52 protein-coding genes (1 of these 52 running past the window's edge) are annotated in these 57,671 nt (G+C 34.0%); 45 read left to right on the top strand and 7 right to left on the bottom strand.

What is annotated here, in order from left to right; all coding sequences use genetic code 11:
• Positions 1-667: the start of a helix-turn-helix domain-containing protein gene (locus PBV87_RS17055; protein WP_271013075.1), read on the bottom strand. The gene continues 1,517 nt to the left of window position 1, outside the view; only the first 667 of its 2,184 coding nucleotides appear in the window; its start codon is at positions 665-667; its stop codon lies beyond the left edge, outside the window.
• Positions 668-863: 196 nt separating this feature from the next.
• Between PBV87_RS17055 and PBV87_RS17050 the strand changes: the two genes are divergently transcribed.
• The 4 genes from PBV87_RS17050 to PBV87_RS17035 are packed head-to-tail and all read left to right on the top strand — an operon-like array spanning position 864 to position 5,784.
• Positions 864-1,787, top strand: a complete 924-nt coding sequence (locus PBV87_RS17050; RefSeq protein ID WP_271013074.1) for an ABC transporter permease — start codon at positions 864-866, stop codon at positions 1,785-1,787.
• 12 nt (positions 1,788-1,799) lie between these two features.
• Positions 1,800-2,717, top strand: a complete 918-nt coding sequence (locus PBV87_RS17045; protein ID WP_271013073.1) for a carbohydrate ABC transporter permease — start codon at positions 1,800-1,802, stop codon at positions 2,715-2,717.
• A 39-nt stretch (positions 2,718-2,756) separates the two neighbouring features.
• Positions 2,757-4,421 carry an extracellular solute-binding protein gene (locus tag PBV87_RS17040; RefSeq protein ID WP_271013072.1) on the top strand — a complete coding sequence of 555 codons (1,665 nt, stop codon included), beginning with the start codon at positions 2,757-2,759 and terminating at the stop codon, positions 4,419-4,421.
• 10 nt (positions 4,422-4,431) lie between these two features.
• The gene (locus tag PBV87_RS17035) at positions 4,432-5,784 is read left to right on the top strand and encodes a sulfatase family protein (protein ID WP_271013071.1); all 1,353 of its coding nucleotides are present in this window, start codon (positions 4,432-4,434) and stop codon (positions 5,782-5,784) included.
• A gap of 47 nt (positions 5,785-5,831) precedes the next feature.
• On the opposite strand, the gene PBV87_RS17030 is transcribed toward PBV87_RS17035, so the two are convergent.
• A complete protein-coding gene (locus PBV87_RS17030; RefSeq protein ID WP_271013070.1) occupies positions 5,832-6,563 on the bottom strand; it encodes a peptidoglycan recognition protein family protein in 732 nt (243 codons plus the stop codon).
• Positions 6,564-6,773: 210 nt separating this feature from the next.
• On the opposite strand from PBV87_RS17030, the gene PBV87_RS17025 reads away from it, so the two are divergent.
• A complete protein-coding gene (locus PBV87_RS17025; RefSeq protein ID WP_271013069.1) occupies positions 6,774-7,010 on the top strand; it encodes a hypothetical protein in 237 nt (78 codons plus the stop codon).
• A gap of 238 nt (positions 7,011-7,248) precedes the next feature.
• On the opposite strand, the gene PBV87_RS17020 is transcribed toward PBV87_RS17025, so the two are convergent.
• On the bottom strand, positions 7,249-8,145 hold the full coding sequence (locus tag PBV87_RS17020) for a chalcone isomerase family protein (RefSeq protein WP_271013068.1): 897 nt from the start codon (positions 8,143-8,145) through the stop codon (positions 7,249-7,251).
• Between the two features lie 263 nt (positions 8,146-8,408).
• Between PBV87_RS17020 and PBV87_RS17015 the strand changes: the two genes are divergently transcribed.
• The 19 genes from PBV87_RS17015 (at position 8,409) to PBV87_RS16925 (ending at position 28,885) form a co-directional block, all read left to right on the top strand.
• Positions 8,409-8,963, top strand: coding sequence for a sigma factor (locus tag PBV87_RS17015; protein WP_271013067.1), 555 nt, complete (start codon positions 8,409-8,411; stop codon positions 8,961-8,963).
• A gap of 66 nt (positions 8,964-9,029) precedes the next feature.
• The gene (locus PBV87_RS17010) at positions 9,030-9,227 is read left to right on the top strand and encodes a DUF1659 domain-containing protein (RefSeq protein ID WP_271013066.1); all 198 of its coding nucleotides are present in this window, start codon (positions 9,030-9,032) and stop codon (positions 9,225-9,227) included.
• Positions 9,228-9,325: 98 nt separating this feature from the next.
• On the top strand, positions 9,326-9,556 hold the full coding sequence (locus PBV87_RS17005) for a DUF2922 domain-containing protein (RefSeq protein ID WP_053983009.1): 231 nt from the start codon (positions 9,326-9,328) through the stop codon (positions 9,554-9,556).
• Positions 9,557-9,559: 3 nt separating this feature from the next.
• Positions 9,560-9,709, top strand: a complete 150-nt coding sequence (locus tag PBV87_RS17000; RefSeq protein WP_271013065.1) for a YvrJ family protein — start codon at positions 9,560-9,562, stop codon at positions 9,707-9,709.
• Between the two features lie 600 nt (positions 9,710-10,309).
• Complete coding sequence (locus PBV87_RS16995) at positions 10,310-11,422, top strand: DegT/DnrJ/EryC1/StrS family aminotransferase (RefSeq protein ID WP_271013064.1); 1,113 nt, start codon at positions 10,310-10,312, stop codon at positions 11,420-11,422.
• 1 nt (position 11,423) lies between these two features.
• Positions 11,424-12,029: a sugar transferase gene (locus PBV87_RS16990; protein WP_271013063.1), complete on the top strand. Its 606-nt coding sequence runs from the start codon at positions 11,424-11,426 to the stop codon at positions 12,027-12,029.
• Positions 12,030-12,033: 4 nt separating this feature from the next.
• Positions 12,034-12,657: an acetyltransferase gene (locus PBV87_RS16985; protein ID WP_271013062.1), complete on the top strand. Its 624-nt coding sequence runs from the start codon at positions 12,034-12,036 to the stop codon at positions 12,655-12,657.
• Between the two features lie 20 nt (positions 12,658-12,677).
• Positions 12,678-13,781 (top strand): glycosyltransferase family 4 protein, encoded by a 1,104-nt coding sequence (locus tag PBV87_RS16980; RefSeq protein WP_271013061.1) that lies wholly within the window; start codon positions 12,678-12,680, stop codon positions 13,779-13,781.
• 86 nt (positions 13,782-13,867) lie between these two features.
• Positions 13,868-14,935: a glycosyltransferase family 2 protein gene (locus PBV87_RS16975; protein ID WP_271013060.1), complete on the top strand. Its 1,068-nt coding sequence runs from the start codon at positions 13,868-13,870 to the stop codon at positions 14,933-14,935.
• Complete coding sequence (locus tag PBV87_RS16970; protein ID WP_271013059.1) at positions 14,925-15,905, top strand: DUF6625 family protein; 981 nt, start codon at positions 14,925-14,927, stop codon at positions 15,903-15,905. The genes PBV87_RS16975 and PBV87_RS16970 overlap by 11 nt, the downstream gene beginning before the upstream one ends.
• 68 nt (positions 15,906-15,973) lie before the next feature.
• Positions 15,974-17,002 (top strand): EpsG family protein, encoded by a 1,029-nt coding sequence (locus tag PBV87_RS16965; RefSeq protein WP_271013058.1) that lies wholly within the window; start codon positions 15,974-15,976, stop codon positions 17,000-17,002.
• A gap of 54 nt (positions 17,003-17,056) precedes the next feature.
• Positions 17,057-18,052 (top strand): glycosyltransferase family 2 protein, encoded by a 996-nt coding sequence (locus tag PBV87_RS16960; RefSeq protein ID WP_271013057.1) that lies wholly within the window; start codon positions 17,057-17,059, stop codon positions 18,050-18,052.
• Positions 18,053-18,083: 31 nt separating this feature from the next.
• On the top strand, positions 18,084-19,232 hold the full coding sequence (locus PBV87_RS16955; protein WP_271013056.1) for a polysaccharide pyruvyl transferase family protein: 1,149 nt from the start codon (positions 18,084-18,086) through the stop codon (positions 19,230-19,232).
• 232 nt (positions 19,233-19,464) lie between these two features.
• On the top strand, positions 19,465-21,003 hold the full coding sequence (locus tag PBV87_RS22945; RefSeq protein ID WP_271013055.1) for a lipopolysaccharide biosynthesis protein: 1,539 nt from the start codon (positions 19,465-19,467) through the stop codon (positions 21,001-21,003).
• Between the two features lie 27 nt (positions 21,004-21,030).
• Positions 21,031-22,260, top strand: a complete 1,230-nt coding sequence (locus PBV87_RS16945; protein WP_271013054.1) for a hypothetical protein — start codon at positions 21,031-21,033, stop codon at positions 22,258-22,260.
• A gap of 26 nt (positions 22,261-22,286) precedes the next feature.
• Positions 22,287-23,456: a Coenzyme F420 hydrogenase/dehydrogenase, beta subunit C-terminal domain gene (locus tag PBV87_RS16940; RefSeq protein ID WP_271013053.1), complete on the top strand. Its 1,170-nt coding sequence runs from the start codon at positions 22,287-22,289 to the stop codon at positions 23,454-23,456.
• Positions 23,457-23,474: 18 nt separating this feature from the next.
• Positions 23,475-24,386 (top strand): nucleotidyltransferase family protein, encoded by a 912-nt coding sequence (locus PBV87_RS16935; protein WP_271013052.1) that lies wholly within the window; start codon positions 23,475-23,477, stop codon positions 24,384-24,386.
• A 226-nt stretch (positions 24,387-24,612) separates the two neighbouring features.
• Positions 24,613-26,775 carry a sensor domain-containing diguanylate cyclase gene (locus PBV87_RS16930; protein WP_271013051.1) on the top strand — a complete coding sequence of 721 codons (2,163 nt, stop codon included), beginning with the start codon at positions 24,613-24,615 and terminating at the stop codon, positions 26,773-26,775.
• Positions 26,738-28,885: an EAL domain-containing protein gene (locus tag PBV87_RS16925; protein ID WP_271013050.1), complete on the top strand. Its 2,148-nt coding sequence runs from the start codon at positions 26,738-26,740 to the stop codon at positions 28,883-28,885. The genes PBV87_RS16930 and PBV87_RS16925 overlap by 38 nt, the downstream gene beginning before the upstream one ends.
• 50 nt (positions 28,886-28,935) lie before the next feature.
• Here the strand turns inward: PBV87_RS16925 and PBV87_RS16920 are convergent, their stop codons facing one another.
• Complete coding sequence (locus tag PBV87_RS16920) at positions 28,936-31,185, bottom strand: hypothetical protein (RefSeq protein ID WP_271013049.1); 2,250 nt, start codon at positions 31,183-31,185, stop codon at positions 28,936-28,938.
• A 199-nt stretch (positions 31,186-31,384) separates the two neighbouring features.
• On the opposite strand from PBV87_RS16920, the gene PBV87_RS16915 reads away from it, so the two are divergent.
• The 5 genes from PBV87_RS16915 (at position 31,385) to PBV87_RS16895 (ending at position 38,887) form a co-directional block, all read left to right on the top strand.
• Positions 31,385-32,680: a PHP domain-containing protein gene (locus PBV87_RS16915; protein WP_271013048.1), complete on the top strand. Its 1,296-nt coding sequence runs from the start codon at positions 31,385-31,387 to the stop codon at positions 32,678-32,680.
• A 599-nt stretch (positions 32,681-33,279) separates the two neighbouring features.
• Positions 33,280-35,487 (top strand): S-layer homology domain-containing protein, encoded by a 2,208-nt coding sequence (locus tag PBV87_RS16910; protein ID WP_271013047.1) that lies wholly within the window; start codon positions 33,280-33,282, stop codon positions 35,485-35,487.
• Positions 35,488-35,556: 69 nt separating this feature from the next.
• Positions 35,557-37,023, top strand: a complete 1,467-nt coding sequence (locus PBV87_RS16905; protein WP_271013046.1) for an S-layer homology domain-containing protein — start codon at positions 35,557-35,559, stop codon at positions 37,021-37,023.
• Between the two features lie 582 nt (positions 37,024-37,605).
• Positions 37,606-37,803 carry a cold shock domain-containing protein gene (locus PBV87_RS16900; RefSeq protein WP_053983033.1) on the top strand — a complete coding sequence of 66 codons (198 nt, stop codon included), beginning with the start codon at positions 37,606-37,608 and terminating at the stop codon, positions 37,801-37,803.
• A 310-nt stretch (positions 37,804-38,113) separates the two neighbouring features.
• Positions 38,114-38,887, top strand: a complete 774-nt coding sequence (locus PBV87_RS16895; protein ID WP_271013045.1) for a hypothetical protein — start codon at positions 38,114-38,116, stop codon at positions 38,885-38,887.
• Positions 38,888-39,008: 121 nt separating this feature from the next.
• Here the strand turns inward: PBV87_RS16895 and PBV87_RS16890 are convergent, their stop codons facing one another.
• Complete coding sequence (locus tag PBV87_RS16890; protein WP_271013044.1) at positions 39,009-39,935, bottom strand: helix-turn-helix domain-containing protein; 927 nt, start codon at positions 39,933-39,935, stop codon at positions 39,009-39,011.
• A 99-nt stretch (positions 39,936-40,034) separates the two neighbouring features.
• Here PBV87_RS16890 and PBV87_RS16885 point away from each other — a divergent pair, with 99 nt between their 5' ends.
• The 10 genes from PBV87_RS16885 to PBV87_RS16840 all read left to right on the top strand — a co-directional run bounded on the left by PBV87_RS16885 (position 40,035) and on the right by PBV87_RS16840 (position 50,069).
• Positions 40,035-40,307 carry a hypothetical protein gene (locus PBV87_RS16885; RefSeq protein ID WP_271013043.1) on the top strand — a complete coding sequence of 91 codons (273 nt, stop codon included), beginning with the start codon at positions 40,035-40,037 and terminating at the stop codon, positions 40,305-40,307.
• A gap of 264 nt (positions 40,308-40,571) precedes the next feature.
• Complete coding sequence (locus PBV87_RS16880) at positions 40,572-42,173, top strand: sensor histidine kinase (protein ID WP_271013042.1); 1,602 nt, start codon at positions 40,572-40,574, stop codon at positions 42,171-42,173.
• A 14-nt stretch (positions 42,174-42,187) separates the two neighbouring features.
• A complete protein-coding gene (locus tag PBV87_RS16875; protein ID WP_271013041.1) occupies positions 42,188-42,814 on the top strand; it encodes a response regulator in 627 nt (208 codons plus the stop codon).
• Positions 42,804-44,006, top strand: a complete 1,203-nt coding sequence (locus PBV87_RS16870) for a signal peptidase I (RefSeq protein ID WP_271013040.1) — start codon at positions 42,804-42,806, stop codon at positions 44,004-44,006. The genes PBV87_RS16875 and PBV87_RS16870 overlap by 11 nt, the downstream gene beginning before the upstream one ends.
• 17 nt (positions 44,007-44,023) lie before the next feature.
• Complete coding sequence (locus PBV87_RS16865; protein ID WP_271013039.1) at positions 44,024-45,190, top strand: DUF5305 family protein; 1,167 nt, start codon at positions 44,024-44,026, stop codon at positions 45,188-45,190.
• A 130-nt stretch (positions 45,191-45,320) separates the two neighbouring features.
• A complete protein-coding gene (locus tag PBV87_RS16860) occupies positions 45,321-46,463 on the top strand; it encodes a hypothetical protein (RefSeq protein WP_271013038.1) in 1,143 nt (380 codons plus the stop codon).
• Entirely contained in the window at positions 46,453-47,376 is a 924-nt protein-coding gene (locus PBV87_RS16855; protein WP_271013037.1) for an LPXTG cell wall anchor domain-containing protein, read from the top strand. The genes PBV87_RS16860 and PBV87_RS16855 overlap by 11 nt, the downstream gene beginning before the upstream one ends.
• A 255-nt stretch (positions 47,377-47,631) precedes the next feature.
• Positions 47,632-48,312, top strand: coding sequence for a hypothetical protein (locus tag PBV87_RS16850; RefSeq protein WP_271013036.1), 681 nt, complete (start codon positions 47,632-47,634; stop codon positions 48,310-48,312).
• 91 nt (positions 48,313-48,403) lie between these two features.
• A complete protein-coding gene (locus PBV87_RS16845) occupies positions 48,404-49,060 on the top strand; it encodes a class D sortase (RefSeq protein WP_271013035.1) in 657 nt (218 codons plus the stop codon).
• 94 nt (positions 49,061-49,154) lie between these two features.
• Positions 49,155-50,069: a nucleotidyltransferase family protein gene (locus PBV87_RS16840; RefSeq protein ID WP_271013034.1), complete on the top strand. Its 915-nt coding sequence runs from the start codon at positions 49,155-49,157 to the stop codon at positions 50,067-50,069.
• Between the two features lie 37 nt (positions 50,070-50,106).
• On the opposite strand, the gene PBV87_RS16835 is transcribed toward PBV87_RS16840, so the two are convergent.
• Together PBV87_RS16835 and PBV87_RS16830 are read right to left on the bottom strand one after the other, a co-directional pair.
• On the bottom strand, positions 50,107-50,577 hold the full coding sequence (locus tag PBV87_RS16835; protein WP_271013033.1) for a VanZ family protein: 471 nt from the start codon (positions 50,575-50,577) through the stop codon (positions 50,107-50,109).
• A 131-nt stretch (positions 50,578-50,708) separates the two neighbouring features.
• On the bottom strand, positions 50,709-50,861 hold the full coding sequence (locus PBV87_RS16830) for a hypothetical protein (RefSeq protein WP_271013032.1): 153 nt from the start codon (positions 50,859-50,861) through the stop codon (positions 50,709-50,711).
• 240 nt (positions 50,862-51,101) lie between these two features.
• On the opposite strand from PBV87_RS16830, the gene PBV87_RS16825 reads away from it, so the two are divergent.
• From PBV87_RS16825 to PBV87_RS22935, 6 genes are all read left to right on the top strand, one after another.
• Positions 51,102-52,892: a sensor histidine kinase gene (locus PBV87_RS16825; RefSeq protein ID WP_271013031.1), complete on the top strand. Its 1,791-nt coding sequence runs from the start codon at positions 51,102-51,104 to the stop codon at positions 52,890-52,892.
• 20 nt (positions 52,893-52,912) lie between these two features.
• Positions 52,913-53,638 (top strand): LytR/AlgR family response regulator transcription factor, encoded by a 726-nt coding sequence (locus PBV87_RS16820; RefSeq protein WP_271013030.1) that lies wholly within the window; start codon positions 52,913-52,915, stop codon positions 53,636-53,638.
• A 263-nt stretch (positions 53,639-53,901) separates the two neighbouring features.
• A complete protein-coding gene (locus PBV87_RS16815; protein ID WP_271013029.1) occupies positions 53,902-54,426 on the top strand; it encodes a hypothetical protein in 525 nt (174 codons plus the stop codon).
• A gap of 408 nt (positions 54,427-54,834) precedes the next feature.
• Positions 54,835-56,862, top strand: coding sequence for an S-layer homology domain-containing protein (locus PBV87_RS16810; RefSeq protein ID WP_271013028.1), 2,028 nt, complete (start codon positions 54,835-54,837; stop codon positions 56,860-56,862).
• A gap of 143 nt (positions 56,863-57,005) precedes the next feature.
• Positions 57,006-57,317, top strand: coding sequence for a PD-(D/E)XK nuclease family transposase (locus PBV87_RS22940; RefSeq protein WP_330680471.1), 312 nt, complete (start codon positions 57,006-57,008; stop codon positions 57,315-57,317).
• 1 nt (position 57,318) lies between these two features.
• Positions 57,319-57,648 carry a hypothetical protein gene (locus tag PBV87_RS22935; RefSeq protein WP_330680470.1) on the top strand — a complete coding sequence of 110 codons (330 nt, stop codon included), beginning with the start codon at positions 57,319-57,321 and terminating at the stop codon, positions 57,646-57,648.
• Positions 57,649-57,671 lie beyond the last annotated feature (23 nt).

The raw sequence follows: 57,671 nt of genomic DNA, 5'->3' as shown, positions 1-57,671 counted from the left end.
TATAGAGTTCATAAGTGTCAGAGAGTATGTAAGTATAAGATGCATTTTCAGTATCATAAATATTGTGAAGTGCATCTGAGAAAAATGAAAGATTGATTCTAAAGACAAAAAATGCAGATTGATTATGTACAGGTAAAATGTATTCGATACAAGGTGTAAGGGATGCAAGAATATTATCATCTGGTGCTTGGAATATAGGTTTAGAGATGCTATTTATCTTGTTTTCAAAGTTTGCATATCCATTCAAAAAATTAGGATTGATTTGAGTATAGGTATTAATATTGTAAGTACCATTACAAGAGTAGAGTGTATTGGGGACATTTTTATTGTAGTAATAAATATCTACAAATGTAGGGTCAAGGGCTTTGATGGCATTAAGTTCTGCAAGAATATCATAAAAAGAGCTGATGTTATGTCTAATATAAGCGTCAGAAAAGTAAGGCGTACGTGTCAAATTACTTGTGACCTTATGAATGAGGTCAATTTTATGATCAAAATAAACTTGGAACTTATTAAGGTTATTATTGTTTTGTTGAATGACTTCAGTTTTATAGGTATCTAAAAAATAGTTCTGATAGCAGATATTTAAAGCCATAATAGGGATAAAAATAATGAAAAAGTAGGAGCAGAGGTGCTTATTAAATTCTTTAAATAGATTAGTATTCAAAAATAGACAACTCCTTTGGTAAATAGAATATAAGGCATTTATAACATATATATACCTAAAATTCAAGTTTTGATAAAATTATTTTTGTGTAAAATGTTTAAATTCAAAAAAAGTTTATACTAAAAATATTGAATATTTACCAATAAACGAATGTGTGATTAGATGAAAATATGAAAACGAAAGGGGAAGAGATCATATGATAAGCAAAGCTCAGCGTAAGCAAACTTGGTTATTGATGAAAAGAAATTATATTTTATATCTTTTCTTGTTACCAGCTTTACTCTACATCATCATTTTTAATTATTGGCCCATGTATGGAATACAAATTGCTTTTAAAGATTATTTGCCCTATGAAGGGATAGCAGGTAGTCCATGGGTAGGCTTGAAGCATTTCACCAAATTTTTTGATTCCATTATGTTCTGGGATCTATTAAAGAATACACTTTCAATTAGTATTTATTCTTTAGTTGCATCATTCCCAATCCCTATCCTTTTAGCTTTTATGATTAATTACACCAAGAATGAAAAGCTAAAAAAGCTAACACAAACCATTACCTACGCACCACATTTTATTTCAACAGTTGTATTGGTAGGGATGCTCTCGATCTTCCTCTCTCCAAGGACTGGATTTATTAATACAATCTTGGAAGCACTAGGCGGAGAGCGTATATTCTTCTTAGGACAAAAAGAATGGTTTAGACATGTCTATGTATGGTCCGGCATATGGCAAGGTACAGGTTGGGCTTCTATTATTTATATTGCAGCGCTATCAGGCGTTAGCCCAGAGCTTCATGAAGCGGCCATTATAGATGGGGCCAGTAAGCTACAACGTATTAGACATATTGACTTCCCAGCCATTTTACCAACGATTACGATTTTACTTATTCTTAACATGGGGCAAGTCATGAATGTAGGCTTTGAGAAAGTCTTACTCATGCAAAATGATTTAAACTTAGAAGTATCAGAGATTATTTCTACTTATACATACAAGATGGGGCTAGTGAATGCCCAGTACAGTTATTCTACAGCTGTTGGCTTATTCAATAATATTATTAACTTTTGTATTCTTATAGGGGTCAATAGAGTAGCGAAAAAAGTATCAGGAACAAGCTTATGGTAGAGGAGGGGAACAATGAAGGCAGTAAGCACTAAAATAAAAGAAACAAAGCAAGATAGGCTTTTCACGTGGATTACAATCACACTTATTATAGCTATTATTATTATAGTAGCTTATCCACTATATTTTGTATTAGTTGCCTCAGTATCAAGTCCGGCGGCAGTCAATTCAGGAGACTTACTTCTTTATCCAAAGGGCTTTTCGCTTATAGGGTATGAGAATATCCTTCAGAATGCAAAGCTATGGAGTGGTTATGCCAATACCATATTTTATACAGTAATGGGGACATTGGTAGGGGTAAGCATTACCATTTTAGCAGGATATGCTTTTTCAAGGTCAGACCTTCCAGGACGCAATATTTTAATGGGGATATTTGTATTTACAATGTACTTTTCAGGAGGACTTGTACCTCTATACTTAGTAGTCAAGCAACTTCATTTAATTGATACAAGAGCTATTATTATTTTGCTAGGTAGTGTGTCGGTCTATAATGTTATTATTGCACGTTCTTTCTTTGCTTCAACGATACCTAAAGAGTTACAAGAAGCAGCTTTCGTAGATGGTTGTACCAACCAAAGATTTTTCTTTGAAATTGTTATACCTATTTCTAAACCCATTATAGCGGTTATTACACTTTATTGTGCTATCGCTTATTGGAATTCTTTCTTTAATGCAATGATTTACCTCAATGATATGGATAAATATCCTTTACAGCTTGTATTAAGAGAAATTTTACTCTCCTTCCAAATGATGATGCAGCAAGCAGCAAGTGGTGGCGGTGTAGATGCAGAGACCGTAAGTGAAATGAATACTTTAGTAGAAGTTGTAAAATATGGTGTTATTGTTGTTGCCACTATTCCAGTCCTCATTATCTATCCTTTTATACAAAAATATTTTGTTAAAGGCGTTATGATTGGAGCAGTTAAAGGGTGATTTAAATTTTGTACTTTATTAAAGAAAAGGGGAATAAAGATGAAAGTGAAGAAAATGTTATCTAAAGTTACAACACTGATTATGGTAGGGATCTTATTAGTAGGTTGTACAACGACAGGAGAAGGCGGACAAAAGGCAGGTGCCAAAGCCGGTGGAAAAGAAGTAACAGTAGAAACTAGTAAGGATGGTACGACAAGAGAGATGGAAGGTAATCTCTACTTAGAAGGGTTACCTATTGTAAAGGAAAAAGAAACGTTCACCATAGCAGTTATAGGACATCCACTTGCTAAAGATACCTATGAAAATAAGCCAGCCGTTATTAAAGCGCAAGAAGATACCAATATAGAAATTAAATGGATGGAAATTCCTTCTACAGGATGGCAAGAAAAAATCAACATTATGTTTGCATCAGGACAGCTACCAGATGCTATTGCAACAGGTATTAGTGCCTCTTCTATTGTAAAGAATCTTCCACAGCTTATACCAGTAGGGGATTATATTGATAGATATGCACCTCATGTATCAGAAGTCTATAATACCTACCCAGAGATTAAAACCATGTTAGAACAAGAAGATGGCAAGATATACTCCTTTATGACCAATGCACATAGTGCACGTAATGATACAACATCAGGTGTGCTCTTCTTGAATAAACAATGGCTAGACAACTTAGGACTAGAGGTACCGACTACAGTTGAAGAGTACTATGAAGTACTCAAGGCTTTTAAAGAAAAAGATCCTAACGGTAATGGACTCAATGATGAAATACCTTTATCTTTTTGTCAACAGTTCTATGCTTCACAATTTAGTATGCTTCTAGGCTCATTTGGTATTAAAGACGGAACAGACCATATTATGATTGAAGATGGGAAGGTAGAGTTTGCACCTGCAAAGCCAGAGTACTATGAAGCACTTAAATACTACAATCAGTTAGCAAAAGAGGAATTACTAGATTTAGAGGGCTTTAGTCAGACTCAGCAACAGTACTATTCAAAGGGGCAACAGATGGTAGTGGGCTCATTCCTAGAATACCTTCCTTATTTTGCTGTAGGGGAACAAAATGATAGTCAGTACATCGCATTACCACCATTGAAGTCATCAGTATCTGAACCACTTTGGGATGGACAAAAGGAGAAGTTTGCAGGATGGAATGGGGGCTTTGTCATTACCAAAGCATGTAAAAACCCAGAGGCTTTAATCAGATGGTTCGACTATGTGAATAGTGACTTTTCTACCAAGATGGAATGGTACTTTGGAGAACGTAATGTCCTTTGGGATATGAATGATGAGACAGGAGACTATTGGTACCTTAATAATTTACCTGAAGGTGTAAGTAAGGGTGAATATAGATATACAACATCTGCAGGTCCTCATGGTCCTATGTTTATTACTTTAGATGAACTAGACAAATTCCAATTAAAAGATGATCCAAAAGGAGAACAAAGATCAAGCTATATTGATATGTTAGAGCCATACTTCCCAGAAGAAAATATGTTAACCCTCTTTGAAAGCTTAGAGGTAACAGAAGAAAAGGCTAACTTACAAGTAGAAATTGATAATTATATTAAAAGCTTTGTAGCACAGGCTGTATTATCTGGTATAGATGATGCTAAGTGGCAAGAACATCTTGATAAGTTAGAAAAGTTAAATGTAGGTCGCTACTTAGAATTACAACAAGCAAGTTATGACAGAATTAATAAATAGGAGGAAGGGTATGACAAAACCTAATTTAGTCTATGTTTTTTGCGATCAGTTTAGAAGGCAAGCAATAGGTTATATGAAGCAGGACCCAGTGATTACACCCCATTTAGATCGATTCGCCGAGGAAAGTGTGGTATTTAATCAAGCAGTAAGTAACTATCCTGTATGTAGTCCATACCGAGGTATACTTATGACAGGGATGTACCCTCATAAGAACAATATTTTTACCAACTGTACTTCAGTAAGTGCAAAGCAAGGTTGCTATCTCCATGATGACCAAGTGTGTGTATCTGATATTTTAGCTCAAAATGGGTATGAGATGGGATACATAGGAAAGTGGCATTTAGATGCACCAAAAGCAGAGCAAAATGCATATACAGAAGGGGCTAGAGGAGATGGATACATATGGGATGCCTACACGCCTCCAGGTAAGGGAAGACACGGATTTAATTTCTGGTATTCTTACGGTTGCTACGATTGGCATATGAAGCCTCACTACTGGATTAACGACGCTAAAATAGAAGAAAGAAAAGATGTGCAAGAATGGTCAGTCAAGCATGAGACACAAGTAGCTATAGATTATATTAACAATCAGGATAAACCTTTTGCACTGTTTGTATCTTTTAATCCACCTCATACAGATTTTGATATGTTCCCACAAGAGTATTTGGACTATTATGAAGGCAAAGAAGCAGATGATCTACTCGTAAGGCCCAATGTAAAACTCAATGAAGAAGCCATAAAACATGTGAAGAACTACTTTGCTTCGATTACAGGTATAGATGAGAACTTTGGCAAGCTTATGCAAGCCATAGAGGATAAGGGGATTAAAGATAATACCATTGTAATCTTTACTTCTGACCATGGTGAAATGATGGGAAGTCAAGGACGTATGCATAAAAACATCTGGTATGAAGAAGCTGTAAGTGTACCCTTTTTAGTGAGGTATCCAAGCCAATTTAAGCATCAAGATGTAGAAGCACAATTATCCACCATTGATATTTTTCCTACACTTCTCGGTGCAGTAGGACTAGAAAGCCAAATCCCAAAAGCTTGTGTAGGTCATAACTTTGCACCTAATATGCGTATGCAAGATTATATTGATGGGCCAGAGTATTCCATCTATTTTGTAGAGGATAAAGAGAGTGAAGGGTATGGTAGAGGGATAAGAGATAACCGCTACACCTTTATCCTTTCATCAGCACAGGGTCAACAAGAATGTATTCTTTATGATAGACAAACAGACCCTTATCAAATGAAAAATGTTGCACAAGAGCAAAAAGGAGTGACAGCTCATTACTTAAAGGTATTAAAAGATGCACTAAAGGCCATAGATGATCCTTTTGAAATCCATATAGAAATGTAAAAAGAAGAGCAAGAACGTATACCATTCGTTCTTGCTCTTCTTTTAAGTTAAGGTGATAACACCGTTAGAATAGGGATATTGCGCGTTGGGTCATACGTGACTTGGAGCATGTTACATTCTAGATCACGTAGCCTGATATAGTAGTTTCCTTTATAAATAAAGGCAGCTGCATCTACAAGTACCTTATTTACCTCCAAGATAATAGAGTCTGGTGCAGGAGGTACTGGAGGTGATAGGGGAAGAGGAGGTTGTGCTGGTGTATGGATGTAGACCTCCTTGATGATAGAGGCAACATCTGCCTTCAGCTTAGTAAAGTGAGCAGGGTGATGAACGTAGAACTTAGGACAGACTTTGCCAGTGATGTCATAGTGTCTGAGAATATCTGTAGCTGGATCAAGAGTATAAGTCATACATAGCTTAGCGAGGAACTGGGTGAGAGCCTTATAGGTAGAGGTATCAAACTGACCTTCCCAGTCAGGGTGACAGACTTCTATCCCAAGGCTATAGGTGTTAGCGTTCTTGGCATGGTAGGCTTGCTCAGTGTCAGGGATACATTGGATAATCTCACCTCCGAGCCCTACTATGTAGTGGCTACTAGCATAGATCCCACGGGTACCTTGCTTTAGGTTTTCAAAGTAGTTCCGATTGGCAAGAGCAGAAGAAGCAGGATTTGCTACCCAGTGGATGACCAGTTTCTTGACTTGCCGAAGGGGTAGACTGGGGCGACTGTAAGGATTAGGGGTGAGTAGCTGAGACTGAATAGAAAGTTGTAGACTCAATAGATTTCATCTCCTTGTATGTATTTGTTTATTGATGTATTGATTTAGTGATTTATTAATAAGAAAGTATAGATAAAAGCACAAAAAGCCACCCTAAGACAGTCTTTTCCTCCCTGTGCAGTGCACAAAGACTAGACTTAAGGTGGCTTCTCGTATATGTGGCAAAGCTTGCAACTTCTTTTAGACTTCCTAAGGATGTAACTATTACAAATGGGGGATAACGGTAGCCGTTGGTGTAGTACTCTTGGACTTACCAGGTTACACGAGCGTCTAGATGGTGTGCCTGCAGTGAAAGGGATCCCTAATGGATGTATCATGCCAGGTGTCCAAGCTGACCTTGTGTACGCTGGGTTTACCTCATACGTGACCGTGGGCATAGGTTGGTTGCCATGTGTAAGAAATACATATAAAGGTGGAAGCTGTTATGAAGTTAGAAGGAGCCAGTGACCTGTGGTTGCCACCACCTACAGGGCTGGTGTCTAAGAAGAGGAGCAACATTAAGCCGAGGGAGGAGGAGGCTTAAGTGGCTCAGACTTCTTAGGAAGGTATCGTAGAGAGAAGGGGCCTAGGACTTGTCCCATCTGATACCCTATAAGGCTGTTTGCTTGGCCTTATAATAATACATACGCCGTAGCGCATCTGAATTCGTCGTTATTTTTATAAAAAAATTTGATTTAGTAAAAACTTATAAATTAGGAAGAGATGGATTGTGCAATCTTGCTAGGTGATTAGCTTCTAGTCTGGTACGTTCTTTGGCTTCTAGAAGTTCTAGGTCAAAGTGATGCAGGTCCATACGATGAAAAGGTGTGTTGCGAGGAGTAGCAGGTCTAAAAGGTGTAGGACATTTAAACGGGCGATACCCCCCACTTAGAATTTTGAAGAACTTCTGAGGGGCAAGGATCCACTCTAAGCAAGCTACCCAACGGCTAGAGCCAAGTCTACCACAAAGAAAATCAGAACACTCCACCTCTTTGAAGACCTGCTCTAAAGTCTCACGTATATCCTGCCCCTTTTGCTCAAGTAGGTGGTAAAGGGCTTCAAGCTTCTGTTTACATCTGGGGGTAAGATGTGTAGAGGCTCCTAGAGTAGGGCAATAAGTCTTAAAGAGGGTGAGTACCTCTATGTAGTCTATCTTATTCTTTTCTTGTTCTTGAGGAGTAAAAGATGGTGTAGCTAAATCTCTAGAATACCCAGATGCAGAAAGTGGATTTGTAAGAAGTGTAGTTACAAGCTTTGTATTACGCACGTAGTAAGTGAGCTTTTTCATCCGATCATAATAAGACAAGTAGAGCTTACCTTCAAAAGGATCTTTACTCTCAAGATAAGCCTTTTTAGACTTATACACCTTACCAATACGACTAAAAGCACTACGGAACTCCGCTTTGCTAAACCCCATTTCTTCTACCCAGCTACTTCCCTTTTTATAAGCTTTATGGGTACAAGGCTCTAGGAACTTGTAGAAGCCATCCTTCTTGCTTCTTGTAAACCAATACTCTAGTTGACACATAAGTAGACTGGCTGTAACGCTTCCTGTGATTTGGTTTAACTCTGGGCAATACTTGAGACATTTTTGCATTTTCATATCTATTCCTCCTAAATTCAGAAAGTGGATTTATAAGACCTTATACCTATACATACGCCACAGAGTGACAAAATTAGTCGGAAAAAGATATAAAAATTTTGGCAAAACAAAAATAAAATTGGCAAGTTTTAAAAATACAATTTTCGAAATAAATCATGAAATGGTAAGGTAGAGATAAGCTGGTATGCTCCTAGCTTCCCATGGGCCAACTAAATACAGAAAAGGAGAGCAATGGTTCTACGTAGTACCTAGCAATGTAAACGATGAATTTACAAGAGATGGTAAAAATATGTAAAACTGATAAAAATGCTCAATGGTTACTCTGGGAAGAACTTAAACAATCACGTTATTATTGCTATCGTACACTCGCAAAATTCACTAATGATTATGATGATCTTGAACAAGAAGCATACATCTTGTTTAGCAAAAGTCTAGAAAAGTACAGTGATGACAAACAGACCACTTTCAAAACCTATTATATTAAGAACTTAGTGAACTTGATTAAGACAGCCAATAGAACAGCCAGAAGAAGAGAAAGCCACGTAAACTTACTCCAACAAGACCAACTGTATTGCTTAGAAAATAAGATTACATCACTAGGAGACATGACTTCAGAAGAACACATTCTAGGGGAATTATATGTACAAAAGATTATAGATAAGCTTAGTCCATCCAATCAAAAATTATTGAAACAATTAATACAAGAAGATAAACGCATCATAGATATTAGTAGGGAGGAAGGGATCTCCTATACCAAGCTAGATAGTCAAAAAAGAAGACTAATCGAAAAAATTTTAAAAATAATCGACGAAAAATAGACAGATGCGGCGTATGTATATATATAAGCAACCGGTGCTTAAGAAAAATACCAAGGAGGAATGCACATGGCAATCACACCCGTATTAGATGAAATCAAACTCTCACTCAAATTTACAAAAGGTTCTCAGACACTCTCACATTGCAATCAAGCAGCAACTAATGACCAACTTCACACTTTAGGTAAGGCCGTTGCAAGCTTGAATGCAGAGAGTCTAGATACCATGATGAAGGTAGAAGAAACCAAGTTACTTCTACAAGGCTAATCTATAGATACATCATAGACCTACAGCATAGAGGACACCCTAGCAAACACCTTAGTTGTACATACCTACTCTAAGAAAAATAAGGGGGCTACAATCCTATGGAAATTAAAAAGAGAAATTTAGTACTCGTATTTGGTACACCAGTTAAGACAGAAGAGACCATTACCATCACAAACCCAGCAGAGACACTATCAGGTGCCGAGATCAAAAAGGCCATGACAGATATTATTGCAAGCAATGCATTAGGAGAGAACGTACAACCAGATCGCATCGTAGAAGCTAAATATGTGATTCAGCAAGTGGATACTGTAGAACTAGAAGAGGCGTAAAAGATGAATGACTTGTTAAGCCAGATTGGTAACTTTGGCTTTCCCATCATTCTCTCCATGTACCTACTTGTAAGAATTGAAGGTAAGATTGAGACACTCTCAACGACCATTACACATCTGAGTAACGTTTTAGAAAAGCAAGAAGATAAGTAAAAGAGATGTCATTAACCCAGCTGCACTTCCCATATGGAAGGGTGGCTGGGTTTTTGTTATGTGCAATGATTTATCTAGTTATGTAAATAAAACGACTATTTATGACAAAAATATAGAAATTCTCTACAATATGGATTAGAATAAAGAGGAGAAACAAAAAAATTTGACATATATACATATTGGGATATATTATAATATTAATATTAAAGCGAACAATAAACAATTATTATAGAGAAATGTAAGTAAATATCAAAAGGGGTGTCCTCATATCTACTGTAGAGACGAGGCCAATAAATATAAGGATATCTAAGCATATATGGGAAATATGATTAGATAGATATATAATAAATTAGGGGGATACACCACCATGAGGGAACAAGGGGAAATGATGCCGTTCAGCCAAATACATATAAAAGAAGAGAACTTGCCTAACTTGTAGAGGGAAAATACAAAGATAAAGAGGCAGGTTTATTGTTGTGTCCAAAAATAAATAGCATAAATTTTATAGTTGTTTAATATTACTCATCAGAGATGAGTGGTAGATAAAGAGTTATAAAATTTATAGAATACTATTTTACATAATAAGAGGGAGTAGGAAAGATGGCAGAAAAGATTTTTTTAGCATCACCACATATGAGTGATGAAGGGTATGAACAACACTATGTAAAAGAAGCATTTGATACCAATTGGATTGCACCATTAGGTACAAATGTGAATGAATTTGAAAAGGAATTAGCAACTAAAGTAGGTATTGGACATGCAGCAGCATTATCAGCAGGGACAGCTGCTTTACATATGGCACTCAAAGCAGTAGGTGTAGGAGAAGGCGATATTGTATTATGTCAGGATCTTACCTTCTCAGCAACAGCCAATCCAATTATCTATCAAAAAGCTATCCCGGTTTTTATTGATAGTGACTTTGAAACCTGGAATATGAGCCCAGCAGCATTAGAACAAGCCTTTGAAAAGTATGGTAATCAAGTTAAAGCGGTTATGGTTGTTCATTTATATGGGCTGGCAGCGAATTTAGATCCTATTATAGCACTCTGTGAGAAGTACAATGTACCACTTATTGAAGATGCAGCAGAAAGCTTAGGGACAACTTATAAAGGACAATACACAGGCACATTTGGAGCATATGGTATCTTCTCCTTTAATGGGAATAAGATCATCACCACATCAGGTGGCGGTATGCTTGTAAGTAATGATGAAGAACGTATTGCTAAAGTGAGATTCTGGTCTACACAAGCAAGAGACAATGCAAGACATTATCAACATAGTGAGCTAGGCTTCAACTACCGTATGAGTAATGTTATAGCAGGCGTTGGTCGTGGCCAGCTTAAAGTATTAGATGAACGTATAGCAAAGAAAAAATATATCTATGAGTACTATAAGAGAGAATTAGGTGGTCTTGAAGGTGTACATATGATGCCAATGAATGAATGGCAAGACAGCAACTGCTGGCTTACATGTATCACTTTAAGTGGTCAGGTGAAACCACTTGATATTATGCTTGCACTTGAAGAAGAAAACATTGAAAGTAGACCAATCTGGAAACCAATGCATATGCAACCATTCTTTGAAGCATATGACTTCATCGGTGAAGGGGTATCACAAGAGTTATTTGAAAATGGGGTGTGCTTGCCATCGGATACAAAGATGAGTGATGTAGATTTAGAGAGAATCGTTGGAATTATAAAGGGGTTATTCTAGTATGTATGCAAAGTATGTAAAAAGAGGAATTGATATAGTAGGGGCTTTTCTTTTACTATTTGCAGCATGGCCATTTATGCTAATAGCTGCTATCGCCATTAAGATAGCTGATCCAAAAGGCCCGGTATTATTTAAGCAAGAACGACCAGGTAAAGATGAGAAAATCTTTAAGATTTATAAGTTCCGTACCATGCAAGTAGCTACACATGATAAAGATGGTAATGTACTGTCAGATATGGAACGTATGACTAAGATTGGTAAAATTCTTAGAAGAACCAGCTTAGATGAGTTTCCACAGTTCTTTAATGTCCTTAAAGGCGATATGAGTTTCATTGGGCCAAGACCATTACTTGTACAATATCTTAAACATTATAATGAAGAGCAACGTAGAAGACACAATGTAAGACCAGGGATTAGTGGATGGGCACAGGTAAATGGACGTAATGCTATTAGCTGGGAAGAAAAGTTTAAGTTAGATGTATGGTATGCAGATAATATCAGCATGAAGACTGATCTTAAAGTATTGGTTAAGACAATTAAGAATGTACTTATGAGTAAGGATATCAACAGCTCAGAAGACAATACCATGACATACTTTGGAGAGTGATGAGATGAAGAAGTTACTCATATTAGGAGCGGGAGGTCAAGGTAAAGTCGTCCTTGATCTTGCACTTACCTGTGAAGAGTGGGATGAGATTAGTTTCTTGGATGGTGGCAAGATAGGTGAAGAAGTATTAAGTTATCCTGTCATTGGAGACTTTAGAGAGTATGAGGTACTGAGAGAAGAATACACTCATGCTATCGTAGCAGTAGGGAATAATGACTTAAGACTTAGACTTACGGAGGCACTTCTAGAAACAGGATATGAAGTGCCTATATTTATCCATCCAAGTGCTGTAGTGAGCCAGTTTAGTGGTATTGGATTAGGGACTATAGTGATGCCACAAGCTGTGGTTAATGTATCAGCTTGGGTAGGTAAGGCTTGTATCGTTAATACGGGAGTCATTATAGAGCATGATTGTCAAATTGGTAATGGTGTTCACTTATCTCCAAGTGCTACATTAGGTGGAACAGTAAGTGTAGGGGATAAGAGTTGGATATGCCTTGGTGCTAAAGTGATTAATAATATTACTATAGGTGAGAGCGTAACAGTTGGTGCTGGAGCTGTAGTGGTAAATGATATACAAGATGAAACGTTAGTGGTAGGAGTACCAGCAAGGTGGAAAAATAAATAATTGAGAAATGGAGAATAAAAATGAAAATATTATATGTTGCTAATATTCATAGACACTTTAATGCATTTCATGTACCGTATATAAAATGGTTAAGAGAAAATGGTCATGAAGTTCATGTGGCAGCTAATGGGGAAGAGGTTGTTGAGGGGGTTAATAGACAATTTGATATAAATATTCAAAGATCTCCATATAGATTTGAAAATATTAATGCTTATAAGCAATTAAAAGAAATAATAGAGAGAGAAAAATATGATATAGTTCATTGTCATACTCCTATGGGAGGGATATTGGGGCGACTAGCATCCAAAAACTCTAGAAAAAAAGAGACAAAAGTTATATACACTTGTCACGGGTTTCATTTCTGTAAAGGGGGTCCAATTAAAAATTGGATATTATATTATCCCGTTGAAAAATTCATGGCAAAATATACTGATATTATAATTACGATTAATAATGAGGATTATCAAGTTGTAAACAAATTTAATATCAAGAAAAAATATTATATACCAGGAATAGGATTAGATATTAGTAAATTTAAAGATAATGATCAAGAGTATGATTTTAGAAACAAAAGAGCAGAAATAGGTGTAAAAGGCAATGAAACTTTAATAATCTCTGTAGGGGACTTGACAAAAAGAAAGAATCATCAAATTGTTATTCAGGCGCTTGCTAATCTAAGAGAATTAAAATTCAAATATGTAATATGTGGGAAGGGTGTAGAAGAGGCGAATTTAAAATCTCTTGCTAAAAAGATGAATATAGAAGATAAAGTAGTTTTTCTAGGGCATCGAACAGATATAAAAGAGATTTTAAGAGTATCAGATATTTTTGTTTTCCCTTCTTTATGGGAAGGGTTAGGTATTGCAGGAATTGAAGCAATGGCGGCAGGAATACCAGTTATTGCATCTGATAGACACGGAATAAAAGATTATGCAATCCATGATAAAACAGCATTATTATGCGATCCTAGAAATAGTAAAGACTTCTATGAGTCTATAAATACAATCCTAACAGATAAATATTTAAGGAACAGGCTAGTTATGAATGCAAGCGAATTAATTAATAAATTTGATATAAGTAATGCAATGGGACAGATGATTAAAATATATGAAGAGGAAATTTGAAATAGTATTAGCTGCATGAACTAATAGTATCTTATTAAGTAGTAAGTGTAGCGCTTAAATTATTAAATATAAGGAAGAGGAAATCGATGATTAAAAGAGAAATTGTATCAGTAATTGTTCCAGTGTACAACGTAGAGTTATATCTTGAAAAATGCATACAGAGTATATTGAATCAGACATATAATGCATTAGAAATTATTATTGTTAATGATGGGGCTACTGATTTAAGTGAAGAGATATGTATGAAATATGCGCAACAAGACAGTAGAATAATACTAATTAATCAAAAGAATGCAGGATTATCAGCAGCGCGAAACAGTGGTATTCGTAATGCGAGTGGTAAATATATAATGTACATCGATTCAGATGATTGGATTGATAATGATTGCATTGAAAAATGTATAAAAGAAATCCAAAAAGATGAAAATTTAGATATTGTACTATTTCCTTATATTAAAGAATATAAGCAAAAAAAAGTAGTTGTAAAATTATTTGATTTAGATACATTGTACTTTAACCAAGAACAAACAAAAGAATTTTTATTAAAATCACTGTTTGGGCCAACTAACTCCATAAATCCTCTGAAAATTGATAATCTATCTACAGCTTGGGGAAAATTGTATAGAAGATCTATATTAAATGAAGTTGAATTTACAGATACTAAAAAAATTAGTGTAGAAGATAGCTACTACAATGTACAAGTATTTTATCATGCAAAATGTTGTAAATATATTTCAAATACATTTTATCATTATAGAAAAACAAATCCTATATCATTAACTAAAAACTATAACCTAGAAAAAGCATATTTACGTGAAAACATGTATGCAGTAAAAAGAGAGTTTGTTACGGACAAAGGATTAGGAGAAGAGTTTGAAAATGCATTAAATAATAGAGTTATTATCAACTTATTCGCAATTATTTATGGCTTAGTATGTTCAAATATAAGTTATAAAACAAAGGTTAAATACTGTAAGGAAGTATTAAATAGAGAGATTTATAAAAAAGCATTTAAACAATTCAGTTTAGATGAATTAGAATTTAAGTGGAAATGCTTTTATTGGCTTTGTAGGCAAAAGAAACACACAATAATTATATTTGTCTTAAATAGTCTGATCTTGATAAAAAGGAGAGGAGTATATAGTGAAAAATAAAAGAATAGCATTTATAATACCTTACTTTGGTAAATTTAATAATTATTTTGAGTTGTTCTTGAAATCTTGTGAATATAACAAAGAAATAGCAGATTGGATTATTTTTACAGATGATAAAATGCAATATAATTATCCTAGTAATGTTATTGTTCATCATATATCATTTGATGAAATGAGAAACAAAATTACAAAAAAAATTAATTTTGAAATATCATTAAATAAGCCGTATAAGCTTTGCGACTATAGAGTTGCTTATGGATATATATTCCAAGAATATCTAAAAGAATATTCTTATTGGGGGTATTGTGACACAGATATGATATTTGGAGATATACAAAAATTTATAAATAAACAAATATTAGATAATTGTTATGATAAGTTATTTATATATGGTCACTGTACAATTTATAAAAATGAATCATCTATAAATACAAAGTTTATGCTTCCGTATAAAGAAAAATTGAGATATCAAGAAGTGTTTAAAAATCCTAATAACTGTAGTTTTGATGAAGAATTTAAAAGTAGTATTAATAACATTTTTGATGAGTATGATTTGAAAGTTTTTAAAGAACAATATCAAGCTAATATATATACAAAATATAGTTATTTTAAATTAACTTATTGGGATTTTGAAAAAGCAAAATATACAAATAAAGATTATAAGGATAAACTATTCATATGGGATAAAGGTAAACTATTTATGTACTATAAAGATAAAAAAGGAAACCTTAAACATAAGGAATTTATGTATATACATTTACAAAGTAGAAAAATGCAAAATGATATAAAAGAAATAAAGGGTTTAAATAATTTTAAAATAGTTCCTAATAAATTTGAAGAATTAGAATACAATCAAATTAATAGTGAAAGATATTCTCATATAAGGAAAAAATATTTTAATTTACATTATATAAAGTTAAGAATACAAAACTTAAATGTAAAAATAAAGCGAAGGTTTATTGAAAAATGATAATTATATATATAGCACTTTTTACATTTTTTATTTTGAGTTGTTTATTAAGAAAGTCTAGAATATTAATGGTTTTACAGTTTACTTGGTGTTGGTTACTCTATGGTTTGAATATAGGGGGTGCAGACTATATAGGAAATGAAACTATTTATTTAGCTGGAAGTTATTTGTCATATGGAGATATTAGTATAACAAGTACTTGGTTTGCAGATTTGCTATATATTATTTTCAATAGATTAAACTTTTCATATACAGAATTTAATTTAGTTACTGGATTAATTGCTTTTGGATTAATATTTTTTGTAATCTGGAAAGTATCTAAGATACCTAATATAGCATATGCTATGTTGATGGTATATCCTATGAGTGAGTTTGTTATACAAAAGAGATTTTTTTTGGCAATAAGTGCCGTAATACTAGGCATTTATTTGTTTTCTATAATGAAAAATAAAGTTAAAAAAAATATAGCATTATTCATGTGTGTAATTATAGCAACAGGTCTTCATTTTTCTGCAGCATTTTATATTACGCTATTTTATATGAATATAGATGATAAAAGAGGATGGAAGTATAAGATGAAGATTGTACTAGTGCTAGGCTTACTAGGTATACTAGCAATATTTATTGGAATACAGGCAGGACTGATTTCACAAGTAAAATTAACTAATTATTTAGCAGGAGAAACAGCATATATATCATGGTATAAGATACCGTACTTCTTTTTATTGCAGATATACTTATACTATATTACATTTATTACATTCAAAAGAAAGAGGTTTACAACTGTATTTGAAAAGAATTTTAAGAGTTATAATGAACTACTAATTTGTCTAATACCGACTTATTTTATAAACACTATTTTTAGAAGATACTATATTCATCTAATGCCACTAAACTACTTGATTATGGCTGAGGAGTACATACTAAATTTTAGAGAAAAAAAATCTTTATTAGTTCATGTTGCTTTGTTTTTAAATTTATTTATAATAATTTACTTAGCATTTATAGAAACTAGGATTTTAGGAGATATAGGCTTCGATAAGTTGATTGTTGATTTATATAGAAATAATATATTGTTTAAATATTTTATAATTTAGAATATGCTAAATATATTGAGACATATTTAGCTGCTAAATTTATGGAGATGTGTAATGACTATAAAAGACGAAAAAATAAATTACAGTAATTCTGAGATATGTTCTATAATAATACCTTGTTATAATTCGCAAGAAACAATTGAGCGATGTATAAACTCTTGCTTGAATCAAACATATAAAAATATAGAAGTAATTGTAATAAATGATGGATCTACAGATTTATCGTTAGAAATCTGTAACAAAATAATGGATGAGAGGGTGAAAATTTTCACTCAATCTAATGGTGGAGTATCAGTTGCTAGAAATAAGGGAATACATGAATCACAAGGTGATTACTTGATGTTTTTAGATAGTGATGATGCTTTAGAGGTGAATTGTGTAGAGAAAATGATGGGTTATAAACACTATGAGCTAGTAATTATGGGCTATCAATGTTGTAATGATAAAAATATATTAATTGCACCTAGAGCAAAAGAAATACATAGTAAAGCTGAAGGGCTTAATGAACTACTTAGTAAAGAATACTTTCAATATGTATGTGTACCTGTAGCTAAGTTATATAGAACAAAAGTAGTAAAACAAAATAAAATAACATTTGCAATTGGATTAGATTTTGGAGAAGATACTTGCTTCAATATGGAATATATAAGTCATATTAATAACTGCTTGATAAGTAATGAAATTGTATATATTAATCATACTAGAGTAGGTGGATTGTCAAGAAGGTATATTGAAAAATGTTGGCAGACATTAGACTATATTTCACAGAAATATGAACAACTATTTTTTAGTTATAAAGATGGATTTGATTATCAAGGTAATTTAGAACAAATTATAGTTAGAAATCTAAAGGTGAGTATAGATAATGTTGTGAGTTATTCTAATTGGAGTAATTTTAAAGAAGTAGTTAATGATATAAGAAATTCTAATAAAATTAAATCAGTAGAGGTAAGTAAACTTAATTTCAAAGAAAAAATCTTAATCGTACTAGTAAATAAAGATTTTAAAAATCTAATATATATATTATTTAAGATTCAACAGAAAATTTAACTTGAGTTAATAAAAATAAGAGGGGATTGAAATGAAAAAAGCAGCGATTATAACACTCAATGGATACAATAACTATGGCAATAGATTACAAAATTATGCCTTACAAGAAGTAATTAATCGATTAGGGTACACTACTGATACCATTATCAATGGCACTCATGTAATTAAAAATCATGAAAAAACTAAACTTGGTTATAAAATTAAAGAGTTTATTAAAAAGCCAGTATCAAAAAAAATCTATTTAGTAAACCACATGCTTTATCTTTTGGTAAATAAAAGAGAAATTACAGAGATGAATAGTATAAGAGTTAGTATATTTAAAGATTTTACGAATAAGTACATTAGTGAAACTAGTTATAGTATTGATGATAACAATTTACCAGAAAATCAAATAAATAGTTATGATTTTTTTGTTACAGGAAGTGATCAAGTATGGAATCCTTTTGATGCAGCAGCAGGAAATGTAACCTTTTTAGATTTTGCACCTATAGAGAAGAGGATAGCCTATGCACCGAGTTTTGGGGTGAGTACAATACCAGAGGTTTATATCGATCACTACAAAACATGGTTATCTAAGATGAATAAAATATCTGTTAGAGAGGAACAAGGTGCTCGAATAATTAGAGATTTAACTGGTAGGGAGGTACAAGTGGTTTTAGATCCGACAATGTTACTTACAAAAGATGACTGGTTAGCGATAGCTCAGAAGGCTCCCAATAAGCCTAAGGAAGATTATATCTTAACGTATTTCTTGGGAGAGGTATCTAAGGATTTAAAGAGAATGATAGATGAGATTAGTAAGGAAAAGCACTTAAAGATTGTAAATTTAGCAAATCTAAGAGATAAAGAGCACTATGCAACGGGGCCTAGTGAGTTTATAGATTATATTAATTCAGCAAAGTTATTTATGACAGATTCGTTCCATGGATGTGTATTTTCACTTTTATTAGAGACTCCATTAGTGATTTGTGAGAGAAATGGACAGAAACAAGTAGAATCAATGAATTCAAGGATAGATACTTTTGTCAATAAGTTCAATCTTGAGGATAGAAAATTAGATAAGATTGTAAAGGAAAAAATATTTGATAATAATTATAAAGAGGCTAAGTTATTATTAGAAGTAGAGAGAAAAAAATCTTTAGAATATCTTAGTGAAGCAGTAGGAAGTATTCTTAAATAGAAAGCCAAGGATAAATGAAACTTAATCAGTTGAAAGCGGGAGCAATTTTATCTTATATAGGCTTACTTGTAAGTAATATTGTAGTTATACTCTACACATCAATTATGTTAAGACTTATAGAGTCATCAAAGATTACTTTTAATTTCCAGCTACTAATCATTGAATGAAAAAAATAGGTGAGATAAAAATAAGACGTTAACTATATTTAATATATTAGGAGGTGAAATAGGTTGTGGAAAAAATTAATCAGTTAAAGGCTGGAGCAATCCTATCATATATATCAATGGGTTTAGGTTATATTATTTCTATAGTGTATACCCCTATAATGTTAAGACTACTTGGTCAAAGTGAGTATGGATTGTATAATTTAGTAGCATCAATTGTTGCATATCTAGGGGTGTTAAACTTTGGATTTGGTAGTGCATATATGCGTTATTACTCTCGTTATAAAATAAAGTCAGATAAAGAAAAAATTGCTACTTTGAATGGTATGTTTTTAATTATTTTCACAATAATAGGAGTTGTAGCTGTAGTTGCCGGTATCATACTGGCGATGAATATTGAAATAATATTTGGTGCTCAGCTGACAGTATCAGAGTTAGTAAAGGCGAAAGTTTTAATGATGATAATGGTAGTAAATTTGGCAATATCATTTCCTACTATTGTATTTACATCCCATATCACGGCAAATGAGAAATTTATATTTCAAAAAATAGTTAATATGATTAGTGTAGTTATTAATCCATTTATTGTTTTGCCGGTTTTATTTTTAGGATATGGATCAATAGGATTAGTAGTTGCTAGTACGATTTTAAATATTGTAATAGGAATTATTAATGTATGTTATTGTATTAAAAAGTTACAAATGAGATTTTCAATCAGAAATATGGATTTTACATTAATGAAAGAAATGACGGTATTCTCATCATTTATTTTTATATATATGATTATTGATCAAATCAACTGGAATATTGATAAATTTATATTAGGAAGATTTAAAGGAACAGAGGAAGTAGCTATATATTCAGTTGGAGCACAATTTAATAGTTATTTAATTAGTATAGCAGCTGTAGTTTCTGGTGTTTTTATCCCCAGAGTAAACAAGATAGTTAGTGAAGAATTAAAAAGTAAAAAATTGACAGATTTATTTATTAGAATTGGAAAAATACAATTTGTACTAGTCGCTTTAGTCGTTATGGGATTTACTATTTTTGGTGAATCATTTATCAATATTTGGGCAGGAGAAACTTATAGTAAATCTTATGCAGTGGCCATGATACTTATGATACCTATGGGTTTAGTTTTAATACAAAATATTGGTATAGAGATAAGAAAAGCACAGGACTTACATCAAACACCTGCAAAGTTTATGTTGTGTATAGCTATAATTAATATCATTATTACTATACCGATGGCTAAAGAATATGGGGCTATTGGTAGCGCTATAGGCACATCGATAGCAGTAGTAATAAATCAAATATTTATTAATTTTTATTATTTTTTAGTGTGCGGATTAGATATAAAGTTATTTTTAAAGCAAATTCTAATTTTTTCTAAAGGATTAATTATACCTATTATAGTAGGATGTTTAATGATATCAAATAAAGGTAAATTTAATGACATAACATTTTTATCAATGGTAATACCTTATATCATAATATACTTTATATCTCTATACTATTTTAGTTTTGAGAAATATGAAAAGGATTTATTTATAGGTCAGCCATACAATAAAATAAGTAACATAGTAAATAGATATGTAAAAAAATAATTATATCTACTACATAGGGAGAATAAGATGAGAATATATAATTTAAATAAAAGTGTGAACAATAACGTTATCAAACTTTCAGCATATATTGAAAGTAAGTACATAGAAGAGAAAGAACTTTGGTTTTCTACAGAATTAAGGTATGAAAATAATATTTGTACGGATCAATATGACGCGTTCTTAGTAGGACTTTTATATCCAGCTATGAAATATGGTGAGGATATTTATATAGAAGGTAAAGTTTCAAAAAAATTGCTACATAATATAAATCATTATGTTATTCCACTCATTAAGTCTTTTTCTTCGAGTTGCAAGCAAATAAAGGTTACTGCTAATGAATTAACAAATCACAATTACAGAGGAGATGGAGTAGGTACTGGGTTTTCAGGAGGAGTAGACTCATTTTGCACAATTTATGATCACTATGAGTTGGAGAATGATCCTGATTATAAAATTAATAGTTTTCTTTTCCTGAATGTAGGTGCACATGGTCGTGATAATCAGATAAAGGTAAAAGAAAAATTTAGATTACGCTATGAATACTTAAAAAATTTCCCAGAAGAGTTAGGGCTAGATTTTATTCCAATAGATTCAAATTTATTTGTATTTCATCCATGGGGACACCAATTGACATGTACATTAACATTAGTATCAGGAATACTTTTTATGCAAAAATATTATAACAAATATTATTGTGCCTCTCTAGGTTGGTCTTATTTAGAAATCTTAGAATACTATGCAAGTGATCTAGACAAAGATATTGCCATGTTTGATCCAATACTTCTTCCATTATTAAGCACAGAATCATTAGAATTGGTGGCGGATGGAACACAATACAACAGAGCTCAAAAAACTATACATATATTAAATTATGAGCCTGTACATAGATATTTAAATGTATGTGTTAGTGGGGATGATACTCATGAAAACTGTTCGGTTTGTAGTAAATGTTCAAGGACATTGATGGCTCTGAATTCTGTTAATAGATTGAATGAATTTAAAGATTTATTTGATATTAAAAAATATAAGAATGAAATTGAAAAAAAATATATTTATAAACAAGTGTATTTACAAAAGAAAGATGCATTTGCAAAATCAAATGTAGAGCTGGCAAAATCTAATAATATTAAATTACCAAGTCGATTTAGATGCTTTTTAATGTTAATACCGAGTATAGTAATAAATAGAATTAAAATTGCTTTAAGTAAAATATTACCTTCCAACATTAAAAATATAATTAAAAAACTATTAAAGTAAGGAAGCTAAGTATAGGGAGGTAAGTCGTGATAGAGATTAAACATAAAAAAGATTGTTGTGGGTGCCATGCATGTGAAAACATCTGTCCAAAGCATTGTATAGAAATGAAGGTAGATCAAGAAGGCTTTTGGTATCCAGAGGTAGATCAAACAAAGTGTATTAATTGTAACTTGTGTGAAAAAGTGTGCCCAGAACTTAAACAGTATGCTAATCCCAATGCATTAGAGCCACAGGCATTAGGTGCTTGGAATCTAGATGCAGAAATTAGAAAACAAAGTTCATCAGGTGGTGTATTTACCGCTCTAGCAGAATGGATAATTGATCAAAATGGTGTTATCTTTGGAGCAGGATTTGATGAAGGGTTTAGAGTTACACATAGAAAGATTATAATTAAAAAAGCTTTAGCAGAGTTAAGAAGTTCCAAATATGTACAGAGTAATATAGGAGATACATATGCACAAGCTAAGGAATGTCTAGGACAAGGTAAAAAAGTGTTATTCACCGGTACACCTTGCCAAATTGCAGGATTATATACGTATCTTCAGAAGAAATATGAAAATCTCTATACATGTGATGTAGCATGCCATGGAGTACCATCTCCAAAGGTATTTGAAAAGTATAAAGACTATTTAGAAGATAAGCATAGTGGTAAAATTACAAAAATGACTTTTAGAGATAAAGTAAAAGGTTGGAAATCTTATTGGGTTACAATAAAATTTGAAAATGACAAGTTAAATACTACACAATATGGACAAAATCCATATATGATAGGATTCTTAAAAGATATTTATTTAAGACCATCATGTTATGAATGCACCTTTTCAACTATACCAAGAGTTGCTGATATTACGCTAGCAGACTTTTGGGGAGTAGGTGCTAAGTACCCAGAATTAGATGATGATAAAGGAACTTCATTGTTATTAATAAATACACAAAAAGGGAAAGAACTCTTACTCAGTTGCAAAGAGCAAATCTTTATACAAGAATGTAATTTAAAATACGCAATAAAACATAATCCTTGTATTGCTGGAGCAGTAAAGCCACACCCAGAAAGAGAACAATTCTTCAAGGACCTAGACAACATATCATTTGATAAATTAATTAAGAAATACTTGAATCCACCTAATGTACTGAAAAGAGTAAAAGGAAAAGTGTGGGGGATATTAAGTAGAATAAAGAGAAGAATATTTAGGTAAGCAGGGGGAGTTTAACAAATGAAAGAACCAATATTAGTGATCATGGCTGCAGGGATGGGAAGTCGTTATGGTGGATTAAAGCAGATTGATCCGATTACAGAGCAGGGAGAGATTATCATTGATTTTTCTATCTTTGATGCCATTCGTGCAGGATTTAAGAGGGCTGTACTTATTATCAAAGGAGAGCATGAGCAAGATTTTCGTGATGTGATAGGGAATCGTATTGCTGATTTTATAGAGGTCCAATATGCGCATCAAGAGCTTACAACTTTACCACAAGGTTATACAGTACCAGAGGGACGTACAAAGCCTTGGGGAACAACCCATGCTATTTGGTGTTGTAAGGATAGAGTAGATGCACCTTTTGTAGTGTTAAATGCAGATGATTATTATGGGGCAGAGGCTTTTATACATATGTACCGTCATTTATGTGAGGTACAAGAAAATGGAATAGATGAATATGCCATGGTGGGGTATATTCTTGATAATACGTTGACAGATCATGGGCATGTAACCCGTGGTGTATGTAAGATGGAAGGGGAATACCTTTCAGAGATTGTAGAGCGTAAGCAGATTGAGCGTCAAGAAGGTGTGGTGCGCTATATGGATAAAGGAACTTGGGTGGATGTAGATCCAGATAGTCTCGTATCTATGAATATGTGGGCATTAACACCAGCCGTTTTTGCACAGTTAGAGGAGGATATTGTGGATTTCTTAGCCCATGAAGTACCACGAGATGTGGAAAAGTCAGAGTGTTTGATCCCGACAACCATTGGTGAGTTGATTGAGAGACAAAAGGCTAAAGTTAAAGTTTATGCGTCTCATGATACCTGGCAAGGTGTAACTTATAAAGAGGACAAGCCACAGGTGATGGCAGCTTTAGCTAAGTTAAAAGAAGAGGGTAAGTATCCAGAAAGACTTTGGAAATAATAACAGATACAATGAAAGACTCCTATAAGTAATATGCATTACTTATAGGAGTCTTTATGTTTTTCTTAGTCTTTTAGATACAAATAGATATAAATCTTTAAAGATAAATAGTAAGATGGTGGTCTACTAAGTTTAAAAAGGTTTACTTGCATAGTGAGATAAAAGGAAATATTATATAATTGTGTTTAAAAATAGTGTTTGGTGTAATTAACATATGGGAGGGCTAATGAAAGTATTTAATGGACTAGAGGAACATTTTGATAGATTAAGAGCATGTGAAGATTACATTCAGTTTTTTGAGGAGTTTGCCAAGAAGCAGCACAGCATATCACCCTCTGAATTAAAAGAGGTTATAGAAAAGGTTATAGAAATTACCCAGACATGTCATTATGAGTATGCTCAGATGTGTATATTGAACTGGTTGGCATGGTGTTATAATAGTTTGAATGAATATAAAAAGGCCATTGATTATCGTATGCAGGCACTATTTTATTTTAAGAAACATAAGGAAAAGAAGCGTTTACCTGCAATCTATAATGGATTGTTAGCCGATCATTTGAAATTAGGTGAGTTCGAGTTAGCCATAACCTATGGCTTAGAGGGGATTAAATGTGCAAATGATTTGGGAACGATGGAAGTATTGACTACATTGATTATGAATACCGCTCAAGTTTATATTTTGATGGAGGAGTATGATAAGTCTCTAGAGATGATGACCCTCTTAGAGAGTGGGTTTTATGAGCTCCTGACACAGCATAAGATTACCATCAATCACATGAAGTCCCTTGCTATGTTTGAACTAGGTGATGTAGAAACAGCTGATGAGTTGTGTGGGGAGAATCTTGGTTATTTACAAGATGGGAACTACAAGATTTATGAGGCACAGGTCTTATGTCAAATAGGGATTATCAAATGTAGGAGAGGAGATTATGAAGGCGCGGATCAGGAATTTGAGGCCGCATGTGAGAGTGCGTTGGCGTGCAAGATGGAATTATCCTATATATCTGTATTATCTGAGTGGGCAAAGTGTTATTTGCAAAGAGGAAATGTTGTAGAAGCAGAAGTTAAATTAAGACAAGCTTATGAAAGAGTTGCAGAAACGGAGTTAGTTATAGAGAAGAAAGACATAGAGTATCAACTGAGCCAAGTATATAAGAAGCTAGGTAGATTTGAGGAAGCCTTTGTATTTTTGGAGAAGAGTTATCTCAATCATCAAAATCAATCTACTTATAAGAGTAGTATTTATATGTCTAGATTACAAAATCATCACAAGATACAGGAGGTAGAGGTCTATAAGCTTCTGTATGACCAAATGAATCTTGTATCAGAAGTGGGTAAGAAGATTACCTCTAATTTAAAAATAGAGCGTGCCTTAGAAGCTATTTATAAGGCGATTAAGGAACTCTTAGATGTAGATGAAGTGGGAATTGCCTTATATGATACCAAAGAACGTATGCTAGATTATAAGTTATTTGTGGACAAGGAGAGGTATTTAGATCTAGGAAAGGTGTCTATTGATGCCGAGTACAGCTTTGGCGGTTATTGCATTAGAAATAAGAAGGATATTGTCATTAATGATATAGAAAAGGAATATAGCCACTATGTGAAGTATATGAAATACATAAAGAATGATAGGAAAGCAAGTACTCAGCCCAAGCATTCTGTTCAATCAGCAATCTTTTCTCCTCTTATTATAGAGGATAGGATTATAGGGGTCATGATGCTTCAAAGCTATAAGAAATATACTTATAATATAGAAGATGTCAATAAGCTTAAGATGCTCACTACCTATGTAGCCATAGCCTTAGAAAATGCCAGGTTGTTTGATAAAGTCAAATATTTAGCCAATTATGATGGATTAACAGATGTATTAAATCGAAGAGAAATAATGAAAAGAGGAGAAGTAAGCCTGAAGGCTAATAGGAAAAAGGGCATAAGTACGGGAGTGATTATGCTGGATATTGATCATTTTAAACGTATTAATGACCAGTATGGACATATGGCTGGTGATAGAGTACTTAAGGAGATTGCTGGGATTGCTAAAGGGCATATTGGTAAGAGTGACCTTATTGGGAGATATGGTGGGGAGGAATTTTTGATTATACTTTCTGATGTAGACCAAGTAGCTGCCCAAGCTAGAGCGCAGAAAATCAGAATGCTCATAGAGGCGTACTGTGTTGTAACAGATGAAGGGGTAAGCATAGCGGCAACAGGAAGTTTAGGTGTGGCTGTTGGTAAGGATGAAGAGAAATTAGCAGACATAATCAAGAGAGCAGATGGATATCTCTATGAGGCAAAGGGGCTAGGACGTAATAGAGTTATAGGTGAATTAGAGTATGGCGGAGGACGAAATGAGAACGAAGATTTTAACCACTCAATGGATAGATAATAAAATAGTACAAGCCGTAAGACAGGGACTCGTTATGTGTATACCACTCCTTATGTTAGGGTCCATAGCGCTTGTCTTAAAGACCCTTCCTATAGTGGGTTACCAAGCCTTTTTGCATGGAGATATGGGTAAGGTATTACTTTATTTGCTGGAGCTGATGAGCAAGGATATCTTTGATATTTTATCCTTAGTTTTGGTAGTAAGTATTGCTTATAGTTATGCAGAACTAAGGGAAGAGGAACCCACAACGTGTATTATTATAGCAATCGTTGCTTTATGTGCTTACATCATTTATGCTGTGGGGGACAATGGATTTTCCACAGATATATTTACTATAGCTTGGTTATTTACAAGTATGTGTGTAGCGAGTGCAGCGTCTGTGTTATTTATATGGGTCAAAGGACTTAGAAATAAGATGGGCAAGAAGTATATTCCATGGGCAGATACTAGGGTGCGTATAGCCATGGAGATTACTATACCAAGTATCGTTGTTATTGTCGTGTTTAGTATGTTGAATTATATTATTGTAAACTGGCTTCATAACCCTAATATTCAAGAAGTCTTTTTATATATGGCTAGAAAGATCTTAGGAAGTTTTGAAGGAGGCTGGGTGGCTGCAATAGTCTATGTCTTCTTTTTACAAATCTTTTGGTTTTTTGGTATGCACGGGGGCAATATTTTAGATCCGGTGGCAAAAGAACACTTTGAGACAGGGTTAATAACTAATATTAATGTTTTAGCAAGTGGTGGAGAACCTAGTATTATATTTACCAAAACCTTTTTTGATGTATTTGTTTTCATAGGGGGCTGTGGTAGCCTTCTTTGCTTAGTAATAGCCATTTTATTAAGAGGAAAGAGTACGAAAAGGATAGGGAAACTGTCCATTACCTCTATTTTGTTTAATATTAATGAGATTTTAGTATTTGGGATGCCGATTGTCTTAAATCCGATTATGTTTATACCTTTTATTTTAACACCTCTTGTTTTGACGATCGTATCTTATATCGTATTTAAACTAGGATGGGTGCCTATGACTATTCAAAGTATTTCCTGGGTAACACCTGTATTTATAAGTGGAGCAATGGCAACGCAGTCCTGGGCGGGTGCAGTATTACAATTAGTCAATGTGATTATAGGTGTATGTATTTATATTCCTTTTGTTGAAAGACTAGAAAAAAGACAAGAAGGGATCATCAAAGCAGGTATTGAAGCAGTGACTCAAAATATAAAAGAATTAGAAGAAAGTGGCCAAGAGTGTGTAAAAGTTCAGGGTAAAAATGACTTGATATCTATGAGAAAGTATATGATTAATGATTTAGAGCAAGCATTACATACAGATGCCTTAAATCTGTATTACCAGCCACAACATAATATACATGGTGAACTTATAGGTGTAGAAGCACTGTTAAGATGGAATCATTATGCTGGTGGATTTATTTATCCACCGTTGATTATTGATTTAGCGAGAGAAGGCAATTTGATTGATGAACTAGGCGAATGGGTACTCCAACAAGCATGTAAGGACTTGGAAACGCTTAAATCTTTTACAGATAAATCAATGAAGATGTCTATAAATATTGTAGTAGAGCAACTGAGTCATCCAGCATTAGTAGACCAAATAGAGAACACTCTTGAACGATACAATATATTACCTAGTGAATTAGGGATTGAAATTACAGAGCAAGTTGCCCTAAGACCTACAAAGGAAGTAGAAGGGTTATTGACTAGACTAAGAGGATGTGGTGTGCAAATTTTGATGGATGACTTTGGGATGGGACATAGCTCCATAAGTTATCTGCAGAACATCCAGTTTGATGTGGTTAAGTTAGATGGTTCTCTTGTAAGGGAGGTTCTGCATAACAAACGAAGTAGAGATATTATTGAATCCATTATTAAATTGGCAAAGAGAATGGATTTTGATGTTATAGCTGAATATGTAGAGACAGAAGAACAAAGACAGGTATTAGAAAAGCTAGGATGTAACATTTATCAAGGCTATCTTTATAGCCCAGCGATGCCTTTTAGCGCGTTAACTCAATATGTATCAGACGAAAGGCCCTATACGACCTTTAGAGAGGATATATATAGTAGCATGGTGTATGAGGCTTAAAAAGGAGATTGTCATAAAGATTATGGCAGTCTCCTTTTTATTTAAAATAATTAAATAGGTAACTTTCCAACCGCCATGATTTTTAGACTAGCTGTACAAACATTAATCGCTTGATGAGCCGAGAAGAAGAGAGCAAGTGCATTGTGAGATGTCCGTGCTTCAATAAGTGCAGAGCCTACTAGTGTAGATTGTTGCAGATGAGGACTAGAGCAACTTACATTACACATACTTTCTTCTATAAAATGATCATTGAGCATTAATCCACCATAGAAATGAGTGGTACATTCTAGTTGGTCATAGCAAATGGACCAACTAATGTAGTACACATATCCTGGAGGAAGCAAAATAGTATTATTCTGCAAAGGTAAGGTAGGTAGGCTAGAAAGGGTGAAACACATAGGTAGTGTACCTGATGAGGCGCAAGGTAGATTATTACATAATCTCAATTCAGCATAGATACGTGGAGTACAATCGCATACTCCAGTTGCCCCAGTCGCTCCAGCAGGACCTGTCGCCCCTGTTGGCCCAGTAGATCCCATAGGTCCTGTAGCGCCTGTGGCTCCATTGATGCCATTGGTTCCAGGCAGTCCTATAGGACCCGTCGCGCCAGTAGGACCGATAGTTCCCGTTGGTCCGGTAGGGCCAGTAGGCCCTATGGATCCGTTGATGCCGTTAGCCCCAGCCGCACCAGTGGGTCCGGTAGCTCCCGTTGGTCCAGTAACACCTATAGGACCAATAGCCCCAGTTGGTCCTGTCGCCCCAGTAGCACCCGTAGGACCAATAGTACCAGTGGGTCCCATAACGCCATCGATGCCATTAGCTCCTGTCGCTCCGGTAGGGCATATTGGGCAGCTTGTTGGTAGGATAACAGTAGAAGCAGCAGTGCTTTTTAGGGTTATAGAACGTGTATTATTTTGTGCATCTAGAAAGGTATAGCTTATTTCGCCAGTATTGACAATCATAGTGTTTGCAGTGAGCTTAGGATTGGTTTGAACGGAGAAAGTAATGGTAACACTTTTCCCAGCTGTAAATGAGCCTAAAGGAATACCTGATGCAATGAGTTTATCATCAGCAATAACTTGGTCAATCCGTAAAGTACCAGGGATGATGGTAACTTCTTTGGGTAAGACATCTTTAAAGACAACATCATTGATGGTGGCAGGTCCAGAGTTGGTGAAGGTAAGGGTATATTGTAAGTCATCACCTGCTAAGACAGCAGATAAGTTAACTGTCTTTGGGAAGCTAGTGACAGGTGCAGGTTGCAACTCATAGAGGCTAATATCATCAATAGTAAAGTCATTACCATCTGCAGCGCCTCCTTCACTAATGAAGCGTACAACTAAGTCTGTATTGGCACCACTGTTAAAGACAGTCCCCACTTGATTCCATGTGGGTATGGGCGTAACAACTAAATCAGTAAGTAGATTTTTTGAAAAAATAGGTGTACCATCTGGTGTTTCAATATTGACCTGAAGCTTTGGTAATATAGAGCCTACTTGACCATCTAAGTTACAAATCCAAGTAGAGAAGACATAGTTTGTATTAGACTTGAGTGTTACAGCTTCTTTGAAGATGTATTGACCAGGATAGTTACCATTTACAATTTCCATTCTACCAGTTTCATCACCTGTGGTGTGGTCTGACATATTCCACCAAGTTCCAAAGTTGTGATTGGTAATAGTATTACATACAGAGAATTGTCCATCAGAAGGTCTACCTGTTTGGTATTGAACATATTCAAAGGCATAGTTTACCTTATAAGGTTGAGTAGCGGGACTTGTTTGTACAGGTGTACCATTTGGTAAGGTTCCCCAACAACCATTATCTGCTGAAGTGATTAGGTTATTGCCAATAGTAACATAATTATTGAGAGCTAAAGCATGTTCGCAGTTGGGTGCATCTAAAAAAATTTGATTCGTAATGTCTGTATCCTTAACTTGGATAAATAGAGTGTTGGGTGTAAGTGAGTTAATACGATTAGTCGTTGGTGGGACAGTAGCTATAGCTGTATAAGGAGGATCTTGTGGAACAGATGTTAGCGTTTTTGCTTCAGAGAAGCTAGCTGGTGATGGAGTACCATTAGGTGCTCCCCATGCCTCGATAATTTGATAACTACCTGGATCAACATCTTCTACAGTATAGTTGCCATTGATATCGGTTAAAACAACTACCCCTAGTGCATCGCTACCATTTCCAGCAAGCTGAACAATGATTGGGACTTGGCCTATACCTATATTTGTAGGATCATCTACTTGTGCACTACTCGTAGGATTAAAAAGAACACGTCCGCTTATATTCATTTTTTTACTCCTTTCAAAAATAATTTTCTCTCTATTTTATGCAGTGAGACGATAGCAAGTACCAATAAGGGGGCAGTCAATCAATTTTTTTGAATAATTTCTCATTATAAAGCTATTATTTTGTATAATTGTCAATTTTGTGTTCATGACTGTTCCTTACTCCTGATTAGCTTATAATAGGAAATAAGGAGTGTGATGTATGATGAAACGTGAATTATCCCTTTATGATGTGTATCCAAAAGTTATTCTGGCACATCACGTATCACAAGTAACTATAGCATCGATTGATTATAGTACACAGCTTAAAGAAGGTGGACTTTATAAAGTTGGGATTGTGCCATTATGTAAGGGCTTATACCGTGGGAATCCTTCTTTTGACCAAGTAGAGGTCTGTGTAAAGGATCAAAAGCTTGTCTTTGACTATGCTTTTGGCGATGAGCAAGAATATTATTTACGTGTCTTTGATGAAGCAGGTAATCAGGTTGTACAACTTTCTGTCTATGCGGTAGAACAAGATTTATATGAGCGTCGCCCTTACCGAGGAGACCTACATGTACATAGCTGTTTTTCAGATGGAAAAGAGTCTCCAGAGTTTGTGTGTGGTATGTATAGACAAACAGGCTTTGACTTTTTAGCTATTACAGACCATTATCAGTACGCACCTTCATTACGTGCCATTGAGGCTTACAAAGATGTACCACTAGGGTTGACCATCCTTCCAGGCGAGGAAGTGCATGCACCTGAGAATCCTGTACATATTGTGCACTTTGGCGGGGAGTGGAGTGTAAATGCCTTATTCCAAGGGGATAAGGAGAAGTACTTTGAAGAAGTGGATGCTATTCAAAAGACATTAGTCTGCCCTGAGGGCGTAGATGCCTTTACCTATGCCGCTTGTCTATGGGTGTATAGCAAAATCAAAGAAGCCAATGGGCTATCTATCTTTGCCCATCCTTACTGGATTGCAGATGTGTATAATGTACCTATGGCTTTAAGTATTCACCAGTTTGAGCAAAAACCTTTTGATGCTTTTGAATTATTAGGTGGACAGACAACTCATGAGAACAATATGCAATGGGCACTTTATAATGAGATGCGTGCAAAGGGACTCAATCCTATTCCTATCGTAGGAAGTAGTGATTCTCATTCTGTTTTAACTACAGATTGGTTCAATGAAGCAAAGACTATTGTATTTGCTAAAGGGAAGGATAAAGAGCATCTCTTTGAAGCCATTAGAGGTGGGTATAGTGTGGCTGTAGAGTCTCGTCATGGAGAAAGTGAAAGGGTACATGGGAATTACCGCCTGACCAGTTATGCACGCTTCTTGCTCAGTGAATACTTCCCACTACATGATGCCCTTTGTTTTGAAGAGGGACGTGCGATGTTAGGCTATCTACGCCAGGAGGCAGATGCACCTTTACTATTACAACTCACACAAAAACGTACTGGGGATTTACTTAACAAATGCTTTGGAACATCAATAGAAAGCAGCATATAAGTCTAGAAAACACCAAAAGGCATGATAAGATCAAGAGATCTTATTATGCCTTTTGGTTTATTGGAGAATTTAGAGCATTTGGCTTATATGAAGACTGGTAAGTCTGTTTTGTGAATTATTAATCAGTTTAAAGTGTATAAACACTACATATAATAGAAAAAGTATTCATAAAAATGAAAGTGAATAAGCGGTAAGAAACCTTAAGATTTCGTAAGGTTAGGGAAATTTTGTCAAAATATGTAGACAAGTATTGCTAAAATTATTAATATATTTAATGCGGTATAAAATGAAGAATTACCTACAAATAAAATCATAAACAAGTAAAAAAAGTCATTTAAAACAAGAATAATAAAGTCAGCATATGATTGAGTGTACTATGCTTAAGGGTAAGGGGACAAGGCATGCTAGAGTGAGGTGCAAGAATCACATAGTGTGCTTAGAGAAGTTAATGGTTAAGAGATTAGATAAGATTAAAGCGCTTTGAGTAACACGTTTGATTTTTGTATAAAGAAAGTATGGAGAGTTATATTATAATAATGATTTTATTTGGTGATTTAATTAAATTTTATACACGTAAAATTATAATATAAGGAGTACATATGAAATATCAAAAACGTTTTAAAATATTATTATCAGTAGCTATGGCAACATCTAGTATATGCGTTCCTATTACCACTATTTATGCAGCAGATGAGACGATAGCCTTAAGGGAAACAACACCAAACGTAGAAGCATCTAGTGAAAGCGTTCCTTTGATGGACCCATCTCATCAATTATGTGAAGAAATTGAATCTTTATTTATACAGTCTATAGATAGCATAGATTATAAAATCAAGCTCAAAAGTGCAGAAGCAAAGATTAAGTTATTAAACAATGAAGAAGCGCAAGCATTTTATCAAAAAGAAGTAATGAATATACGTGCTTATAGAGAGGTTGTTAATGAGTATACAACACTTCTTGAAGAGGCAACAGGAGATGTAGAACTTCTTTATAATGGGGGACGTTTAGACCAAATCCAAGAAAAAATGGAAGCGGTACATGGAATGTTACAAGAAGGCAGTCCTCTAAATGAAATGCTTAAAGAAAAAGTAGAAGAAATTAAAGATATTAAGATGCTTTGTAGGAATATCCGTCAAGCCTTAGGCGCATTACAAATCAAAGATTTAGATAATGAGAATGAAATCACTAAAACCGGACATCCCTTTATTGAAATTTTAGAAACGGATAAAAGTGATATCTATGAAGCAATCAGAGAGTTAGAAAGAAAAAATGATAACTTACGAAAAGTAGTAGATGGATTTAGAACTGAATTACAGAATATACAGATTGTAAAGTTTAAAGCCGAACGTGACGCATTAAATGATCAAAAAGATAGAGCTGAAAAATGTATTGATGCAAATAGAGAATGTAAGGTAGCGTCTCTAAATGCATTAAAGGAAGCTTTAGATTTTGCAAATAATGCACCTAATCAAGATCAAAGAAGTGTTTTAATATACCATACAGAAAATCTAGAGAAATGGTATCAAAAAGCTTCTATTGAATGTAAAACAGAAAAAATTCTTGTGCAAAATGAAGTAATGTCCTTAGAATCGTTAAATAAGTTAGCACAAGGATTAAGAGAATCTATAGAAAACAAAGATTTAAGTCAGGAAAGATTAAAATATTTTACTGCTAAATTAGAGGCATTAATCTACGATGCAGAAAAAGAAATATACGAAGTAGCCAAAAAACAACCTAAAGACGAAACAAAAAAAGAAGAACAACCTAAAAAAGAAGAACAACCAAAAGCTGAAGTACAAGTAGAAGTAGCTCCAGCAGTAGCCAAAGAAAAGTCAAAGGCCAAAGAGGTAGTAGCAGCCAAAGAAAAGCCAAAGGCAGAAGTAGCCCCAGCGGTAGCCAAAGAAGAGTCAAAGGCAGAAGTAGCCCCAGCGGTAGCCAAAGAAGAGTCAAAGGCAGAAGTAGCCCCAGTGGTAGCCAAAGAAGAGTCAAAAGCAAAAGTAGCCCCAGTGGTAGCCAAAGAAGAGTCAAAAGCAAAAGTAGCCCCAGTGGTAGCCAAAGAAGAGTCAAAAGCAAAAGTAGCCCCAGCGGTAGCCAAAGAAGAGTCAAAAGCAAAAGTAGCCCCAGCAGCAGTCAAAGAAAAGCCTGCAAACGTTTCAGGTGGAGGGAGTGGAAGTCCTCAACGACAAAAAGCTGAAAAAATAGAGTCAGTATCTACAAGCATTGAAATGAAAGATGTAATTGCTGAAAATGAGATGGACCAGGTAATGAGCAATTTGAGAGATGTTGCTCAAGACCAAGTACATTATAGTGCCATCAAAAAGGTAATTACTAAAGGGTTAATGCAAGGATACACAGATCATAGCTTTAAGCCTACAAAGGAAATTACACGTGCAGAAGCAGCTCAAGTATTAGCGAAACTAATTATAGAACCTGTCCAAGAATCGGTTAAAGATTTAAAAGATATCACACCTGATAAATGGTTTTACAATGGGATACAAAAATGTATCGATGCAAAAATTATGGTGGGCTATGAAGATAATAGCTTTAGACCAAATGGAACCATTACAAAAGCAGAAATTTTAGTAGCAATTTCTAATTTACAAAAGATAGAACCATTACAAGCAGAAGCAGCGGATAAAGTATTAGCAAGATATAAAGACAATGTAAGTATTCCTGATTGGGCAAAAGGTTATATAGCTGCATTAATCGATAAGGGCATGATTCAAGAGGTAAATGATACATTAAATGTAACAGCCCCTCTTACACGTGAACAAATGGCAGGTGTACTAAGCCAAATTATAAAATAAGATTGCATAAACAACGCTGACTTTATTACTCAAAAGGGATTTGTAAAAATTATAGTATGAGGAGTATTTATGAAATATCAAAAGCATTTTAAAATATTATTATCACTAGCCATGACAACACCAGTTGTATTTGTCCCTATTACTAATGTTTACGCAGGAAATGAAACAGTATCTTTAGGAGAAACTGGATATATCTATGATGCAACTGAAACAAGGGAAACACCTTATGAGGAAGATGGAATGGATACATCCTTGTACACAGATCCATATTATACAAGTGATACTTATCTAGAAACACCTCATCCTGATTACCTATTTACACCAGAGTATCCTCATTCAGAATATCCACCTACTCCAGGATATACTCATGAGACAGAATATCCATATACTCCAGGATATACTCATGAGACAGAGTATTCACCTACACCAGGGTATACCCATGAGGCAGAGTATCCATATAACTCAGAGTATATTCATGAAGCAGAATATCCATATACTATGGGAGAGCATTTTATACCAAATACACATAATGAAATAGATAACACTTATTCAAATTATTCTCATAGTGGATTGACAACTTCAGAGGTATATGGAAATGATAAAAGTACTTATGAAGTAAGCAAAGAAAAGTCAGTGGATAACAAGACAGTAAAGATGGAATCAAATGAAGCAAAGGTAGTCCCAACTCCAGCGGCAGAAGCTGTAAAACCAGCTAAAGCAGAAGCTAAAGTAGAACCTAAAGCAGAGAGCAAAGTACAGCCTAAAGTAGAAGCTAAAGTAGAGGGCAAGGTACAGCCTAAAGTGGAAGCTAAAACAGAGGGTAAGGTACAACCTAAAGTGGAAGCTAAAGTAGAGAGCAAAGTAGAATCTAAGACAGAATCTAAAGCAGAAACGATAGTAGAAAAGGTAAAACCTGCTACAGAGGAAGTTAAAGTAGTATCTAAGCATATCGAAATAAAAGATGTTGTTGCTGAAAGTGAAATTGAAGCAGTAATGGGCAAATTAACAGATGTTACTTCAACAAAAGCACCTTATGATGCGATTAAAAAAGTAATGACTAAAGGGCTCATGCAAGGATACAAAGATAATAGCTTTAAGCCTGAAAAAGAAATTACACGTGCAGAAGCAGCTCAAGTGTTAGCAAAACTTATTGCTGAGCCTGTACAAAAGGAAGTTAAAGGGTTAAAAGATATTACACCTAATAAATGGTTCTATAATGCAGTACAAAGATGTGTAGATGCAAAAATTATGGTAGGTTATGAAGATAATAGCTTCAGACCAAATGGAACTATCACAAAGGCAGAAATTTTAGTAGCAGTTTCTAATTTACAAAAGGTAGAGCCACTAGGCAAAGAAGCAGCAGATAAAGTATTAGCAAAATATAAAGATAATGCAAGCATTCCTGTTTGGGCGAAAGGATATGTAGCTGCATTAATCGAAAGTGGTATGATCCAAGAGCTAAATGATACATTAGATGTAACATCTCCTCTTACACGTGAGCAAATGGCAGTCATACTAAGTCAGATTATTAAATAGAGAAATCTAGGTACTATAAGTTTATAACATACTGTAATAAGGGCAACGTGCTTCTCCAACCCATTACTTTTATTACAGTATGTATGAACTATATAGAAAGAATAAAAGTAGAGCTTTAACCTTGTTCATTGACAAATACAAACCCCGTGTTATAATGAGTGAAAGAAGATATTCAGTTAGTAGTTACATATAGTTTATATAATATTTGAGATTCACATGTTATTAGAGATTATATATATCACGCGATATAATCTGTAATAGGATGTGAATTTTTTTATTATAGGCCTCTGTATGAGAGAGGATAAAGGTTGCTTGTTCATAAGGAATAATCAAATAGTGTATTAAACATCAAGATTAAACACTTATTAACAAAAGAAAATTTTAAAATTTAAAAATATAGTTGACAAGACCGACAGCTTGTACTATACTAAACGTAGATATTAAGTAGTGTCGTATAGCTTATATAATGTTTGAGATTCACATGTTATTAGAGATTATATAGATTACTCAATATAGTCTGTAGTATTATGTGAATTTTTATTCGCCTAAATTACAGAAAAATTATATTAGGAGGTACCACAAATGACAGGTACAGTTAAATGGTTTAACGCAGAAAAAGGTTTTGGTTTTATTTCTAGAGAAGATGGCGACGATGTATTCGTACATTTCTCAGCTATCCAAGGAGATGGATTCAAATCTCTTGAAGAAGGACAAAGAGTAAACTTCGATATTACTAAAGGTCCACGTGGCGCACAAGCAGAAAACGTAACAAAAGCATAATTTATGCAAACCTGAAAGGGGTATGATGAGATCATTGATCTTATCATACCCTTTTTTTATTGTTTACAAATAGATAGGTGGTGATAGAGCGACTAAGTGGTCTGGTGGAATTAAATAGGCCCTTAGTCCTGTTCATTGACAAATAGAAAAAGCATGGTATAATAGAGCAAGATATTCAATAGTAGTTAGATATAGTTTATATAATATTTGGGATTCACAGGTTATTAGAGATTATACGTATCACGGGATATAATCTGTAATAAGATGTGAATTTTTTTATTTATAAAAAGAAATGATAGGGAGTGGTTGATTGAGTAAACAAAAGTATAATGAGGTAAATCCAGAATTAGTAAACTCGGTGGTATGTGCCATAGATATTTTAGGGTTTTCACAGATGATTTTAGAATCTTGTCAGTATGGATATGGGAATAAGTTGCTTAAGGAAATAAATTATTTAATTAATAAAAATAAGCAGTGTATTATTCCTAATAAATATAGCCAAGGCAAGATAAAGATTTTTACAGATAATATGGTAGTGGCTTATCCTATAAATCATGACGGGCAAGAGGAGTTAGATGAGATTCTTGACAACGTAGCAGAGTATCAGTTTAACTTAGCCGTAGAAGGGTTATTTGTTAGAGGTGGGTTAAGTATGGGAGACTTCTATATTAATGAAGATATTGTTTTTGGTCCTGCACTTCTTGATGCTCATCACGTAGAGAGTCAGGTGGCGTGCTATCCAAGGATTGTGTTAGATACTCAGACAGTAGAAATGTTGAAAGGCTTTACAAAGGATGATGAGATAGACCTTCAAAATAGTAAGGTTCTCGTTGATAGTGATGGACAATGGTTTTTGAACTATCTTAATACCATCTTTAAGTATTATAAGGAATGCTATACGGCATATGAATTTGAGAAGGTGAAGTATGCTTTGTTAATGCGACATAAGGCAAAGGTGGAAGCAGCGCTAGAAACAAATAAGGGAAATACAAGGGTATGGGATAAATACGTATGGATTGCAGATTATCATAATTATTTTTGTGAATTGCATTATCCAGGTGAGCAGGAATTACACATTGATTAGGCAAGTGGATGAAGGGGAGTAAATGCTTACATGGAGGGGTCTGTGTAGGTAGGTAAAAGAAAAAGGTGTAGGATAAGACTTAGTAATCTTATCCTACACCTTTTATTGTATGTCTAGGTTTCTAGATAGAAATATGATAACGCTCCTTAGAAACTTGACGGTAGTGTTCTACTAAGTGGGTATGGCCTTCAAATTGAAGGAGTGCGATACACAGTTTCATATTTTCTTCGTAACCTTCTTGTCCTAGTTTTAATAAGGCTACAGCTTTACGTGCAAGCAGTGTATGAGCATAATAGGTCCTTTGCGCCTTGCGTGTCAGTTCTATTCCTTTATCTGCATAGTGTAAGGATTGCTTGTAGTCGCCTATAGCAAAGAAGTTATAGGAAAGTAGTCCATGAGCTTTAATACGAAGCTTTGAAGACAGCGTTGAGTCTGGCATAGATAGCAAGTGTAAGAGAATGGCAATACTTTCATCTGTTTTATTAAGATCTAGATAGTTGGCTGCTATTAAATAGAGGAGGCGTAGCTCAATCTCACTAAAGCATAATTCAGAAAGCTTATCAAAGGATAACAGTGATTGTGTACATCTAAGGCCTTTTAGGAATAGATCTATAGAACGTTCGACTTGATTGTTATCCGTATAGGCTTTTATACCTTCTAATAAATAAAGTAACTGGTCTCTTTCAGCAGGAAGTAGTAAGTTACTAGTATCTATAGAACTATTAATTAAGGCGATGGATTCATCACAAAAGGTAACGATCTCTTCAGCATCAATCGTTGACATAATAGGGTCTAGTTGTGTGTAAATATTTTTAAGGGGCTCATTGAAACAATATTCTAAAAAAATCTCTAATAAATCGACTTTATATGCCGATGAAAGAAGTAGAAGGGTGTCTAACTTTGGTAAAACTAGACCTTGCTCGATACGTCTAATGGTATCAATATTAATGCCTGTTTGCTTGCAAATCATAAGTTGAGTAATTTTATTTTGCTTGCGTAAGGTACTGATTTTTTTGCCAAAAGAAGCTAAATGTAAAGAATAGAACAAAGTGATACCTCCTTTAATAACTATATATTATAAACCAAGAATGAATTCGGGTTTATTTATGTAATTAAAAGTATTATACTATAGAAAAGGGGATAAAATATGAAAAAAAGACATTATATTCATTTGTTTATGCTAGCAGCAGTATTATCTAGTACATTATGTGGAATAGGGGATAAAGACTTTGTGATACCACGAGTAAATGAAGACAAAGACTTTATAATACCACGAGTAAATGAAGATAAAGACTTTGTAATATCACGAGTGAATGAAGACAAAGACTTTGTGGTACCACGAGCAAATGAAGACAAAGATTTTGTGATACCACGTGAGAATGAAGATAAGGGTTTCATGACCTCATGTAAAGAAGTATAGGGAGAGTGCTTGTCCAAACGTTTCGGAAAAAAATGCCTAGTCAATATGACTAGGCATTTTTTAGTGTAAAAACAGTTCTTTCTTTATAACATATGTAATGAAGTTTAGCTTGAAATTATATTTTTCTAAATAAGAAAAATATAATAATTTGAATATTAAATAAAATAAAATAAAATAAAATAAAAAATAGTTAAATAAAATTTAATATGCTATAATGATATGGTAAAAAAAGTAAAAAATGATAATTATAGGGGAGTGGATGGCATGTCATTGAAAAAGACAAATATGACAAAGATGCTATTACTGTATCGTTACATATCTTTAATACTGACATCGATTTTTTTTATAGTAGGGGGAGAAGGGCATAACTTAGGTAATACATTGATTATAATTATGGGAACAACATTAACAGCATTAACTACTCATTATCTTTATAGGCAAAGTAAAAGAGATAAAACACAAATACAAATCATTATATTACTTGAAGTTATAGGGAATTGTATTATTTTGATGTGTTCAGGTGGTTTGCACAGTCCTTATATGTGGTATATTCTCAATACAATGATTATGGCAGGAATAGAGTTGGGACCTCGTTATATGTGGGCAAATATGGTGGTATACATTGGGTGTGTACTAGGATATTTGTATTGTATCGAACTAAGGTATGCCGGATTTTTGCATATAACGGCACAAGATTTAAACTTGATAGCAGGTTTTGGTCTGATTTCGGTAATGGTACAACTTTTGATTGACTACTTAAAGGCATTGGAGGAAAAGAGCAATCAAATTCAGAATCAGTTGGATTATACTCTCAAAATTTATAGAACAGTTTATCTTTTTACCAATCAAGAGGATAGGCAAAAGCTTATAGAAGCTATTTTGAATCATATGCGGATGGTGAGAAAGCTACCTGTTGGCATGTATTTAGATTTTGTAAATGAAGGTAAAGAGATTATACCTTATAGTTATGGCGTGGCATCTGAAGATATAGATAGGATAATAAACCAAATAGATATGGCACAACTAAGTAAAATGTGTATGAAGGATAAATATGGAATGGTTTACTATCAAGATGGTTATACGGCTATCCCTATACGTTACACATATTATACTTTTGGAATGCTCATTGTTAAGGGAGAGTCCAACTTAGAGGATTTAAAGTTTATAGCCTATGTAAGCGGGATGATGATGGAGAAAATAGCATTAGAGGAGTTAAATGAGCAATTGTTGATAGGTAATGAGCAAAATCGTATTGCTAATGAGATACACGACAGTGTCATTCAACAATTATTCGGTGTATCGTGTCAACTTTATAATCTGGAAAAACAGGTTTTAGCTTTAGAAGAAGAGAAAATTGCTAATAATCTTAAAGGGCTTAGGGGAAATATTACAGACTCAATGGCAGAGTTACGTGCAACAATCTATGGAATGAGTTGGAATAAACAGGGCAAGAATAACCTGATTCAAAAGCTAGAAAACTTTATCAAAGTGATGGAGGGATTGCACCCGGTAACAATAACGTTAAAGATACAAGGTAACTTAAATAGTTTAAATTTAGAGGAGCAGAAGGCATTGTATAGAGTGTGCTGCGAAGGTGTAGCTAATGGGATCAAGCATGGTTGTGCATCACAGATTGATATAGATTTGCATCAAGATCATAGGGGACTTGTGCTAAGGATAGAAGATAATGGAAGGGGATTTGATTATAACAAGATTGTTGAGCAAGATAGGCTTGGGTTAGGGATTAAAAATATGGAACAATTGACAAGACAGATAGGCGGAGAGTTTGATATTCATTCTATACCCGGAGAAGGCACGATGATATGTGCAGAGTTTAAATATTATCATATTAAAGAAGCTGTATAATAGGGGGAAATAAAATGAGATTACTTGTTGTAGATGACCACGATATTGTCAGAAAAGGTTTAATTGTTATGTTAAAGGAAGAAAAGGAATTTGAATATATTCAAGAAGCCAGTAATGCGGAGGAAGCCAGAAAGGTGCTTGCAATTGACACACCAGATATTGCACTTGTAGATGTGAACTTAAATGGCCAAAATGGACTAGATTTAATTGCAGAAGTGAGCCAGAAAAATCTTCCTACCAAATTTATTGTTTTTACTTCTTCATCAAGAAAAGGAGATTATATAAGGGCAAAGGAGTTAAATGTGGACGGATATATCTTAAAGGACTCTAATGTAGAAGATATTATTTATGCTATCAAAGCTGTTGGGAGAGGACGTAGATTCTATGATGCAGAAGTCACACAAGACAGACAACCGACAGAAAGAAGCATGCTTTTAGAAAGCCTAACAGACAGAGAAAAGGAGATCTTCATAGAGATTGGAAGAGGCTTGAGTAATGCCCAGATAGCAGAAAAGCTATACATAACTGAGAATACAGTGAAAAAACATATCAGTAGTTTACTGAGTAAGTTAGGGGTAAGTAGACGTACGGAAGTTGCACTTTATGCGACCAAGCTTTGGAGGCGTAAAGATGATTTGTAGGAGAAATGTTTACGAGAGGGTGAGCGTAGGTTTAATCATTGTGCTTCTTATTATTTATTTAATGGGAAATACATCCTTATTTAGTTTCATACCTAGCTATATGCTTACCTATTGGATTATACCAGGATTATGGATGGTATTCATTCTGTTCATGTGGTTCAAAGTACCTAAGATGCATCTAGAGACCAAGCTTAGGCATAAAGGTACAATTTTAGTATGGGCTTTTAACTGTGGTGTAGCCATGCTTATGGCTAATCTATTTGCAGGGATGATACAAGGGTTTGGTAAGAGTCCTTATAGTCATAGTCTACAAGGGATTTTGATGAATATACTTTTTATTTTTCCAGCCTTGGTAGGTACAGAGTGTATACGTAGTTACATTATGAGTACCTTTGGTAAACGTCATAAGTTGAAGGTAGCCTGTGGTGTGATTGTGTTAATGACCTTTTTAGGATTAAATATAGGTAAATTGGTTCAACTTACTACCTTGAAAGATTTGACTATGTATTTAGCAGAGCAACTGTTACCTTCACTATGTGAGAATATATTAGCAACATATTTGGTTTTATGTGGAGGACCTTTAGCTTCTATTATTTATGTGGGTATGACAGCAGCAATGGAATGGTTCTCTCCTATCTTACCTAATCTAGATTGGTTGGCGAAAGGTGTAGTAGGTATGGCGGTACCGATAGGATGTCTGATGGTAGTAAGTAGCAGGTATAGTAAGCTGACTAAAGAAGTAAAGGCCTATCGAATAAAAGAAGAAAGTATATGGCAATGGGCACCTACAGCTATATTGAGTGTGCTTATAATTTGGTTTACTGTGGGGGTATTTCCTATTTATCCATCAGCAATTGCTACAGGGAGTATGCAACCTATGATAGACCCAGGTGATGTGGTACTTGTAAGAAAAGTACAGGATGTAGAAGATGTAGAAGGGCTGAAAATAGGTGATGTGATACAGTTTAGTCGTGATGATATCCTTATAAATCATCGCATTGTAGATGTATTAGAACAAGAGGGGGTAACAGTGTATCAAACAAAGGGAGACAATAATTCGGGTATTGATTCAAGACTTGTTAAAATAGAAGAAGTAAAAGGAACTATAGTAGGTGTTGTTCCTAAAGTAGGGTGGCCAACATTACTATTTAAGAGTAGTAATCCAGAAGATCTAATAGATATAGAGTTCTAAGATAAGGGGATACATATATGAAAAAAGATAAAGAAACAAGAATAGGCAAGAAAATAAAACTAGATACAAAAATAAAAACAGGTATTATTGCTGGACTTATCATCTTAATAGGAATATTAGGACTAGGTTATATTCAAGAACTTAAAAAAGAGAATACTGTAGAAGAAGAGAAGAAACTTTATGAGTATACCTACAATACAGATGTTAAGTATGCTGTTAACTTAATAGAAAATGAACTTTATGAAGAAAATAAACTAGGTGAAGATCAAATTTACTTGTCTGAATTTATAAAGAGCATCAATAATCATTTCACAGTAAGCTTTACGGGTAGCGAAGAAAGTGAGATAAGTGGACAGTATAAGATTGAAGCACAAGTAGCTGGGTATACAACGAAGAAACAAGAAGATAAAGAGATTAAACAAGATATTTGGAGTAAGTCCTTTGAACTCGTCCCAGTTCAAAACTTTAAAGGAAAAGGAACTAGCTATGAAATACAAAAAACAGCAGAGGTAAACTATAAAAGTTACAATGAGTTTGCAAAATCTATTATAGAAGCTACCAAGGTAAATGCACCTGCAGAGTTACGAATTAAAGTTATAGGACAAATGGATATTCAGACATCTTATGAACTAATAGAGAGACCTATTGAGATTTCAACTATTATGCCTTTAGATGGTGCTTACTTCACTATTACGGTACAAGGAGAAGAGACAGTAGAAGATAGTATTAAAGAAAACGTAACAGTGACATTGCCACCAGATCAAAAGACAAGGGTTTTATACTTAGTAGGTATTGGGATTACTGTGTTAGTAGCAGTACTTATTCTAGGCTTTACCACAGCGCCAACGGCCGAAGATAAAAGAATCAAAGAGATCAAACAACTTTTAACCCATTATGGAAGCCGTATGGTAGGTGTCAAAACTATAGAAGATGAAGGTTATGATAAGTACTATGAGGTTAAAAGCTTAGAGGATTTAGTAAAAATAGCAGATGAGCTCGAACAGCCACTATTATATGAAAATAATAGAGATATGTTATCCATACAAAAGTTCTATGTTATTGATAGGGGAAGTGTGTATAGCTATCAATTAGAAAAGGGTGGGCGTAGCAAGAAAACAATAGCTGCAGAAAACGGAGAAACATCTCCTACTGAGACAGCTAATTGGGAACACCTAGACCTATAGTAAGGAAAATATGAGAAGGTAGCCCTGAACTACTACTTAAGTAGTAGTTCAGGGCTACTTTTGTGTGATGAAAAGCCGGTTTAATAAGGGTAGAATAAAAGTAAAACATAATAATGAAGGGAGGAGAAGTATGGGGAAAACTATGCGTAATAAAAGAAAACGTTTGATTTATTTGATGAGTGTAGTTGCTGTCATGAGTAGTCTTATGGGGATAAGCTATGCACATTGGTCTGGTAGTTTACAAGTGATAGCGAGTATAACTACAGGTAGATGGATATTAGACTATGAAGATGGCAGTGGACATATATATGGAAAAATAGCATGTGAACAAGGGGAAGAAGGCTGGAAAGTGGAATTACAAAATGAAGAGGGTGAGGAAGGCAGCGGACAGAGTAGATACAGTAGCATAGCAGATGATTATAACATGGAGGTATTTGCAGAAGTTACTTTGACCAATGATGGCACTACAGCTTACAACTTATGTCTTAAAGATATTGCTGCAAATATAGAAATATCAGATGGTATTACATACCAAGAAAAAGTCGAAAAGGTCAAGGTTTATAGAGCAACAGATAACGGTGGAAGTAGGATACGTTTAGAAGAGTGTGAAGACTGGTTTTTGTTAGAAATGGGAGCAACAGAAACCTTCTATATAAAATTATATGAAGACAATACACAGATCACAATACCAGAAGACCTAACTAATTATTTTACCAATCAGTGTAGAGTGACTATGACCCTTAACTTAAAATATGGATTAGGGCTATCACAAAATGCATGGTATAGTACTAAGATTCGTGTTGATAGAAGGGACTTCCCAGTAGAAATGGTACAATTACCACTAGATATACTATTGCCAGAAGGAGAGGGAGCATCAGGGTTAGATGGTATGCCAGTACCACTACCAATAGACCCAATGCAGCCAGATGGTTCTGAAACACCGGGTTCAGGAGGTGTTCCAATACCACTACCAGCAGATCCAGTAGACCCAGTGCAGCCAGATGACTTGGAGACACCAGATTCAGGAGGTGTTCCAACACCACTGCCAGCAGATCCAGTAGACTCAGTGCAGCCAGACGACTTGGAGACATCGGATTCAGGAGGTATTCCAACACCACCAGTAGAACCTGAGCTACCAAAAAATTGGGAAATACCAGATTCAGCGGCTATATCAAGCCCGACTCAGGATACAACATCAGAATTACCATCATCAACACCAGAGCCTACTCAAGTACAAGAAGTGATGGAAGGAGGTGGCGGTAATGAAGAGTAAACAACTATTAGGTATAGCATTAATGACTTCTGCAATTTTATTGCAAGTAGGTTATGCTGCTACAACTGTGAAGGAACATACCATTAGCACCAAAAGGTTTGACGTTTATTTTAATAATCCAGTAGTAACTAAAGCCAGTCCATATGTAGACGTAGAGATTGCAGAAAATAAGACAGGTATTGATGTGAAAGTAAATAATCTCTATCCAGGAGCTTACTTTAATATTGAAACATACATTGAAAACTATGGCGAGATTACAGCACAAATAAAAGATATTACACTTACACTAGATGAAATAAAAGATGTTGCAGATAAAACCTATAATCCAGAAATGATAGATTGGTTAGTGGGATATGATGAAGCAGGTCGTACTTATAAAGGAAAAGAAGCTTATACAGATTACCTAGTAAGTACCTATAAAGGTACAAAGTTAGCTCAAGGGGATACTATGCCTATGAAGTGGAGCATGGGAATGGCACCTGAGATTGAAGATATGCAAGATCAAATCATAGGTTTTACCATCAGTATTAACTTAGAACAAGTAATAGAATCTGGCGGTGGCTCTGGAGGAGGGAATGAATCTGGAGGAGGTAGTCAAGAACCAGATGTAAAACCAGGCCCAGATACACCAGACCCAAGTAAACCAAAACCTGATGTATCCACTCCAGATCATCAAGAAGAAAATACACCCGATGTAGCTCAGCCAGGTGATGAAGGAATAGAACCTCAAGAAGAAGTAGTAGAAAATTTACCTGATATAGAACAACCACAAAATCCACAAGAAGAACTACCAAATCAAGGAACAGTAGGTCTGCTCCCTAAAACAGGTGGCGTAGCACCAGGTATCGTATACGGAATAGGTTTTACCCTTTTAGCTAGTGGGCTTGTGATATATAGAAAAAAAGATGAGTAATTTTACTACTTAATAAAAGAAGAGTGATCCCCTTTTTGCTTTGCTAAATAGCCAAGTGAAAGGGGGATTTTATATTCTAGTACTTTGATTAGTTCGGCTAGAAGAAATAGTGCAATTTGCCTACTACTTAAGTAGTAAGAGAAGTATTCACAAGTAGTAACAGAAGTACACCTAAGGATGATGTGGTAATAAATGGTAAAAAGTATAATAAAGACATGAAGCAATACAAATAAATTGAAAAAGGGAGAGAAAAAAATGAAAAAAACTAAATTTATGATTGGGGCTTTAGTATTATCAATGGGATTATTAGGAACAGGTTATGCATACTGGACAGATACATTAGCTGTTAGTACAACAGTAGATACAGGTCATCTTAATGTAAAATTTGCTAACCATCAAAGTAAAGATACTTATTTAAATGATATCGTGCATGATGTAGACGGTAGATATACAACGTTTGTTTCAACTACAAGTTTACTTGATGGACCAGCAGAAGGTGATTATGATAATGAAGAGGATTTAATTAGTATTGAATTAAGTGAATTAGTACCAGGTGCCTATACCTGTGTTAAAGCTGATATGGTTAATGCTGGAACTGTAGCTGCTAGATTGGCTAAAGTTACTCCAACATTACCAACAACTATAGATGAAGAACTCAAGGAAGATTTGCTTGTAAAAATTGTTGCATGGGATAATGATGTATTTTGTAATTTATATGAAGGAACTCTATCAAATTTAAAAGAAGTTAATGTAAAAGAAGTATTAGGTGGTAGAGATATACTTTTTGTACCTGGTACAGGGGCAGATTCTGATATCAAATTAGAAGTATTTGTAGGATTAGATTCAAAAGCTAAAAATAAAACACAAAATAAAAATGCATCTATCGAATTAAAATTCTTATTTGAACAAGTATTTGATAATAATTTCTGGAACTAAGTATTAAGTAATAAAGCTTGATATTCAACAAACCACCTGTTAATAAGAATATTAATGGGTGGTTTGTTGAATATAGGAGAGGAAAGAATATATGAGTAGGCATATAGGTAAATTACTAATAGTGCTAGGTATTATAGTGCTCAGCCTTCCTATGCTTGGGAATATATATACCAAGTATGAACAACAAAAATTTTACAAGAATTATCTATATAGTCTTTCACAACTTGAATCTTCTATGGAAACACTTCAGGAAACATTGGAAAATGGCACAGAAGATGAACATGGAGTACAGGATAACTTAGAAATACAAGAAAAGGATCAATTAAATGTAGTTGCTCAAACACCTAACGGTCTAGAAGTCCTTGGTATGCTATCCATCCCTAAGATAGATGTAGACCTCTTATTTACGGAAGGGGTAACCAAGGAAGCACTTAAATATGCAGTAGGGCATATGCCAGGGACGGCTATGCCTGGAGAGGTGGGCAACTGTGCAGTGGCGGGGCACAGGAGCTATACCTTTGGAGAGTATTTTAATCGTTTGGATGAGCTAGAAGTAGGAGATGAGATTACTGTGAGTATAGGAAATGAAACGTATACCTACAGAGTATACGAATCTTTTCTTGTAGAGCCTAGTGAAGTATGGGTAACAGAGCCGGTAGAAGATAGAAAGGTTATCACGCTTATCACTTGTCACCCCGTGGTTAAAGCAACCCATCGTTTGATTGTGCGAGGAGAGTTAATAGAGTAGCGAGTAAGGCTATCTTTGAGTTTTTGACAAATTATGCTATAATGGTACAGATTACAAAGCATATATTATAAAAGATTTTAGAGGAGTAGGAATTATGTCAGAACCAATTTTAGTCATTATGGCAGCAGGTATGGGGAGTCGCTATGGTGGACTTAAACAAATCGATCCAGTTGGGTCACATGGAGAGCTTATCATTGATTTTTCTATCTATGATGCGATCCAAGCTGGATTTAAGAAGGTTGTCTTTATTATTAAAAGGGCTAATGAAGCAGACTTCAAACAAGCTATTGGAGACCGCATTGCTAAGATGATTGAGGTAGAGTATGTATACCAAGAGCTTGATAAGTTACCAGAAGGTTATGAAGTGCCGGGAGAGCGCATCAAACCTTGGGGTACAGGTCATGCTATTCTTTGTTGTAAAGAAGTAGTAGACCAACCTTTTGCAGTTATTAATGCAGATGATTACTATGGCCAAGAAGCTTTTAAAGCCATTTATGACTTCTTAAAAGTAGCACAAGATGACGATAAGTATCGTTATGCTATGGTAGGGTATACTTTAAAAAATACTTTAACAGACAATGGTCATGTAGCACGTGGGATTTGTGAACTTACCCAAGAAGCTAAGCTTGCTTCTATTTGTGAGCGTACTCACATTGCACATCACGAGGGAGAAGTGCAATTTTTAGAGGGAGAAACTTGGACACCTGTAAGTGAAGAAAGTATTGTATCTATGAATTTATGGGGCTTTACACCAAGTATATTTGAAGCTTTAGAAGCTCAATTTGTACCATTTTTAGATCAAGCAATCCAAGAGAATCCACTTAAAGCTGAGTTCTTCTTGCCATCTGTAGTAGATACTCTAATCCAAGCGGATAAAGCAAGTGTAGATGTGCTTCATTCTAAAGATAAATGGTATGGTGTAACTTATAAAGAAGATAAACCAGCTGTTGTACAAGCTATTCAAGGCTTACAAAATGCTGGTGTCTATCCAGAAAATATCTGGAGATAAATAATCGTTTTTAAGAAAAGTAAAAGCAGTGGAGCCTTTAAAAGGCCTCCACTGCTTTTTTTGTTGCTCTATAGATAAGTACAAGGATACTTATAAGGATAATGCTAACACACACACCTAGAACATCCTTGCCCATATCAATCCATTCAAAGGCTCTACCATTTGAACTAAGTTGTATAATCTCATCTACCAAAGCAGTAATCATACCTAGAATCAGAGTAACGCAAGTAGCACGACGCAAAGAAATTTGTTGGAATAGAAAGCTCCCCATTGAAATCAATCCCAACAAAAAGAAGAGACCAAAATGAGCTAAAGCACGTATCTCACTATTAGTTGGTGTCTTCATAGATTCTGAAAGTCCTGTTTGTTCAAGAACTGTAGCGACAGACTGAGTCACTTGCTTACTAAGGGTGTTAGAGGTAGGCGCATCTTGTAAGGAGAAACGAAAGATTAATAATATTGCACAGGAAATTAAGATACCACATGCAATAGAACGGCATTTCATCATGCAGAAACCTCCTAAACATAATTTGTATTATAGTATAATAACATAAAATTAAATGAAATAGAAAGGAGACCTGGTGATGGTCTCCTTTTTGTCTATTATTTAGTTGAATCTAATGTGAAAGTTTTCATAAGTTATTCTAGGGTATGTGTCACAGTAGAAATTTCAGAAATAGCTTGTGTAATATGATCACTAGAATGAGATAATTCTTGTTCTTTAAGTTGTTGTGTCATATCAGAAGTATTATTTTTTAATAGATTACTTTCAGATACAAGTGATGTAATCATATTAGTAATTTCTTTAGAAAAATATAACAAAAAATTAAGTTTAATGCAAAAAAAATATATGTTAATCAAAAAATGTAAAGCTAGATTAAGAAAATATAATCCTAAATGAGAGTAAGAATATAGTGATATTGATACATTCATAAGGTGCTATCTGATAAAATTTTACTAAATATAAGTTGTAGTCTTGACAATAAAATCAAACTATATAATGATTTAATGTAAAAAGGGAAGGATAAGAGTATGAGGAAAATTTTAATAAGAGGAACAGTTATCATAATCCTTCTACTAGGAATCTTCTTTTTGGCACGGACATTACCTTATGCAAAGGATGCATTAAGGACAGAAAATGTGGATGGATTTTCTAAGGACTGGTTGTTAACTATAGAAGGAAGCTCTATAGGAAAAGTGATAGACTTACCTTATGATATCCATGAAGATGAGGCAAGTCAAACCATAACCATACAAAAAAGGTTGCCCCTTTATAATTTTCCTAATCCTAGTCTTAGAATAGGGACAGGTAACTTAAAGTTTAAAGTATTTTTAGATGGAGAATTAATTTATCGTTTTGATTCTTTAAGTGCTTTAAATAACGGGAAACCTGTAGGCAATGCCTGCTTAATAGTAGATTTACCAGAGGATTGTTTTGGTAAGGAAGTAAAAATAGAATTTAAGTCATGTGATAAACAGGCTATTGATATATTATATAAAGTAGAATTTGGGACAAGGGACTATAATATTTTAGTAATGTATAGTTATAGTAGTGTAGAAATGATGATTGCTTTTTCACTGGTTCTTATTGGTGTACTCATATTAATTCTTATTATTTTAGTAAATTTTAAATATAAAACAGGTTATGAAAATCTCTATTTAGTAGGATTAATTGGGTGTATTGTAATATGGATTATAGGGCAAAGCCAAGGTTACTTGTTTATTTACAATAACTTTGCCTTTAATTACTACATTCAATTAAATGTTTTATTCTTATTTCCTGTTTTAATGTATAGATATATTTATCATCGTTACAATATGGAGTATAAGCGGGTTACTTTATGGTTATCTGATATTCATTTAGGATATTGGGCATTGATTTTAATTGCACAGTTATTTGAGTTACTTTCTTTAAATGTTTTAGAAAGAGGCTATATCATATTCTTTTGTATTACCTTATTTGTTTGTATGGGTATAGTACTTCAGGAAGTGAATAAGAATAGACGTTATTTAGTAGGTATACTAACGATAGCTATCTTGATTATTCTTATAAATATATTTAAAAGAGATATACAATCTGTATCTATAAGTATGAAGGTAATGATCTCAACCATTATACTTTTGGAAGGTGCCATTATTTTTAAAATTACTTATGGTTTACTTAAGTTATTAGAAACCAACAACTATAATAGGTTTTTAAAGATACAATTAAATAATCAATTAGAACATTATATCTTATTAGAACAGAAGTATATTAGCTATAGGAAGATTCAACATGATATGAAGAATCACTGGAAAGTAGTCAATCAGCTAGCTTGTGAGAATAATATTGGAGAAGTCCAACATTATACGGCCTTAATGCTAGATGAAGTAGAAAAACAAAGACGAAAGGTATTTGATACAGGGAATCCTATTTTAGATGCTATTCTTACAGAAAAGTTTTATATTGCAAGTACATTGGGTATTAAAGTAACACATGAAATCCTTATCAAAAAGAATATAGCTATTGATTTATTAGATTGGTGTAGCATATATGGCAATGCCCTTGATAATGCAATAGAAGCGTGCAAAAAGGTAGAAGATTTGAGATGGATTAATATTAAAATCTACTATAAAGAAGGACAACTTATATGCAAGATCAGTAATGGGATTAATAGCAGTTTGCCTATTGATATCAATTATAAAACAACAAAAGAAAATAAAGAGATACATGGGTTTGGGCTAAAGAATATAAAGAAATCCGTAGAAAAGTATGGTGGAGAGTTACAGATTAGTCATACAAGAGAGGTGTTTGAAATCGCATTTGTTTTGTTTGAAGTTTAGAATAGAGGAGTAGCGACAGGATGTTCAATATTTGTGTATGTGATGATGAAGAGCTTTTCTTAAATAATTTGTGTATCAAATTAGAGAAGATGGCAGTTAAAAATAATATAGAAATTAATATTCATAAGTACCTTAGTAGTGAGCAAATCCTATTTGATATAGAGGCATTAAGTGAAAAGATAGATTGTTTCTTTTTAGATGTACTTATTGATAATAGAACAGGTGTAGACATAGCCAATCATTTAAGAATGAAAGGTTCTAATGCACCTGTAGTATTCTTGACAGTGAGTAAAGAGCATGTTTTTGATGCCTTAGAGATTATGCCACTTCATTATTTAATCAAACAAGAAGTTCAAGATGAAAAGATTGAAGAAATTTTGCTTAAAGCAACTCAAATTGTTAATAAGTATAAGGCTGCCAAGTTCTTTTATAAAGTTGGCCATGAATTAAGAAGTATAGATATAGAAAAGGTTATGTATTTTGAAGTGCTTAAGAGAATAGTTATCATTCATACTTTAAATGGAGAAGCAGGAAGATTTTATTCTACTTTAGAAATGGTAGAAAAGCAGCTAGATCATAAACAGTTTGTTAGAATACATAGGTCTTACTTGTGTAATTTATTCTATATAGATAAAATTCAAAGTAAACAAGTGGTTTTTAGGAATAGGACAAGTCTACCTATAGGAATTAAATATATGAAAGACTTAAAAGCAAAATATACTCGCTATATGCTTAGAAATCTATAGAAATAGATTATTTGGAACAAAAATAAGATGATTTGCAACAAAAACTTATAAAGTAACTCGTATCAATGCTATAATCATAGAAAGCTTAATAAACACCTTTCAACATAACCCCATATGATAGTGATAAATGCTAAAAATAACTTGCAAAAGTCTCCACAGGTGTTTGTTAAGCTCTCCCCAAATATAAACTAGGGATAAGATTATATAAAAGAGATGAGGATAATTCAACATATAAACTGGAAATAAAATGAGGAATATAAAATATGACAGATAGAGCAATTTATCATAAGATGATAGAAATAGTGGACAAACTGGATAGAATTAATCAGTATCAAAGTATTGATGGATTCATAAGGGATTTAGAATATCATGTAGACCAATTAGATTATTTTTATAATGTATTAACATCTAAAGGGAGCGGTGACCCATCTACAACATTTTATCTTCCAAAGCACATTCCCAATGAGCATCAAGTTGCTTATTTCAATTTGACGAGAGGCTTTCCAAAAGAACTTTATGGAGGCCATTGGTGCTATGTGTATAAACGTTTGAAAACCAAGCTACTCGTAATCCCTATGACATCTGTTAAAGAAGATTCCGCAGAGATTGATCCAGAATTTGAATTAGATATTAAAATAAAAGAATTTAAAAATAGTAATCTTGCTAGATTACAGCTAAGTGATATGCGTACTATTGATATTCAACGTCTATATATAAAAAAGGGTTTTTATGATGTAGAAACCAAAAGAGAAGATATTATAGCGCATATGAGGAACTTCTTACTATAAGATATAACGTCGAATTGTAGAAAAATCAAATAATATGCGAAGCAGCTATTTTGTGGGTTATACCCCTTAAAATAGCTGCTTATTTTATGTTATCCCCAAAATCTGGGGAAAAAAAGCTTAAAATTGGGGATAAACTTAAATGGTGGTTGAAAACAATATTTAAATTTGGGGATAACCTGTGAATAATAGGGAAAAGTTGTCTACAGCATTTTCTATAAATTATGCATAAACGACAGAAAAGATAAAGTGTGAACTCTAGAATTTTCTTATATTACAATCTGATTAAAAAATCTTGAACAAACAGAAATTCAATTGTCTTTTAAGGAAGTATCTTATAGAATAGAAAATAGTGGTAGAGTATACTCTTAGTTAATATTATGTGCAAGGAAATATAAGGAGGCTATTTAGATGAGAAAACATTATTCTAAATTACTTTTGACTTTTTCACTTGTAGGCATTATGTCTGTAAATGTGTTTGGTGCAGTAACATTTACAGATGTTAAAGAAAATCATTGGGCCTATACAGCGATGAGTTATATGCAAGATAAAGGTTATATGACCAAAAATAGTAGTGGGGAATTTGCACCTACACAAGAAGTTACTTATTTTGAAGTAGCAGAGGTGCTAGCAAAAGCGACAGGTTATCAAGATGAACTTGTTATCAAAGATATGGATCCAACTTTGAAAAAGCAAATCGCAGAGAATTATGAAGCAAAAAAACCATTACTGAAGACATATATGGATAAATACAGTGCATGGGAAACAAGATGTAATGAAGAAATTGCCTATTTACTTGGTCGTGGCTACTTAAAAGAAGAAGATTTAAGTCGTTTCATGATTAAAAGTGCAGAGGGTAAAGAATTTAAAAATACTTTAACAAAGCAAGATCTTGCAGCGTTTTTAGTACGTGTAATTGGTAAAGAAGTAACTGCAAAAGAGAAATATACAGGTAAAACAAAGTTTACAGATAATGACCTTATTCGTGAGGAGAATAGACCTCATGTAGCTTATTTAAGTGAAATTGGCCTTTTAAATGGGGATGCTAAAGGCAATATGGGAGCAAATACAAAGGTAACAAGAGCCCTTTGTGCCCAAATGACTTACAGTGCTTTAGTCTATAAAGAGAAACTAGACAAAGAAGAAGCAGCGAATAAGCCACAAACAAAACCAGAAGACAATACATCAAGTACAACACCAGATGCAGCAGCTATTAAAGGGAAAATCAATAAAGTTGTACCTAAAAATAATGCAGCAAATGAGAATTATGTCCTTTTAGAAGTAAATGGTAAAACAACTTTCTATACAGCTAATCCAAGCACAAAAGTGACTAATGCAAGTGGACAAGTTGTAGACTTCTCAAAAGTAACAGTAGGTGAGAATGTAGCTGTAACCGTTGCAAAAGAAAATGGTATTGAACTTATCAAAACCATTCAATTATTAGATAACACAACAGGTGGAACAACAACGACACCAGATACAAGTGATAAAGAAGACACAACAGAAGATACAGAAACCATGAGATATTTAGGTGATGTCGAAAATATCGGACGTAGTGGATCTATTTCTGTATCTACTAATGCTGGTATTGTGACCTATCTTTTAGCAGATCAATATAGTATTGTTGAAGGTACTAAAACTTTAACATTAGAAGATTTATCTGTAGGTGATCGCGTACGTATTTACATAGAAGACAATAAGATTGTTAAGGTTAACATTTTGGCACGTGCCCAAGTAAATGAAACAGAAGCTGAATTTGTACGCATTGCAAATCGAGTGACAAGTTATAGCTTAACCATAGCAGATGGCACAAAGGAATCTATACTAGAAGTGGACTTAGCTGCAGATATTACACGTAATGGTAAAGTAGCTAACGTACAAGACTTACGTATGGGTGATACATTAAAACTTGAGATGGATGGTGGTGTGGTTACATCTATTGAAGCAACAGGAGAAGAAAGTAGCTTCGTTGGGACTGTAGAAAGTGTTATTTTATCAAGCACACCACAGATTGCTATCAAAACAAAAAATGACCTTAAAATTATTAATATCACAAAGAACACAGATATCTACGATGCAACATCTAGAAAAGATATTACAGTACGTGATATCTTATTAAATGCTAGAGTAGAAGTTATTGCAGATAGCAGTGAAGCACTATCTATTGTTGTTAAAGAAGTACCTACAGAAATGGTTTATACAGGAACAGTAGAAAATGTAGGTCCATCAGCTAAATACATAGATGTACTTGTTGACTATGATGAACTCACAGGAGAATCCAAAGTACTTAAACGTATTGAGATTCCAACACAAGTAGAGATTATTGTAGAGGGTCAAGCAAGCTACAGAAATCAAATCAAAAAAGGGAATAAGGTAGAAGTTACTTATAACTATAACAATCTTAGCTACCCAGAAATAATAGAAGTAATCAAAAAATAGTTGAAGACATAGGAACAAGGGGCTGTTATACACAGTCCCTTTTTTTATAGAGTACTTAAAGTAATAAAGAGTGTTTGAAAAATACTTGAGGTTGGATATAATAATAGTATAAAAATATACTATTACCTTTAGGGAGAAGATGAATGAATAAGATAATACAAGAGCTAAACTTAGATGATGACTTTCTCTTTGCAAAGGTAATGAGTGATCAAGAAATTTGTAAAAGAGTACTTGAAAAGATATTAAACATTAGAATTAAATATATTGAAATGCCTACAGAACAAAAGGTTATAGACCTACTACTAACAAGTAAGGGTGTACGATTAGATATCTATGTCAGTGATGAGAATGATACAATTTATAATGTAGAAATGCAAAAAGGTAAACGGAAAAATCTTGCGAAAAGAAGTCGTTACTACCAAGGTATTTTTAAATACAAAAGGGACACACGATGATGTGGATGAAGAATTATTAGAGTTTTTAGCTTATGTAGAACATTCTACTGATGCAGTTGCAAATACTGCAAAAAGTATGCTAGTAAAGGAAATTCATAAAAAGGTAACTTATCTCAAACAAGACAAATCAATGGAGGTGCAATATATGACACTTTTAGAACGTGATAAGGAAAAGTTTGAAGAGGGAAAAGAAGAAGGTAGAGAAGAAGGCATCAAAGAAGGTGTATATAAAGTAGCAAGAAGCCTATTAGATATATTAGACGATAATACTATAGCGGATAAAACCGGCTTATCTTATGATGAAGTTAAACGATTAAGAGAACAACTGTAGAGATGGTAAGAGCACAGAATATA

The organism is Holtiella tumoricola, assembly GCF_027857615.1.
In the GTDB taxonomy this organism is placed as follows: domain Bacteria; phylum Bacillota; class Clostridia; order Lachnospirales; family Cellulosilyticaceae; genus Holtiella; species Holtiella tumoricola.
The sequence above is the reverse complement of the archived record's forward strand: the minus strand, read 5'-3'. Positions and strand labels throughout refer to the sequence as shown.

Bases quoted from the DNA above. Each gene is read 5' to 3' on its own strand.
- PBV87_RS17050 (WP_271013074.1), top strand. From the start codon at position 864: ATGATAAGCAAAGCTCAGCGTAAGCAAACTTGGTTATTGATGAAAAGA.
- PBV87_RS17045 (WP_271013073.1), top strand. From the start codon at position 1,800: ATGAAGGCAGTAAGCACTAAAATAAAAGAAACAAAGCAAGATAGGCTT.
- PBV87_RS17040 (WP_271013072.1), top strand. From the start codon at position 2,757: ATGAAAGTGAAGAAAATGTTATCTAAAGTTACAACACTGATTATGGTA.
- PBV87_RS17035 (WP_271013071.1), top strand. From the start codon at position 4,432: ATGACAAAACCTAATTTAGTCTATGTTTTTTGCGATCAGTTTAGAAGG.
- PBV87_RS17025 (WP_271013069.1), top strand. From the start codon at position 6,774: ATGGGGGATAACGGTAGCCGTTGGTGTAGTACTCTTGGACTTACCAGG.
- PBV87_RS17020 (WP_271013068.1), bottom strand. From the start codon at position 8,145: ATGAAAATGCAAAAATGTCTCAAGTATTGCCCAGAGTTAAACCAAATC.
- PBV87_RS17015 (WP_271013067.1), top strand. From the start codon at position 8,409: ATGAATTTACAAGAGATGGTAAAAATATGTAAAACTGATAAAAATGCT.
- PBV87_RS17010 (WP_271013066.1), top strand. From the start codon at position 9,030: ATGGCAATCACACCCGTATTAGATGAAATCAAACTCTCACTCAAATTT.
- PBV87_RS17005 (WP_053983009.1), top strand. From the start codon at position 9,326: ATGGAAATTAAAAAGAGAAATTTAGTACTCGTATTTGGTACACCAGTT.
- PBV87_RS17000 (WP_271013065.1), top strand. From the start codon at position 9,560: ATGAATGACTTGTTAAGCCAGATTGGTAACTTTGGCTTTCCCATCATT.
- PBV87_RS16995 (WP_271013064.1), top strand. From the start codon at position 10,310: ATGGCAGAAAAGATTTTTTTAGCATCACCACATATGAGTGATGAAGGG.
- PBV87_RS16990 (WP_271013063.1), top strand. From the start codon at position 11,424: ATGTATGCAAAGTATGTAAAAAGAGGAATTGATATAGTAGGGGCTTTT.
- PBV87_RS16985 (WP_271013062.1), top strand. From the start codon at position 12,034: ATGAAGAAGTTACTCATATTAGGAGCGGGAGGTCAAGGTAAAGTCGTC.
- PBV87_RS16980 (WP_271013061.1), top strand. From the start codon at position 12,678: ATGAAAATATTATATGTTGCTAATATTCATAGACACTTTAATGCATTT.
- PBV87_RS16975 (WP_271013060.1), top strand. From the start codon at position 13,868: ATGATTAAAAGAGAAATTGTATCAGTAATTGTTCCAGTGTACAACGTA.
- PBV87_RS16965 (WP_271013058.1), top strand. From the start codon at position 15,974: ATGGTTTTACAGTTTACTTGGTGTTGGTTACTCTATGGTTTGAATATA.
- PBV87_RS16960 (WP_271013057.1), top strand. From the start codon at position 17,057: ATGACTATAAAAGACGAAAAAATAAATTACAGTAATTCTGAGATATGT.
- PBV87_RS16955 (WP_271013056.1), top strand. From the start codon at position 18,084: ATGAAAAAAGCAGCGATTATAACACTCAATGGATACAATAACTATGGC.
- PBV87_RS16945 (WP_271013054.1), top strand. From the start codon at position 21,031: ATGAGAATATATAATTTAAATAAAAGTGTGAACAATAACGTTATCAAA.
- PBV87_RS16935 (WP_271013052.1), top strand. From the start codon at position 23,475: ATGAAAGAACCAATATTAGTGATCATGGCTGCAGGGATGGGAAGTCGT.
- PBV87_RS16930 (WP_271013051.1), top strand. From the start codon at position 24,613: ATGAAAGTATTTAATGGACTAGAGGAACATTTTGATAGATTAAGAGCA.
- PBV87_RS16925 (WP_271013050.1), top strand. From the start codon at position 26,738: ATGAGAACGAAGATTTTAACCACTCAATGGATAGATAATAAAATAGTA.
- PBV87_RS16920 (WP_271013049.1), bottom strand. From the start codon at position 31,185: ATGAATATAAGCGGACGTGTTCTTTTTAATCCTACGAGTAGTGCACAA.
- PBV87_RS16915 (WP_271013048.1), top strand. From the start codon at position 31,385: ATGATGAAACGTGAATTATCCCTTTATGATGTGTATCCAAAAGTTATT.
- PBV87_RS16910 (WP_271013047.1), top strand. From the start codon at position 33,280: ATGAAATATCAAAAACGTTTTAAAATATTATTATCAGTAGCTATGGCA.
- PBV87_RS16905 (WP_271013046.1), top strand. From the start codon at position 35,557: ATGAAATATCAAAAGCATTTTAAAATATTATTATCACTAGCCATGACA.
- PBV87_RS16900 (WP_053983033.1), top strand. From the start codon at position 37,606: ATGACAGGTACAGTTAAATGGTTTAACGCAGAAAAAGGTTTTGGTTTT.
- PBV87_RS16885 (WP_271013043.1), top strand. From the start codon at position 40,035: ATGAAAAAAAGACATTATATTCATTTGTTTATGCTAGCAGCAGTATTA.
- PBV87_RS16880 (WP_271013042.1), top strand. From the start codon at position 40,572: ATGTCATTGAAAAAGACAAATATGACAAAGATGCTATTACTGTATCGT.
- PBV87_RS16875 (WP_271013041.1), top strand. From the start codon at position 42,188: ATGAGATTACTTGTTGTAGATGACCACGATATTGTCAGAAAAGGTTTA.
- PBV87_RS16870 (WP_271013040.1), top strand. From the start codon at position 42,804: ATGATTTGTAGGAGAAATGTTTACGAGAGGGTGAGCGTAGGTTTAATC.
- PBV87_RS16865 (WP_271013039.1), top strand. From the start codon at position 44,024: ATGAAAAAAGATAAAGAAACAAGAATAGGCAAGAAAATAAAACTAGAT.
- PBV87_RS16860 (WP_271013038.1), top strand. From the start codon at position 45,321: ATGGGGAAAACTATGCGTAATAAAAGAAAACGTTTGATTTATTTGATG.
- PBV87_RS16855 (WP_271013037.1), top strand. From the start codon at position 46,453: ATGAAGAGTAAACAACTATTAGGTATAGCATTAATGACTTCTGCAATT.
- PBV87_RS16850 (WP_271013036.1), top strand. From the start codon at position 47,632: ATGAAAAAAACTAAATTTATGATTGGGGCTTTAGTATTATCAATGGGA.
- PBV87_RS16845 (WP_271013035.1), top strand. From the start codon at position 48,404: ATGAGTAGGCATATAGGTAAATTACTAATAGTGCTAGGTATTATAGTG.
- PBV87_RS16840 (WP_271013034.1), top strand. From the start codon at position 49,155: ATGTCAGAACCAATTTTAGTCATTATGGCAGCAGGTATGGGGAGTCGC.
- PBV87_RS16835 (WP_271013033.1), bottom strand. From the start codon at position 50,577: ATGATGAAATGCCGTTCTATTGCATGTGGTATCTTAATTTCCTGTGCA.
- PBV87_RS16830 (WP_271013032.1), bottom strand. From the start codon at position 50,861: ATGATTACATCACTTGTATCTGAAAGTAATCTATTAAAAAATAATACT.
- PBV87_RS16825 (WP_271013031.1), top strand. From the start codon at position 51,102: ATGAGGAAAATTTTAATAAGAGGAACAGTTATCATAATCCTTCTACTA.
- PBV87_RS16820 (WP_271013030.1), top strand. From the start codon at position 52,913: ATGTTCAATATTTGTGTATGTGATGATGAAGAGCTTTTCTTAAATAAT.
- PBV87_RS16815 (WP_271013029.1), top strand. From the start codon at position 53,902: ATGACAGATAGAGCAATTTATCATAAGATGATAGAAATAGTGGACAAA.
- PBV87_RS16810 (WP_271013028.1), top strand. From the start codon at position 54,835: ATGAGAAAACATTATTCTAAATTACTTTTGACTTTTTCACTTGTAGGC.
- PBV87_RS22940 (WP_330680471.1), top strand. From the start codon at position 57,006: ATGAATAAGATAATACAAGAGCTAAACTTAGATGATGACTTTCTCTTT.